Source organism: Brevundimonas sp., from assembly GCF_035561115.1.
Taxonomy (GTDB): Bacteria; Pseudomonadota; Alphaproteobacteria; order Caulobacterales; family Caulobacteraceae; genus Brevundimonas.
Window position 1 is genome coordinate 1 of the sequence record NZ_DATMYH010000083.1, and the last position, 55,721, is coordinate 55,721.

At 68.8% G+C, this 55,721-nt stretch carries 58 protein-coding genes and 1 pseudogene (1 of these 59 running past the window's edge); 41 read left to right on the top strand and 18 right to left on the bottom strand.

The features are described from left to right. The 3 genes and pseudogenes from VN378_RS10490 to VN378_RS10500 all read right to left on the bottom strand — a co-directional run. Positions 1–142, bottom strand: a pseudogene (locus tag VN378_RS10490) (5-aminolevulinate synthase); the annotation flags it as partial. Between the two features lie 87 nt (positions 143–229). Further along, entirely contained in the window at positions 230–835 is a 606-nt protein-coding gene (gene fixJ / locus VN378_RS10495) for a response regulator FixJ (RefSeq protein ID WP_325743523.1), read from the bottom strand. Beyond that, positions 825–2,348: a PAS domain S-box protein gene (locus VN378_RS10500; protein WP_325743524.1), complete on the bottom strand. Its 1,524-nt coding sequence runs from the start codon at positions 2,346–2,348 to the stop codon at positions 825–827. The genes fixJ and VN378_RS10500 overlap by 11 nt, the downstream gene beginning before the upstream one ends. 113 nt (positions 2,349–2,461) lie before the next feature. On the opposite strand from VN378_RS10500, the gene VN378_RS10505 reads away from it, so the two are divergent. The 11 genes from VN378_RS10505 to VN378_RS10555 all read left to right on the top strand — a co-directional run bounded on the left by VN378_RS10505 (position 2,462) and on the right by VN378_RS10555 (position 16,447). After that, on the top strand, positions 2,462–3,148 hold the full coding sequence (locus tag VN378_RS10505) for an alternative oxidase (protein WP_325743525.1): 687 nt from the start codon (positions 2,462–2,464) through the stop codon (positions 3,146–3,148). A gap of 26 nt (positions 3,149–3,174) precedes the next feature. Beyond that, entirely contained in the window at positions 3,175–4,539 is a 1,365-nt protein-coding gene (gene hemN, locus VN378_RS10510) for an oxygen-independent coproporphyrinogen III oxidase (protein WP_325743526.1), read from the top strand. Between the two features lie 133 nt (positions 4,540–4,672). Further along, a complete protein-coding gene (locus VN378_RS10515; RefSeq protein ID WP_325743527.1) occupies positions 4,673–6,955 on the top strand; it encodes a nitric-oxide reductase large subunit in 2,283 nt (760 codons plus the stop codon). Between the two features lie 74 nt (positions 6,956–7,029). Next, the gene (locus VN378_RS10520) at positions 7,030–8,211 is read left to right on the top strand and encodes an NnrS family protein (RefSeq protein WP_325743528.1); all 1,182 of its coding nucleotides are present in this window, start codon (positions 7,030–7,032) and stop codon (positions 8,209–8,211) included. 158 nt (positions 8,212–8,369) lie between these two features. After that, positions 8,370–8,711, top strand: a complete 342-nt coding sequence (locus VN378_RS10525; RefSeq protein WP_325743529.1) for a YbaN family protein — start codon at positions 8,370–8,372, stop codon at positions 8,709–8,711. A gap of 66 nt (positions 8,712–8,777) precedes the next feature. After that, on the top strand, positions 8,778–10,550 hold the full coding sequence (locus tag VN378_RS10530; RefSeq protein WP_325743530.1) for a pyridoxal phosphate-dependent decarboxylase family protein: 1,773 nt from the start codon (positions 8,778–8,780) through the stop codon (positions 10,548–10,550). 230 nt (positions 10,551–10,780) lie between these two features. Further along, positions 10,781–12,841, top strand: a complete 2,061-nt coding sequence (locus tag VN378_RS10535) for a TonB-dependent receptor family protein (protein ID WP_325743531.1) — start codon at positions 10,781–10,783, stop codon at positions 12,839–12,841. Positions 12,842–12,852: 11 nt separating this feature from the next. Then, a complete protein-coding gene (locus VN378_RS10540) occupies positions 12,853–13,368 on the top strand; it encodes a YcnI family protein (RefSeq protein WP_325743532.1) in 516 nt (171 codons plus the stop codon). Positions 13,369–13,486: 118 nt separating this feature from the next. After that, positions 13,487–13,891 (top strand): SirB2 family protein, encoded by a 405-nt coding sequence (locus VN378_RS10545; protein ID WP_325743533.1) that lies wholly within the window; start codon positions 13,487–13,489, stop codon positions 13,889–13,891. A 247-nt stretch (positions 13,892–14,138) separates the two neighbouring features. Further along, positions 14,139–15,176, top strand: a complete 1,038-nt coding sequence (gene nirK / locus VN378_RS10550; RefSeq protein WP_325743534.1) for a copper-containing nitrite reductase — start codon at positions 14,139–14,141, stop codon at positions 15,174–15,176. A 74-nt stretch (positions 15,177–15,250) separates the two neighbouring features. Continuing rightward, on the top strand, positions 15,251–16,447 hold the full coding sequence (locus VN378_RS10555) for an alginate export family protein (protein ID WP_325743535.1): 1,197 nt from the start codon (positions 15,251–15,253) through the stop codon (positions 16,445–16,447). Between the two features lie 37 nt (positions 16,448–16,484). Here VN378_RS10555 and VN378_RS10560 read toward each other — a convergent pair whose 3' ends face one another. Continuing rightward, positions 16,485–18,722 carry an adenosylcobalamin-dependent ribonucleoside-diphosphate reductase gene (locus VN378_RS10560; RefSeq protein ID WP_325743536.1) on the bottom strand — a complete coding sequence of 746 codons (2,238 nt, stop codon included), beginning with the start codon at positions 18,720–18,722 and terminating at the stop codon, positions 16,485–16,487. Positions 18,723–18,837: 115 nt separating this feature from the next. On the opposite strand from VN378_RS10560, the gene VN378_RS10565 reads away from it, so the two are divergent. Further along, positions 18,838–19,476 carry a hemerythrin domain-containing protein gene (locus VN378_RS10565; RefSeq protein ID WP_325743537.1) on the top strand — a complete coding sequence of 213 codons (639 nt, stop codon included), beginning with the start codon at positions 18,838–18,840 and terminating at the stop codon, positions 19,474–19,476. 64 nt (positions 19,477–19,540) lie between these two features. Further along, entirely contained in the window at positions 19,541–19,987 is a 447-nt protein-coding gene (locus VN378_RS10570) for a pseudoazurin (RefSeq protein ID WP_325743538.1), read from the top strand. Between the two features lie 67 nt (positions 19,988–20,054). On the opposite strand, the gene VN378_RS10575 is transcribed toward VN378_RS10570, so the two are convergent. After that, complete coding sequence (locus tag VN378_RS10575) at positions 20,055–20,756, bottom strand: Crp/Fnr family transcriptional regulator (protein ID WP_325743539.1); 702 nt, start codon at positions 20,754–20,756, stop codon at positions 20,055–20,057. A 158-nt stretch (positions 20,757–20,914) separates the two neighbouring features. Between VN378_RS10575 and VN378_RS10580 the strand changes: the two genes are divergently transcribed. Together VN378_RS10580 and VN378_RS10585 are read left to right on the top strand one after the other, a co-directional pair. Beyond that, entirely contained in the window at positions 20,915–21,601 is a 687-nt protein-coding gene (locus VN378_RS10580) for a helix-turn-helix domain-containing protein (RefSeq protein WP_325743540.1), read from the top strand. Further along, positions 21,586–22,014 (top strand): response regulator transcription factor, encoded by a 429-nt coding sequence (locus VN378_RS10585; protein ID WP_325743541.1) that lies wholly within the window; start codon positions 21,586–21,588, stop codon positions 22,012–22,014. The genes VN378_RS10580 and VN378_RS10585 overlap by 16 nt, the downstream gene beginning before the upstream one ends. 25 nt (positions 22,015–22,039) lie before the next feature. Here VN378_RS10585 and VN378_RS10590 read toward each other — a convergent pair whose 3' ends face one another. Beyond that, positions 22,040–22,327 carry a hypothetical protein gene (locus VN378_RS10590; protein WP_325743542.1) on the bottom strand — a complete coding sequence of 96 codons (288 nt, stop codon included), beginning with the start codon at positions 22,325–22,327 and terminating at the stop codon, positions 22,040–22,042. A 291-nt stretch (positions 22,328–22,618) separates the two neighbouring features. Here VN378_RS10590 and ccoN point away from each other — a divergent pair, with 291 nt between their 5' ends. The 11 genes from ccoN (at position 22,619) to VN378_RS10645 (ending at position 32,975) form a co-directional block, all read left to right on the top strand. Beyond that, the gene (gene ccoN / locus VN378_RS10595; protein ID WP_414642239.1) at positions 22,619–24,106 is read left to right on the top strand and encodes a cytochrome-c oxidase, cbb3-type subunit I; all 1,488 of its coding nucleotides are present in this window, start codon (positions 22,619–22,621) and stop codon (positions 24,104–24,106) included. An 11-nt stretch (positions 24,107–24,117) separates the two neighbouring features. Next, positions 24,118–24,855, top strand: coding sequence for a cytochrome-c oxidase, cbb3-type subunit II (gene ccoO / locus VN378_RS10600; RefSeq protein ID WP_325743543.1), 738 nt, complete (start codon positions 24,118–24,120; stop codon positions 24,853–24,855). After that, positions 24,852–25,025 (top strand): cbb3-type cytochrome c oxidase subunit 3, encoded by a 174-nt coding sequence (locus VN378_RS10605; RefSeq protein ID WP_325743544.1) that lies wholly within the window; start codon positions 24,852–24,854, stop codon positions 25,023–25,025. Before ccoO ends, VN378_RS10605 begins: the two co-directional genes overlap by 4 nt. Continuing rightward, on the top strand, positions 25,018–25,917 hold the full coding sequence (ccoP, locus tag VN378_RS10610) for a cytochrome-c oxidase, cbb3-type subunit III (protein WP_325743545.1): 900 nt from the start codon (positions 25,018–25,020) through the stop codon (positions 25,915–25,917). Before VN378_RS10605 ends, ccoP begins: the two co-directional genes overlap by 8 nt. Further along, a complete protein-coding gene (gene ccoG / locus VN378_RS10615) occupies positions 25,914–27,404 on the top strand; it encodes a cytochrome c oxidase accessory protein CcoG (RefSeq protein ID WP_325743546.1) in 1,491 nt (496 codons plus the stop codon). Before ccoP ends, ccoG begins: the two co-directional genes overlap by 4 nt. Further along, the gene (locus tag VN378_RS10620; protein ID WP_325743547.1) at positions 27,401–27,889 is read left to right on the top strand and encodes a FixH family protein; all 489 of its coding nucleotides are present in this window, start codon (positions 27,401–27,403) and stop codon (positions 27,887–27,889) included. The genes ccoG and VN378_RS10620 overlap by 4 nt, the downstream gene beginning before the upstream one ends. Before the next feature lie 26 nt (positions 27,890–27,915). Beyond that, positions 27,916–30,054, top strand: a complete 2,139-nt coding sequence (locus VN378_RS10625) for a heavy metal translocating P-type ATPase (protein ID WP_325743586.1) — start codon at positions 27,916–27,918, stop codon at positions 30,052–30,054. Further along, positions 30,051–30,215 (top strand): cbb3-type cytochrome oxidase assembly protein CcoS, encoded by a 165-nt coding sequence (gene ccoS / locus VN378_RS10630; RefSeq protein ID WP_325743548.1) that lies wholly within the window; start codon positions 30,051–30,053, stop codon positions 30,213–30,215. The genes VN378_RS10625 and ccoS overlap by 4 nt, the downstream gene beginning before the upstream one ends. Positions 30,216–30,324: 109 nt before the next feature. Further along, positions 30,325–30,933, top strand: coding sequence for a YdeI/OmpD-associated family protein (locus tag VN378_RS10635; protein ID WP_325743549.1), 609 nt, complete (start codon positions 30,325–30,327; stop codon positions 30,931–30,933). A gap of 1 nt (position 30,934) precedes the next feature. Then, the gene (locus VN378_RS10640) at positions 30,935–31,522 is read left to right on the top strand and encodes a 2'-5' RNA ligase family protein (RefSeq protein ID WP_325743550.1); all 588 of its coding nucleotides are present in this window, start codon (positions 30,935–30,937) and stop codon (positions 31,520–31,522) included. 52 nt (positions 31,523–31,574) lie between these two features. Beyond that, positions 31,575–32,975 (top strand): dicarboxylate/amino acid:cation symporter, encoded by a 1,401-nt coding sequence (locus tag VN378_RS10645; RefSeq protein ID WP_325743551.1) that lies wholly within the window; start codon positions 31,575–31,577, stop codon positions 32,973–32,975. A 168-nt stretch (positions 32,976–33,143) separates the two neighbouring features. Here the strand turns inward: VN378_RS10645 and VN378_RS10650 are convergent, their stop codons facing one another. Continuing rightward, entirely contained in the window at positions 33,144–33,635 is a 492-nt protein-coding gene (locus VN378_RS10650) for a VOC family protein (protein ID WP_325743552.1), read from the bottom strand. Positions 33,636–33,742: 107 nt separating this feature from the next. Between VN378_RS10650 and VN378_RS10655 the strand changes: the two genes are divergently transcribed. Then, positions 33,743–34,090 (top strand): arsenate reductase, encoded by a 348-nt coding sequence (locus VN378_RS10655; protein WP_325743553.1) that lies wholly within the window; start codon positions 33,743–33,745, stop codon positions 34,088–34,090. A 9-nt stretch (positions 34,091–34,099) separates the two neighbouring features. Here VN378_RS10655 and VN378_RS10660 read toward each other — a convergent pair whose 3' ends face one another. The 6 genes from VN378_RS10660 to VN378_RS10685 form a co-directional block, all read right to left on the bottom strand. Further along, positions 34,100–35,089, bottom strand: a complete 990-nt coding sequence (locus VN378_RS10660) for a hypothetical protein (RefSeq protein WP_325743554.1) — start codon at positions 35,087–35,089, stop codon at positions 34,100–34,102. A 100-nt stretch (positions 35,090–35,189) separates the two neighbouring features. Then, the gene (bglX, locus tag VN378_RS10665) at positions 35,190–37,469 is read right to left on the bottom strand and encodes a beta-glucosidase BglX (RefSeq protein ID WP_325743555.1); all 2,280 of its coding nucleotides are present in this window, start codon (positions 37,467–37,469) and stop codon (positions 35,190–35,192) included. 67 nt (positions 37,470–37,536) lie between these two features. Beyond that, complete coding sequence (locus VN378_RS10670; protein WP_325743556.1) at positions 37,537–37,932, bottom strand: c-type cytochrome; 396 nt, start codon at positions 37,930–37,932, stop codon at positions 37,537–37,539. Then, on the bottom strand, positions 37,922–38,890 hold the full coding sequence (locus tag VN378_RS10675; RefSeq protein ID WP_325743557.1) for a virginiamycin B lyase family protein: 969 nt from the start codon (positions 38,888–38,890) through the stop codon (positions 37,922–37,924). Before VN378_RS10675 ends, VN378_RS10670 begins: the two co-directional genes overlap by 11 nt. A 76-nt stretch (positions 38,891–38,966) precedes the next feature. Then, on the bottom strand, positions 38,967–39,206 hold the full coding sequence (locus VN378_RS10680; protein WP_325743558.1) for a DUF2188 domain-containing protein: 240 nt from the start codon (positions 39,204–39,206) through the stop codon (positions 38,967–38,969). A gap of 32 nt (positions 39,207–39,238) precedes the next feature. Next, positions 39,239–39,730 (bottom strand): hypothetical protein, encoded by a 492-nt coding sequence (locus VN378_RS10685; RefSeq protein ID WP_325743559.1) that lies wholly within the window; start codon positions 39,728–39,730, stop codon positions 39,239–39,241. A gap of 194 nt (positions 39,731–39,924) precedes the next feature. On the opposite strand from VN378_RS10685, the gene VN378_RS10690 reads away from it, so the two are divergent. From VN378_RS10690 to VN378_RS10750, 13 genes are all read left to right on the top strand, one after another. Next, entirely contained in the window at positions 39,925–40,341 is a 417-nt protein-coding gene (locus VN378_RS10690) for a hypothetical protein (RefSeq protein WP_325743560.1), read from the top strand. A 21-nt stretch (positions 40,342–40,362) separates the two neighbouring features. After that, complete coding sequence (locus VN378_RS10695; RefSeq protein WP_325743561.1) at positions 40,363–40,902, top strand: RNA polymerase sigma factor; 540 nt, start codon at positions 40,363–40,365, stop codon at positions 40,900–40,902. After that, a complete protein-coding gene (locus VN378_RS10700; RefSeq protein WP_325743562.1) occupies positions 40,892–41,188 on the top strand; it encodes a hypothetical protein in 297 nt (98 codons plus the stop codon). The genes VN378_RS10695 and VN378_RS10700 overlap by 11 nt, the downstream gene beginning before the upstream one ends. 134 nt (positions 41,189–41,322) lie before the next feature. After that, a complete protein-coding gene (locus tag VN378_RS10705) occupies positions 41,323–41,730 on the top strand; it encodes a DUF6249 domain-containing protein (RefSeq protein WP_325743563.1) in 408 nt (135 codons plus the stop codon). Between the two features lie 25 nt (positions 41,731–41,755). Continuing rightward, positions 41,756–42,316: a sigma-70 family RNA polymerase sigma factor gene (locus tag VN378_RS10710; RefSeq protein WP_325743564.1), complete on the top strand. Its 561-nt coding sequence runs from the start codon at positions 41,756–41,758 to the stop codon at positions 42,314–42,316. Continuing rightward, positions 42,306–42,725: a hypothetical protein gene (locus tag VN378_RS10715; protein WP_325743565.1), complete on the top strand. Its 420-nt coding sequence runs from the start codon at positions 42,306–42,308 to the stop codon at positions 42,723–42,725. Before VN378_RS10710 ends, VN378_RS10715 begins: the two co-directional genes overlap by 11 nt. Before the next feature lie 76 nt (positions 42,726–42,801). After that, complete coding sequence (gene panB / locus VN378_RS10720; RefSeq protein ID WP_325743566.1) at positions 42,802–43,638, top strand: 3-methyl-2-oxobutanoate hydroxymethyltransferase; 837 nt, start codon at positions 42,802–42,804, stop codon at positions 43,636–43,638. 92 nt (positions 43,639–43,730) lie between these two features. Continuing rightward, the gene (locus VN378_RS10725; RefSeq protein ID WP_325743567.1) at positions 43,731–44,498 is read left to right on the top strand and encodes a tetratricopeptide repeat protein; all 768 of its coding nucleotides are present in this window, start codon (positions 43,731–43,733) and stop codon (positions 44,496–44,498) included. Between the two features lie 23 nt (positions 44,499–44,521). Continuing rightward, positions 44,522–45,952, top strand: a complete 1,431-nt coding sequence (locus tag VN378_RS10730; protein WP_325743568.1) for a PQQ-binding-like beta-propeller repeat protein — start codon at positions 44,522–44,524, stop codon at positions 45,950–45,952. 32 nt (positions 45,953–45,984) lie between these two features. After that, complete coding sequence (der, locus tag VN378_RS10735; protein ID WP_325743569.1) at positions 45,985–47,607, top strand: ribosome biogenesis GTPase Der; 1,623 nt, start codon at positions 45,985–45,987, stop codon at positions 47,605–47,607. Positions 47,608–47,629: 22 nt separating this feature from the next. After that, complete coding sequence (locus VN378_RS10740) at positions 47,630–48,280, top strand: hypothetical protein (protein ID WP_325743570.1); 651 nt, start codon at positions 47,630–47,632, stop codon at positions 48,278–48,280. 295 nt (positions 48,281–48,575) lie between these two features. Continuing rightward, complete coding sequence (locus VN378_RS10745; RefSeq protein ID WP_325743571.1) at positions 48,576–49,400, top strand: alpha/beta hydrolase; 825 nt, start codon at positions 48,576–48,578, stop codon at positions 49,398–49,400. 87 nt (positions 49,401–49,487) lie between these two features. Further along, positions 49,488–49,904, top strand: coding sequence for a hypothetical protein (locus VN378_RS10750; protein ID WP_325743572.1), 417 nt, complete (start codon positions 49,488–49,490; stop codon positions 49,902–49,904). On the opposite strand, the gene VN378_RS10755 is transcribed toward VN378_RS10750, so the two are convergent. The 5 genes from VN378_RS10755 to radA all read right to left on the bottom strand — a co-directional run bounded on the left by VN378_RS10755 (position 49,901) and on the right by radA (position 54,734). Continuing rightward, positions 49,901–50,653: an SDR family NAD(P)-dependent oxidoreductase gene (locus VN378_RS10755; protein WP_325743573.1), complete on the bottom strand. Its 753-nt coding sequence runs from the start codon at positions 50,651–50,653 to the stop codon at positions 49,901–49,903. The two genes, VN378_RS10750 and VN378_RS10755, sit on opposite strands and share 4 nt — an antisense overlap. A gap of 37 nt (positions 50,654–50,690) precedes the next feature. Next, positions 50,691–51,035, bottom strand: a complete 345-nt coding sequence (locus tag VN378_RS10760; protein WP_325743574.1) for a VOC family protein — start codon at positions 51,033–51,035, stop codon at positions 50,691–50,693. Positions 51,036–51,064: 29 nt separating this feature from the next. Next, positions 51,065–52,579, bottom strand: coding sequence for an amidophosphoribosyltransferase (gene purF, locus VN378_RS10765; RefSeq protein ID WP_325743575.1), 1,515 nt, complete (start codon positions 52,577–52,579; stop codon positions 51,065–51,067). A gap of 27 nt (positions 52,580–52,606) precedes the next feature. Next, entirely contained in the window at positions 52,607–53,203 is a 597-nt protein-coding gene (locus VN378_RS10770) for a CvpA family protein (protein ID WP_325743576.1), read from the bottom strand. Positions 53,204–53,363: 160 nt separating this feature from the next. Continuing rightward, entirely contained in the window at positions 53,364–54,734 is a 1,371-nt protein-coding gene (radA, locus tag VN378_RS10775; RefSeq protein WP_325743577.1) for a DNA repair protein RadA, read from the bottom strand. Between the two features lie 166 nt (positions 54,735–54,900). Here radA and VN378_RS10780 point away from each other — a divergent pair, with 166 nt between their 5' ends. Continuing rightward, positions 54,901–55,721, top strand: partial view of a metal-dependent hydrolase family protein gene (locus VN378_RS10780; protein WP_325743578.1) — the 5' portion only. Its footprint extends 460 nt past the window's final position; 821 of the gene's 1,281 nt are visible here — the first part of the coding sequence; it begins with the start codon at positions 54,901–54,903; the stop codon falls past the right edge of the window.

Genomic DNA, 55,721 nt, shown 5'->3' on the forward strand with positions numbered 1-55,721 from the left:
CCTGTTCGGACCCGTCCTCACGGCGGCGGACGGCCTTGGGGAACTGGCCGCGCACGCGCTTCAGATCGGCGAAGACGCGGTAGCGCCCCTCGCTCTTGACCTGCTCCACGGCAGTCTGGAAGGCGGCCTTGTAGTCGTACATCAGGAGGAATCCCGTGGTAATCGAGGCTCTTCCTCCCACCGCCGTCCGCCTGCGTCACCTCCGGTAAACCCCTGACGCCGGAAGGGTCTATCCGGCGAGGATCGTCATCCGCACCAGTTCCGACAAACTGCGGGCCTGCATCTTGGTCATGACGTTGGCGCGATAGACCTCGACCGTGCGCGGGCTGATCTCGAGGTCGTAGGCGATCACCTTGTTGGCGCGGCCGGCGACCAGGCCCTCCAGCACCTGACGCTCCCGGGTCGACAGGGAGGCGAGACGCTCGCGCACCTCGGCGTCCTGTCCCTCGCGCTCGGTGGTCCCTGCCTGGTCGGCGAGGGCCGAGCGGATCGAGGACAACAAGGCCTCGTCGTCGAACGGCTTTTCGATGAAGTCCTTGACCCCGGCGCGGACGGCCTCGATGGCCAGCGGCACGTCGGCGTGGCCGGTCATGACGATGACCGGGTGGCGCACGCCCATCTCGGACAACCGGCGAACCATCTCCAGTCCGTTCATGTCGGGCATGCGCACGTCGGTGACGATGCAGCCCGGCGCGAGCGTGCCGGCGTGGACCAGCAAGGCCGCAGCCGACTCATAGGTTCTCGACACCAGTCCCGCCGTGTCCAGCAGGAAGGCCAGCGAATCCCGGATCGCGGGATCATCGTCGACCACATGAACGATGGGCTCATTCGCCATCATAGAGTTCCTCCTCGCCTACAGAACGCAGCGTAAAGCAGAATCGGGTGCCGCCGCCCGGATTCGGCTCGACCCAGATGCGACCGCCATGGGCCTCGATGATGGTGCGCGAAATCGACAGGCCGACGCCCATGCCGGTCCGCTTGGTGGTGACGAACGGCTGGAACAGCTGGTCGGCGATGTCCGGGCTGATGCCCGAGCCGGTGTCGGCCACGGTGACCTGCGCGTGATCGTCGGCGACAAGGTCGAGGCGGATGTCGAGAATCTTGCGCTGCGCCTCCTCCATCGCCTCGATCGCATTACGGATCAGATTCAGAACCACCTGCTGGATCTGGACCTTGTCAGCCAGCACCAGGTCGACCTCGGGCGAAAAGCGGAACAGCACGCGGATCCCATGTTCCTTGGCCCCGACCAGCGCCAGGGCGCTGGCTTCCTCGATCAGCTTCGGCAGACTTTCAACGCGGCGTTCGGCCTCGCCCCGGGCGACGAAATCGCGCAGGCGGCGAATGATGTCGCCCGCCCTCAGCGCCTGGTCGCCGGCCTTCTGGATCGCGTCCTTCAAACGGTCCCGCGCGATCGTTTCCGCGTCCAGCAGGCGCAGCGAGCCCTTGAGATAGTTGGCCATGGCCGACAGCGGCTGGTTCAGTTCATGCGCCAGGGCCGAGGCCATCTCGCCCATGGCGGTGAGGCGGGAGATGTGGACCAGTTCGGACTGCAGTTCCTGAAGCCGCTGCTCGGTCTGCTGGCGCTCGCTGAGGTCGCGGACGAATCCGGTGAAGAAGCGCTGGTCGCCGGAAATCATCTCCCCGACCGCCAGCTCCATCGGGAAGGTCGAACCGTCCTTTCGCTCTCCGACCACGACCCGGCCGACGCCGATGATCCGCCGCTCGCCCGTGGTCAGATAACGATCGAGGTAGCCGTCGTGCTGCTCCCGATAGGGTTCGGGCATCAGCATCCTCACATTCTTGCCGATCACCTCGTCCGGGGTCCAGCCAAACAGGCGCTCGGCGGTGGGGCTGAAGGACTGCATCATTCCGCGCTCGGTGATGACGATCATGGCGTCGGGCACCGTGGCCAGGATGGACTGCAGGTGCGCCTCGCGCGCCCGGAGATCCCGGTTCACCGTCACGGCCCGCGACCGCATGTTCTGGAACGCCTCGCCCCCGGCGGCGATCACCAGACCCAGCAACAGGAAGACGGAGATGCTGGCGAAATCGCCCGCCGCCAGCGCCCCCGCCGACCAGGTGACGTACATGCCGCAGGCGAGGCCGAGCACCGTCGCCAGCGCGCCGGGCAGGGCGCCGCCGAGGGCCGAAGCCACTACAATGGCCGGAACGAAGAACAGAAGCGTCAGCCGGTGCTCCAGCCACGGGACCAGGGCCAGACGCACCGCCAGCCCTCCCAGGGCCCCAAGCACGGCGGCGGCCACACCGGCGCCGGCATGGCGACTCGCCAGCATCCAGTCCCAGGCGGTGCGGCCTTCAAGCGTGGTCTTCGGGATCGTGATCGTCATCATCGCCTCCGCAACAACCCGTAGGTGAAACACCCGAATTCCGCCAGTCGCGCACGGCGGCTACTTCACCGGCATCGGGCCGCCGGCCCCAGTTCAAGCTTACGGAAGCCGCCATGACCGCTCCCCGCGTCGACCTCTCCATCCATCATGCGCCGAAGGGCGTGTCCGACCGCGTCGCCCTCGGCTTCGTCAAGGCGCTGCGCTTCTTCGCCGACACCTTCTTCGCCAAACGCTACGGCCACCGCGCCGTGGTGCTGGAAACCGTCGCCGCCGTGCCGGGCATGGTCGGGGCGACCCTGAACCACCTCAAGGCCCTGCGCCGGATGAAGGACGACAACGGCTGGATCCGCACCCTGATGGACGAGGCCGAGAACGAGCGGATGCACCTGATGACGTTCATCGAGGTAGCGCAGCCGACCCTGTTCGAACGCTTCATGGTCATCGCCGTGCAATGGGTCTTCTACCTGTTCTTCTTCGGCCTCTATCTGGTGTCCGCCAGGACGGCTCACCGGGTCGTCGGCTATTTCGAGGAAGAGGCCGTCATCAGCTACACCCACTACCTCGCCGAGATCGACGAGGGCCGCAGCCCGAACGTGGCCGCGCCGGCTATCGCGCGCCGCTACTGGAACCTCCCGGCCGACGCGACCCTGCGCGACGTGGTGCTGGTGGTTCGCGCCGACGAGGCCCACCACCGGGACGTCAACCACGGCTTCGCCAACGAACTGGCCGGCGCCGCTCCGGTCGCCGTCGCGTCCTGCCCGCCGCACGTCGAACTGCAGCCCGCATGGAAGGCGGCGTAGCGGCGAACGAGAGGCCGGGTTCCCGCATGTCGATCCGCACCCTTCCGCCCGCCTGGCGTCCCCACGCCGCGCGCAACCTGCCCCGCTACACCAGCTATCCGACGGCGGTCGCCTTCGAGACCGCCGCCGGGGAGGAGGAGGCCCGGGCGTGGCTGGCCGCCACCCGCGCCGACCAGGCCATCTCGGCCTATGTCCATGTGCCCTTCTGCCGGCGGCTGTGCTGGTATTGCGGCTGCCACACCAGCGTCTTCCATGAGTACGACCGGGTCCGCGCCTTCTTCCAGACCCTGATGCTGGAGGTGGACCTGTGGGCGGACGCCATCGGTCCGCACGCCGGCGCCGCCCATCTGCATTTCGGCGGCGGCAGTCCGAACGCCCTGTCGCCCGAGGATTTCAGGGCTCTGGTCCTGCATATGGCAGACCGGTTCGCCTTGCGCCCCGGCGCGGAAGTCGCGGCCGAACTGGACCCGGGCATGCTGACCGAGGCCTTCATCGACGCTTGTGGCGAAGCCGGAGTGACGCGGGTCAGCCTCGGCGTCCAGACCTTCGATCCAGAGGTCCAGGCGAAGGTCAATCGCATCCAGCCGTTCGACATGGTCGCCGCCGCCAATGACCGGCTGCGCAAGGCGGGGGTCGCCGCAATCAATTTCGACCTGATGTACGGCCTGCCGGGGCAGACGCCGGAGAATTTGGCGGCGTCCACGGAGGCGGCGGTCACCCTGCGCCCGGATCGTGTGGCGGTGTTCGGCTACGCCCACGTGCCGTGGATGAAGAAGCACCAGGTGATGATCCGGGAGGCCGATCTGGCGGACGGCGACGGCCGCTGGGCCCAGGCCGAGGCCGCCGATCAGACGCTGCTGGCGGCCGGCTATGTCCGCATCGGCCTGGATCACTACGCCTTGCCGGAGGATCCGTTGGCTGTCGCGGCGGCATCGGGGATGCTGCGCCGCAATTTCCAGGGCTACACCGACGATCCGGCGCCCGTACTCGTGCCGATCGGTCCGTCCTCGATCGGCCGTTTCGCGGAGGGATTCGTGCAGAACGCCGCGGCGACCGATGTCTGGGGCCGCGAAGTGGAGGCGGGCCGTCTCCCGGTCGCGCGCCGGCTGGCTGTCAACGCAGAAGACGAGCTGCGTGCGAACGTGATCGAGCGCCTGATGTGCGACCTGACCGTCGATGTCGCCGAGGTCTGCCGGGCGCATGGCTTCGCCGCCGCGACCCTGGACAGTTCGATCGTGGCCGCGGATCGGCTGCAGGCCGACGGCCTGTGCCTTGTCGCCGGCCGGACCATCCGGATTCCGCCCGAGGCCCACCGCGTCATGCGCGTGGTCGCGGCCTGTTTCGACGCCCGCCTGCCCGTCGCCGCGAGCCGGCACGCCCGGGCGGTGTGACCTCCGGGACATCCCGCACTGGGGGAAGCCCGGAGTTTGTCGACCGACAACGTCCCGCCACCCTGATCGACGGAATGAAAGCTTCAATTGGCCGGATTCGGGATCTCCCGCGCGGCCGCAAGGATATCGCGAGATGACAACCAAGAGACTTTGGATCGTCCTCGCCCTGATCATGGCGACGTCGTTCGCCGTGCTGGGGATGATGGGGCGGGAGATAAACCGGCAGGCGCCGCCCATACCGGCGCAGGTCGTGGACACCTCGGGGCGGGTTCTGCTCACCCGCGAGGACATCCAGACCGGTCAACTGGCCTGGCAGTCCATGGGCGGCCAGCAGGTCGGCTCGGTCTGGGGCCACGGCGGTTATGTCGCGCCGGACTGGTCGGCCGACCAGTTGCACCGCGAGACCATGGCCCTGCTGGAGATGTGGTCGCAGCGCGACCATGGGCAGTCCTGGGCCAGCCTCGACCTTGAGCGCCAGGCGGCGCTGAAGGCCCGGGTCAAGCGCGAGATGCGCACCAACACCTATGATCCGGCGACCGACACCATCACCGTCTCCGCCGACCGGGCCGCGGCCATGCGCGAGGTCAAGGCGCACTATGTCGCCCTGTTCAGCGACGACCCCGCGCTGGAATCGCTGCGCGAGCAGTACGCCGTCGCCAACAACGCGGTGCCGGACATCAGCCGCCGCAACCAGATCGCCGCCTTCTACTGGTGGGCCAGCTGGGGCGCCGGCACGCAGCGTCCGAACGATGTCATCACCTACACCTCCAACTGGCCGCACGAGCCGCTGATCGACAACGTGCCGACCCCCGCGAACATCGTCTGGTCGGTGGCCAGCGTCCTGCTGCTGATCTTCGGCGTCGCCGCCCTGGTCTTCTGGCATGCGCGCCAGCCAAAGGAAGAACACCTGGAACCGCCCACGGCCGATCCGCTGATGGGCATGAAGCCGACGCCCTCGATGAAGGCGGCGGGCAAGTATTTCCTGACCGTGATCGCCCTGTTCCTGCTGCAGGTCGGGCTCGGCGCCGTCACCGCCCACTATGCGGTCGAGGGCCATGACTTCTACGGCATTCCGATCTCGGAATGGATTCCCTACGCCGTGACCCGCACCTGGCACACCCAGCTGGCGGTGTTCTGGATCGCCACGGCCTGGCTGGGCACGGGCCTCTACATCGCCCCGATCGTCTCGGGCAAGGAACCGCGCTTCCAGGCCCTCGGCGTCAACGTCCTGTGGGTCGCCCTCGTGGTGGTCGTGCTGGGCTCGATGGCCGGCGAATGGTTCGGCGTGCAGCAGATCTTCGACCTCGACACCAACTGGTGGTTCGGTCACCAGGGCTGGGAATACATCGATCTCGGCCGCTTCTGGCAGATCCTTCTCTTCGTCGGCCTCGTCCTGTGGCTGGTGCTGGTGACCCGGGCCCTGTGGCCGGCGCTGAAGGAGAAGTCCCAGGCCAAGCCGGTGCTGGTGATCCTGTTCCTGTCCACCGTCGCCATCACCCTGTTCTATGCGGCCGGCTTCATGTGGGGCAAACACACCCACATCAGCATGGTCGAGTACTGGCGCTGGTGGGTCGTCCACCTGTGGGTCGAGGGCTTCTTCGAAGTGTTCGCCACCGCGGTGATCAGCCTGCTGTTCGTCCGCCTCGGCCTGGTCCGGCCGGTCGTCGCCAACGTGGCGGTCGTCTTCGGCACCATCGTCTTCATGACGGGCGGGGTGCTGGGCACGGCGCACCACTGGTATTTCGCCGGCACGCCCACCTCGGTGATGGCCATCGGCTCGGTGTTCTCGGCCCTCGAGGTCGTGCCGCTGGCCCTGGTCGGCTTCGAGGCCTTCGAGAATTGGCGGCACACCAAGGCGGCCCCGTGGGTCAAGGCCTACAAATGGCCGATCCTGTTCTTCGTGGCCGTCGGCTTCTGGAACCTGCTCGGCGCCGGCGTCTTCGGCTTCATGATCAACCCGCCGCTGGCCCTCTATTACATCCAGGGGCTCAACACGACGGCGACCCACGCCCACGCGGCCCTGTTCGGGGTCTACGGGATGCTGGGTATCGGCCTGCTGCTGTTCTGCTTCCGCAGCCTGGCCCGGCGGGAGGGGTGGAGCGATACGTTGCTGGCCTGGACCTTCTGGCTGCTGAACATCGGTCTGGCGATGATGCTGTTCCTGTCGCTGCTGCCGATCGGGGTGGTGCAGGCCTTCGCCAGTATCGAGCACGGCATGTGGTACGCGCGCTCTCCGGCGGTTCTTCACTCGCCGCTGGTCCAGACCCTGGTGTGGATGCGCGTCCCCGGCGACGTGGTGTTCGGGGCGGGCGCCGTCACCCTGGCGGTCTTCGCCGCCCGGCTGGTGATCGCGGGTCTCAAGCCGAGGCCCGTGGCCGACCCCGCCGCCGAGCCGGCGGTGCTGCCGGCCGAGTAACGGGACCGACAGCGTACGGGGCGGGGAGGGGTTCGCCTCTCCCCGCCCTTTCTTTTTCTGAGGATGCTTTTCCCGTGACCACGACAGCTCAGTCCATCCGCCGCTACTCCGGCCCGCCCGTGTTCAGTTTCGGCTTCAGGCCCTTCTTCCTGTTCTCGGCGGTATGGGCGGCGGCGGCCGTGCCGATCTGGGTGGCGTCGATGACGCTGGGCGATGGCACGGTCGGGAGCATGGACGGGCGGCTGTGGCACATCCACGAGATGCTGTTCGGCTATCTGGCCGGAGTCATCGCCGGCTTCCTGCTGACGGCGGTGCCGAACTGGACGGGCCGCCTGCCGGTGACCGGCCTGAAGCTGGCGGGCCTGTTCGCCCTGTGGGCGGCGGGCCGGGCGGCCGGATTCCTTCCCGCAACCATGGCGGTTCCGGCCGCGGTGATCGACAGCGCCTTCCTGCTCGTCTTCGCCGGCCTGATCTGGCGTGAAGTGCTTGCGGCGAAGAACCGGCGCAACCTGCCGGTCTGCCTGCTGGTGTCGGTGCTGGCCGCCGCCAATATCGCCTTTCACCTGCGCGGCGCCCTTCCGCTGTTCGGTCCGGGCGCCGAGCGGGCCGCTGTGGCCGTCGTCACCGGCCTGATCGCCCTGATCGGCGGCCGGGTGACCCCCAGCTTCACCCAGAACTGGACCCAGGCGAACGGAATCGCCAGGGGCCCGACCGCCTTCAACCGCTTCGACGCCGGCGTGCTGGCGCTCACCGCCGTGGCGCTGGTCGCATGGGTGGCGGCGCCCCACGCCCTGTTCACGGGAGGGGCCATGGTCGTCGCCGGGCTCGCCAATCTGGCCCGTCTGGCGCGCTGGCGCGGCTGGCTGGCGCGGCGCGAGGCGCTCGTCTGGATTCTGCACCTTGGTTATGCGTGGCTCGGCCTGGGGCTGATCCTGCTGGGACTGGCCGCGCTGGTTCCGGACGCCGTTCCGTTCACCGCCGGCGTCCATGCCCTGACGACGGGGGCGATGGGCGTCGAGACCCTGGCCATCATGACCCGGGCCACGCGAGGCCATACCGGCCGGCCGCGGGTCGCCGACCGTTCGACGACGGCCATCTACCTGTTGATCCTGTCGGCGGCCGTGGTGCGGGTGTCGGCTCCCTTCCTGACCGAATGGACCGCAGTCCTGCTGGCCGTTTCGGCGACGCTGTGGGCCCTGGCCTTCGCCGGCTTCGTCGCCGCCTACGGGCCGATGCTGTGGCGGCGGTCGCTGTGACTTTGCGCCCGCGCAAGGCGGCGGCCGCCGCGTCGTGCGACCCATCCGGCATGACCTGTCCCGCCGCCGACTGTTGTGACCCGGTGATGTGTCCGACCGACCTGTGCTGTCACGGGGACTGCCACTGTTCGCCTTCCGCTCCCCGTGGCGACCGGCTGATGTTGCAGGCGCTCGGGCTGGGCGCAGCGGCGCTGGCCGTCGTCGGCGTGGCCCTGCCGGTTCTGCCCACGACGCCGTTCGTCCTCCTGTCGGCCTGGGCGTTCGCCCGGTCCTCGCCGCGGCTTGAGGCCTGGCTGCGGGACCACGCCCGGCTCGGTCCGCCGCTGAAGGCCTGGGAACAGCGCCGCGCCATCCCGCCGGGGGCCAAGGCGGCCGCGGCGGTGAGCCTGCCGCTCAGCGGCTTTCTGGTTCACGCATCAGGGGCCGGCCTTGCCGTCACCGCCACGGTCGCGGTCGGGCTGGCCTGCGTGGGCGGCTGGATTCTCACCCGACCGTCCTGAGCGGAGCTTGCGCGCCGACAACGACGCCGAGGCGGCCCCGCGCCATCCAACCCCGCAGGAGATCCCATGAGCCCATCCCCCGCCGCCATCGTCGCCGGCGCCTGTTTCCCCGGCCCCCGCTCGGAAAACGAGACCTGGGTGCGGGGTGAGTTCCAGGCGGTGCTGGATCAATGGTTCGACTGGCGCAAGGGCCTGTTCGCCGACGATCCCTGCCTGGTCGGACCGGAGGATCGGCTGTCGCCCGAGCGGCTCGAGCGGCGCGAGGTCCTGTCCCGGGAACTGGCCGAGTTGTGCGAGGCGCTGACGGCGGAGACACCAACCTTCACCCCCCGCTACATCGGGCACATGAAGGCCGAGGTGTCCCTGCCGGCGCTGCTGGGCTGGCTGGCGGCCATGCTGCACAATCCCAACAACACCTCGCGCGAGGCCAGCAAGGTCGGCACGGTGATCGAGGCCGAGGCCATCGCCATGCTGGCGGCCATGGTCGGCTATGACCCCGCGAGGGCCGAGGGCCATTTCACCTCCGGCGGCACGGTGGCGAATTTCGAAGCCGTCTGGCGGGCCCGCTACCGGCTCGACCACTGGCTCAGCCTCGGCCTCTACATCGCCGAAAAGACCGGCGAGCCCCTCGACGTCTTCGCCTCGGCCCATATGGGCTGGGACCGGTTCCGCCAGCTCTGGGACGAGCATGGCCTGACCGACGCCGTGCTGCGCCGCTACAGCGCCGCCGTCGGCGTACCGGCCGCCATCTGGCTGCGGATCGGCCGCGCGGCCGGCCGGGACTATCTGGGTCCGGTGCTGCTGGTCCCGGGCAACAAACACTATTCCTGGTCAAAAGCCGCCAACCTGTTCGGCCTCGGCGAGGAGTCGCTGTGGGCGGTGGATCTGGACGCCGAGGGGCGGCTCGACGTCGATGATCTGGACCGGCTGATCCGGCGGGCGGAGGCCGCAGGCCGGCCCGTGCTTATGGCGGTCGGCGTGGCCGGGACCACGGAGACGGGCGAGATCGACCCGATCGACGCCCTGCACGACCGGCTGGAGCGCTGGGAAGCCGAGCGGGGCGTGCACATCTGGCGGCATGTGGACGCGGCCTACGGCGGCTTCCTGTGCGCCATCCTGGGCGGGCCGGACGAGGATGTTCTCACCCCCGCCAGCGTCGCTGCCTTACGGGCGATCGGCCGCGCGGACTCCGTCACCATCGATCCCCACAAGCTGGGCTATGTTCCCTACGCCTGCGGGGCCTTCCTGACGCGGGACACCGCGCGCTACGCCGTCTCGGCCTTCGACGCACCCTATCTCGACCGCCCGGAACTCGGCGATGGCAAATGGTCGTCGACCCTGGAGGGGTCGCGTTCGGCGGCCGGAGCCGCTGCGGTCTGGCTGACCGGGCGCACCATGGGTTTCGGCCCGTCCGGGCTGGGGGCGCTGCTCGCCGAAACCGTGCGGGCGCGGCAGGCGTTCGAGACCGCCCTCGGCGACGCCGTGCCGGAGGTGCGGTTTCTCCAGCCCGCTGACGCCAACATCGTCTGCTTCTCCATCGCGGCGCGGGGAGAGACGCTGTCCGCCGCCAACCGCCGCACCACGGCCCTGTTCGACCGGATCCACTGTTCGCCGGAGTTCTCGGTTTCGAAGACCACGCTCGGGGCCGACTATGCCGCCACGGTCGCGCGCCATGTCGACGGCTTCAGCGGCGTCGTCGATGCGCAGGGCATGGTGCTGATCCGCTGCGTCTTCATGAACCCCTACTGGGCGGCCCCGGAATTCCGCGTCGCCCTGTTCCCGCCCTTCATCGCCCTGGTCCGCGAGAGCCTCGGCCATGATCTTGAGGCCGCGGCGTAAAATCCCACCGGATCAGGCAGGCGTTGCAGGGCGGGGTCTGAACGCCGGACGACGCTGCCGCGCGGGGACGATTCCGGCGAGCCGGCCGAGTCGCGGCGTCGCACCGTTGGCGCGGCCTCACCGTATAATTGCGGAGCCCGCCCGTTGCGTCAGCGCAAGGAGGACGGCGCGGCGCGGGCTCAATTGGGCGCACGGTCCGCTCCGGGCCGAACGACGCTTCCGGGTCCGCCATGCTTCTCTCCACCGTTTCCGCCGCCGCCCTGATCCTGGCGGCCGGTGCGCCGCAAGACGCCACGCACATCGCTCACCTGACGGCGCCGGACGAGCCGGTCGTGCTTGCCGATGTGATGGTCCAGGCCCGCCGTGATCCGGTGGATCCGGCGGTGGCCGCGCGCGCCCGCGCCGAGGCGCAGGAGACGCCGGGCGCGGTCGCCGTGGTCAGCCGCGAACAGTACGTCGATCATCTGGCCATGCACCTCGGCGACGCCCTGCACGCCGTGCCGGGCGTCTACGCCGAAAAGCGCTGGGGTGAGGAGGTCCGCCTGTCGATTCGCGGATCCGGCGTGGGCAATTCCTCTCATAACCGCGGCGTGGTGCTGGCCCAGGACGGCGTGCCCTTCAACCAGGCGGACGGCTTCGGCGACTTCCAGGAAGTCGATCTGCTCAGCGCCCGCTATATCGAGGTGTTCAAGGGCGGCAACGCCATCCGCTTCGGCGGCGCGACCATGGGCGGGGCCATCCAGCTCAACACTCCGACCGGTCGCGACGCCCCGGCTCGCAATGAGCTCAGGCTGGAGGCCGGCTCGTTCGAAACCTGGCGCGCCCACGGCGAGATCGCCCGCCAATGGGGCGATGACGACCTCTGGGCGGGCGTTTCTGTGCTCGGCGCCGACGGCTGGCGGGATCACTCCGCCCAGGCCTCGCAACGTCTCAGCCTGAACCTCGGTCACAGATTGGGCGAGGGCCGCGAAATCCGGTTGCTGGTCAGCGCCGCGGACATCGAGAACGAGATTCCCGGCGCCCTGACCCTGTCGCAGGCGCTGGAGAACCCGACCGCCGCCGCGGCGGCCAATACGGCGAAGGACTACCGCCGGGACATGACTTCGCTGCGCGGCTCCGTCCAGACCCGTTGGCGTCTGGACGAGGCGTGGAGCTTCGAGGGCGGCGTCTACGCCGCGGTCAAGGATCTGGACCACCCGATTTCGGTGGTCATTGACCAGCAGAGTCGCAACATCGGCGCCTTCGGCCGCCTCGACTGGACCGGCACGCTCGGGGGACGGAACGCGGACCTGTTCATCGGCGCATGGCTGCGCGACGGCAGGCTGGACGGGCTGACCTTCCAGAACAACGCCGGCGAACGCGGAGTCCTTACCGGCGACAACACCCAGCGCGCCACGGCCCAGGACATCTTCGCCGAGGGCCGGCTGTTCGTCACCGAACGCCTGGCGCTGGTGGCCGGCGGCAGCTGGGGCCGGGCCACGCGCGACTACGCCGATCACGTCAACCCGGCGCGCGGCGCCTCGAAGGATTTCGACTGGTTCGCCCCCCGGATCGGCCTGTTGTGGGAAGACGGCGGCGGGCGGCAGCTTTTCGCCAACCTGACCCGCTCGGTCGAGCCGCCGCATTTCTCCGCCTTGGTGCAGACGCCTTATCCGGACTTCGTGCCGGTCGAGGCCCAGGAGGCCTGGACCGTGGAAATCGGTACGCGGGGGCGCAAGGGTTCGCTGTCATGGGACGTGGCGCTTTACCGCATGACGGTCGAGAACGAGCTGCTGACCTTCCTGACCGCGCCCGACATTCCCGCAGCCACGTTCAATGCCGGCGATACGGTGCACCAGGGCCTCGAAGCCGGGCTGGACTGGATGATCTGGCGGGACGGCGAACGCCGGCTGAAGCTGCACCAGACCTGGGCATGGACCGATCTGCGCTTTGACGGAGACCCCCACTACGGCGACGGCCGGCTGCCGGTCGTTCCGGAGCACCATTATCATGCCGAGCTGAGCTACAGCGCCGGCCGTTGGTCGCTCGCGCCCTCCGTACAGTGGACGCCGAAGGACAGCTGGGTCGACTACGCCAACACCCTGAAGTCGCCCGGCTATGCCATCTGGTCGCTGAACGCCGTCCTGGCGGTCACCCCGAAGGTCAAGCTGTTCCTTGACGCCCGCAACCTGACCGACAAGCGCTACATCGCCAACGCCAGCGCCGTGACTGACGCGCGCGTCGCATCCACCACGGTTTTCTGGCCGGGCGAGGGCCGCAGCGCCTTCGTCGGTCTCCGCGCCGCTTTCTGAAAGGACACGCCATGAGAACGCCCACCATGCTTCTGGCCGCATTGGCCGCCCTTGCTGCGGCGGGCGCCGCCCAGGCCCACGTCGTCTTCACCCAGCCGCAGGCTGCGGCGGGCGGCCACTGGGCCGGCGCCCTGCGGGTCAGCCACGGCTGCGACGGCTCGGCCACCACGGCTGTCAGGGTTGAAATTCCAGCCGGCATAGTTGTCGCCCGGCCGCAGCCGAAGGCCGGCTGGACCATCTCCGTCGAGCGCCAGCCGCTGGCCGAGCCCGTCGCCGCCGAGGGCGGCGGCTTCCTGACCGAGCGGGTCAGCGCCATCACCTGGACCGGCCGGTTGTCTGACGATCAATTCGACGAGTTCGGCCTGGCGGCGAAACTGCCGTCCGCGGCGGGATCGCTGGTCTTCCCGGTGATCCAGACCTGCGAGCAGGGCGAAGCGCGCTGGATCGAGACGTCCGTGGCAGGCGAGCCGAGACCGGCGCATCCGGCTCCGGTCCTGATCCTGGGCGCCGGCGCGGCGCACCACTAGCTGGTACGCTCGCTTTCCGACGGCTGCAGCCGTCCGGAACTGCGCCCGACGCCCGCCCGTTCGCCTCTGTGCGGGCCTCGATCGGCGTCTTTGACATCAGGAGGGGCGGCGAAGGCGTATGGAAGACTTCTACCTCCCGATTCGGGCCGTCCATATCTGCGCGGTGACCGCCAGCGGACTGCTGTTCGCCGTGCGCGGCGGGGCCTTCAACCTGTCGGGCGCCTCCTGGCCCCGAGCCTTCCCGGTCCGGCTGGTCTCGTGGATCATCGACACCATCCTGTTGGGCGCCGCCCTGACGCTCACGGTCCTGGTGCGTCAGTTTCCGTTCGTGGATCACTGGCTGACGGTGAAGGTGACCCTCCTCGTCGTCTACATCGGTCTTGGAACCCAGGCCTTCGCCGCAGCCCGTTCGCGGCGGATGCGGATCGGCTTCTGGCTGGCGGCGCTCGCGGTGTTCGGCTTCATCGTAACGGTGGCGCGGGCCCATCATCCGCTCGGACTTTTCGCTGGAATCGGCGGTTAGAAGTTGTTCGCCCGCCTCCGTAAAAACCCTCTACGGGAACGCCCGTAGGGGGAAGCGTTGACTGCAATACTCAACTAACACATTCAAAATAAACGGTAATATTGGCCTACTTCCCGACCTCGGCAAGGGCGGCCTGCGACATCTGGGCCGGCGGTCGCCGAACGTTGTGCCCGCGCAATGTCGGCCCCCGGAGAGGCTCCTAGACCGGTGCGCATCGGGGCCGAGCAAGCGCCCCCGGGGACCGAACATGAAACTGACCGCCCTTCTCACCAGCGCCGCCGCCCTCGCCATGATCGCCGCGGTTCCGGATTTCGCTCTCGCCCAGGAGGCCGCCGCCGCTCCGGCCCCGGCCGCCGACATCATCCGCCGCGCGACCGATCTGCCGGCGCCGCTGACCGCTTCCGGTCCGCGCCATCATATCGTGAACCTTGAGACCACCGAGGTGATCGGCCAGCTGGAGGACGGGACCAGCTACACCTACTGGACCTACAACAACCGGGTGCCCGGGCCGTTTGTCCGCGTCCGCGTCGGCGACACCGTCGAGGTCAACATGGCCAACGCCGCCAGCAGCGTGATGATGCACAACGTCGACTTCCACGCCGTGACCGGCCCCGGCGGGGGAGCGGCGGCGACCAACGCCAACCCCGGCGAGACCAAATCCTTCACCTTCAAGGCCCTGCAGCCCGGCCTCTATGTCTATCACTGCGCCACGCCGATGGTCGCCCAGCACATCTCCAACGGCATGTACGGCCTGATCCTGGTCGAGCCCGAGGGCGGCCTGCCGGCTGTCGACCACGAATTCTACGTGATGCAGGGCGAGATCTACACCGAGGAAGACCAGGGCACGCCGGGCCTGCTGACCGAGAGCGTCGAGAAGCTGCTCAACGAACAGCCGACCTATTACGTCATGAACGGCGCCTTCAAGGCCCTGACCGGCGAGAACGCCCTCAAGGCCGAGGTTGGCGACACCGCCCGGATCTATTTCGGCGTCGGCGGTCCGAACAAGATCTCCAGCTTCCACGTCATCGGCGAGATTTTCGACCGCGTGTATCGCGACGCCTCGCTGACCAGCCCTCCGATCACCGATGTGCAGACCGTGCTGGTGCCTCCGGGCGGGGCCACGGTGGTGGATCTGACGTTCGAGGTTCCCGGCAGCTACATCATGGTCGACCACGCCCTGAGCCGGGTCGACCGCGGCGCCGCCGGCATCATCGAGGTCACCGGACCGCAGAACCCGGACATCTTCCGGGGCTCGCCGGAAGCCCACAATCACATGGAACACTAGTCGCCAGTCTGGTGTGCGACCTGCGGCCGTCGGGGATGTCCCCGGCGGTCGCTTTTTTTAACCGGAGAGAGTCCATGGCGATGAGACGCACGGCCGTGCTGGCCTTCATACTGGCCGCGGTCCCGGCCGCGGCCTCGGCCCAGGCGACCGACACCAACGCCCGCATCCTTTTCGAAAGCCGGCTGCGCAGCGAGACGTTCGATCAGCAAGGCTTCGCCGACCAGGCCCACGCCCTGACCCTGCGCGCGCGGCTGGGTTGGCGCTCGGCGACGGCGCGTGGCCTGCAGCTGCTGGTCGAGGGGGAGGGAGTCGCGGTGCTGGACGACCGCTATTCCGCGCCGGTCGATCCGGTTCCCGGCCGTCCCGCCGTGGCCGACGGCGAGACCCTGGAGCTGAACCGGGCGCTGGTGCGCTGGACCGGCCTGCCCGAAACGGAGGTCACCGTCGGCCGCCAGCGGCTGGTGGTGGGGAACAGCCGCTTCGTCGGCAATGTCGGGTGGCGCCAGAACGAGCAGACTTTCGACGCCGTCCGGATGACCACCACGGCGCTGAAGCCCGTCACCCTGACCTGGGTCTTCGCCGACCGGGTCCAGCGCCCGCTCGGCCACGAGCATGCCCAGGGCGTCTGGCGAGGCGACATCCACCTGTTGCAGGCCGAGGCGGACACGCCCGTCGGCCGGTTGAGCGCCTTCGGTCTGGCCATCGATCTCGACAACGCCGCGGCGCAGTCGTCGACCACGATCGGCGCGCGGCTGGCCGGGTCGCGGACGGTGGCTGACGATCTGTCGCTGACCTGGGCTGGCGAATACGCCGTGCAGTCCGACAACGGCGCCAATCCGGCCGACTATGCGCTGGACTTCCAGGCGGCGGCGGTGGGGCTGCAGACGCCGCGCTGGTCGGCCGGCCTGGGCTACGAGCGGTTCGACGGCGACGGCGTCTCCGGCTTCCAGACGCCGCTGGGCACGGGTCACGGATTCCTGGGCTGGTCCGATGTCATCACCATCACCCCGGCGTTCGGCGTCCGCGACCTGTTCCTGCGCGGTCATGTCGGCGTCCCGGCCCGGGGCCGCACCGTCCGCCTGACCGCCGAGGCGCACGTCTTCCATGACGCGAACGGCGATCTCGATCTGGGCCGGGAGCTGGACCTGTCGGCCGCCCTGCCGATCAACGGCCATTGGTCGGTGGAGCTGAAGGCGGCGCATTTCGACGGAGACCATCCGGCCTTCGGCGACGCCGACAAGGGCTGGTTGATCCTCGAATACCGCTACTGACGGGAGAGGGGGCGGCGACCGCCCCCTCCGGTTCAGCCTAGCCGCATTTCGAATAGCCGCACTCGAAACAGGTGTCGCAGCCTTCCTTGCGAACCAGGCCGCCGGCGCCGCAGCGGGGGCAGCAAGCCGTCGGGCGGGGGACGGCGGTCTGACCGGCCGGCGAAGGCGCGGCATGGTCGTGAGCCTCGCAGGCGGCCGCGTCCCGGGCCAGGTGGCGCTCGATCACCCCGCCGATCGCCGCCAGCAACGAGGGCACATAGCGACCGTTCAGCCAGCCGCCGCCGCGCGGATCGAACACCGACTTCAGCTCGTCAGCGACGAAGGAGACGTCGCCGCCGCGCCGGAACACGGCCGAGATCATCCGCGTCAGGCCCAGGGTCCAGGCGTAGTGCTCCATGTTCTTGGAGTTGACGAAGATCTCGAACGGACGCGGCCCGTCGGGGCCTTCGACGTCGTTCAGGGTGACGTAGACGGCGTGGGGGCTGTCGGGCCATTTGATCTTGTAGGTGGAACCGGTCAGCGCCTCGGGCCGCGGGCTCAGACGAACTTCGGCGGGCGGGGTCGGAGCGGGCGCGGCGACCGGCGTCGCCGCCAGCACCGAGCCGGTGACGGCGTTGGGCCGGTAGGTCGTCAAACCCTTGCAGCCCAGCCTCCAGCCCTCGACATAGACATCGGCGAAGGCGTCGAAGGCGATGTCTTCGGGGCAGTTGACGGTCTTGGAGATCGAGCTGTCGATCATCTCCTGGGCGGCGGCCTGCATGCGCAGGTGCTCGGCGGGGGTCAGGGTCTGGGCGGTGACGAAGGACCCGGCCGGCGGCGGGGCGTCGCCGTGCAGCCGTTTCCACACCGTCAGGGCGTAGTCCTCGACCGCCTCCTCGCGCTTCGACCCGTCGGGCTGCAGCACCTTGCGGGTGTAGGCGAAGGCGAACACCGGCTCGACGCCGGACGAGACATTGCCGGCCATCAGCGAAGTGGTTCCGGTCGGGGCGATCGAGGTCAGGCAGCCGTTGCGCAGGCCGTGGCGCGCGATCAGGGCCCGCGTCTCCTCGTCGAGTTCGAGCAGGTTCGGCCGGTCCAGCACCGCCGGATCGTAGAGCGGGTAGGGGCCCTTTTCGGCGGCCAGTTCGGCCGAGGCGCGATAGGCCTCGCGCTTGATGACGCCGAGCCAGCGCCGGGTGATTTCGGCCGCCGCCTCGCCGCCGTAGGGAATGCCGCAGAACACCAGGGCGTCGGCCAGGCCGGTGACGCCGAGGCCCAGCCGCCGCTTGGCCCGGGCCTCCTCGGCCTGGGCCTCCAGCGGGAAGCGAGAGACGTCGATGACGTTGTCGAGGAAGCGGATCGCCGTGCGCGTCAGTTCGCCCAGTCGCTCCTCGTCGAGGGCGGCGCCAGGCTCGAACGGGCTGTTGACCAGCCGCGCCAGATTGATCGAGCCCAGCAGGCAGGCGCCGTAGGGCGGCAGCATCTGTTCCCCGCACGGGTTGCTGGCCGAGATCGTCTCAACGCCGGCCAGGTTGTTCCGCTCGTTGACCCGGTCGATGAAGATCACCCCCGGCTCGGCGACGTCGTAGGTCGCCTGCATCAGCCGGGCCCACAGGTCGCGCGCGGGCACGGTGCGCCAGGTCTCGCCGCCGAACACCAGCGGCCAGTCCGCCCCCGCCTCCAGAGCGCGCATGAAGGCGTCGGGGACCAGCACCGAGACGTTGAAATTCCTTAGCCGGGCCGGGTCGCGCTTGGCGTCGATGAAGGCCTCGATGTCCGGGTGGTCGATGCGCAGGCAGCCCATCATGGCGCCGCGCCGCTGGCCGGCCGACAGGATGGTGCGGCACATCGAGTCCCACACATCCATGAAGCTGAGCGGGCCGGAGGCGTCGGCGCCGACGCCCTTCACCGGAGCGCCCGACGGTCGGATGGTCGAAAAGTCCATGCCGACGCCGCCGCCCTGCTGCATGGTCACGGCGGCCTCGCGCACGGCCTCGAAGATGCCGTTCAGATCGTCCGGCACCGTGCCCATGACGAAGCAGTTGAACAGGGTCACGGCGCGGCCGGTGCCGGCTCCGGCCATGATCCGGCCGGCGGGCAGGAACTGGAAGTCGGACAGGGCCTCGGCGAAACGCTCGCGCCAGTGGCGCCTCAGCTTCGGCGTCTCGGCCTCGGCGATCGCCGCCGCCACCCGCGCCCAGGTCTGTTCGACGGTGTCGTCGCCGCCCCCTTCGGTCGGCTTGAAACGGTATTTGCTGGACCAGATGTCGGCCGCGAGCGGATTGTCGAACGCCATGGGGGGAGTCTCCTTCGACGCGGAAGCTGGCCGATTCTGTCCGACGGGAGATTGTTCGGGCGCAACGACGGAACGGCCCTCCCGTGTCATCGCGGCGCCTCAAGGAGATGAGTCCATGCGACCCCAATCCTCGCGCCTCGACCTGATTCCCGAAGCGGATCCGCGCAGTCTGCGGCGCTGGGGCGTCACCGACTGCGACCAGATCGACCGCCGCGCCCTGACCCGAAGCCTCACGCGGCTGCAGCACGACGAGGTCGCGCCCCCGGCGGACATGACCCGTCTGATCCGCCACATCCGCGATCGCTATCATCGCGCCCTTGTCGGGGTGATCGAAGACGCCGTCGCGCTGGCGACCGCCTGCGAGGTCGCGCACAGCGACAAGGAGCTCTGGCCGCACGGCCTGTGCGACCGGCTGATCGGGATCCTTGAATCGATCGAGCACCACCAACAGCGCGAGGACGCCGTCGTCTTCCCCCTGCTGCTTGCTGACCAGCCGCAGGCTGCGAAAGCGGCGAGAATCATGGAAGCGGAGCACGCCGGGATCCAGGGGCAACTCGACGTCGTGCTTGCCCTCACGCGGGGCTTCGAGGTTCCGGCGCAGGCCTGCGCGAAATGGCGCGTGCTCTATGTTCTCTGCTGCAAGATCAATACCGATGTCCGCGAACAGATGAGACTGGAGGAACGTGAGCTGTTCTCTCCCTGCATCCGGGAATCTACGGAGGTGTCTGTTTGTTCGGACGCAATGTTTGGGTGAAAGCAAAGACTAGAAGAGATGCATGCCGCGAACATTTCGCGCATTCACTTTTAAGGTCCAAGTCATGTTCCTGAAACTTCTCCCCATGGTATGCGCGGCCGCCGCGCTGATCGCCGCCACGCCGGCCGCCGCGGGCGAACACGTCGTCCAGATGCTGAACCGCGGCGCCGGCGGGGCGATGGTCTTCTCGCCCGCTCTCGTGCAGGCGCGGCCCGGCGACACCATCCGCTTCGTCCCCACCGATCCCGGCCACAACGCCGAAACGATCGCCGGAATGATCCCGGCGGGCGCGACGGTCCAGCGCGGTCCCATGGGCCGTGAGTTCGTCCTGCGAGTGGCCCAGCCCGGGGTCTATGCCGTGAAGTGTACGCCGCACTACAGCATGGGCATGGTCGCCCTGATCCAGGTCGGGCCGGCCGGTTCGAATCTGGAAGCGGTCCGGACGGCCGTGGCCCGCACGCCGCCGCTGGCGCGCCGGCGGTTCACCGAGATGTTGACCCGGGTCCGCTGATCCGGGGGCAAGGGGAGGCCGGCCTTCAGGGGCCGGCCTTCAGCCACGCCTCTGCGAGACCGCCGGATCAGCCGACGCCGTTCTCCGCCAACTGGGTCAGGGCGCGGGGGTCGCGAACGACAATCCGGCGCCGGGCGCTGCCGGTCACGCCCCGTTGATCCAGGGCCGCCAGGGTTCGGCTGACCGTGTGCAGGGTGGAGCCGGCCATTTCGGCGAGATCCTGACGGGTGATCGGAAAATCGATCTCGATGCCGGCGCTGGTGGGCCGCCCGGCCTTTTCCATCAGGCGCAGCAGGGTACGCGCGATCCGCTGCTCCACCCGTTCGCCCGTCAGTTCTCCCATCCGGCTCTGGAGATCCATCAGGCGCGCCCCGGCGGCGGCCGTCGAGCGCAGCCCGATCTCGGGATGCTGCCGGATGAGCTGGCGGAGCGCCGGAATGGTCCACCAGATCTCGACACTGTCGATCACCGCGACGGCGTCGGCGGGAAAGGCCTGGTTCATCAGGGCGGCGACGGTGCCGTACATTTCGCCCGGCCCGATGAAGCGGAGGACCGACTGCCCGCCGTCCGCCCGGGTCTGGACGATCTTGACGCGGCCCTCCAGCAGGCTGTGGCCGCTGACCCCCGGATCGCCCTGGGCGAAGACGCGGGTGCCAGCGGAAAGCCGCCGCACCAAACCCGCGGCGACGACGGCCTCCAGCGCTTCGGGCGCCAGGCCGGAAAACATCTCGGAGCGCCTCAGGATCTCGATATCGAAAGCGACGGGCATGGGCGAATCCACGGACCGCCGGCGGCGACGGCCATCTCACCAGAGCGTCCGGGGGGCGCCACGTCGACTCCGGTAAACCCCCTAGGGAGCACTCCCGAATATCGGCGGGGCGGGGCGGGACTCTAGTTTAGGGGCCTCAAGTTCATCGGACGACCTCCATGACCGCTCTTCGCATCTGCGACATCACCGACCGGCCGATTGCAACGCCGCGCGCCGAAACGCCGGACTGCCATCTGTGCGACGTTTTCGCGAACGCTTCGACGGCCCCGCGATCGCCCTTCGCGCCGGGCGAACAGCTGTTCCGGCAAGGTGATCCGGTCCGGCTGGTCTATCGCGTTCTGAAAGGCGCGGCGATCAGCTACCGCCTTCTCAGCGACGGCCGCCGCCAGGTCACCGGCTTCCACCTGCCCGGGGACTTCGTCGGTCTCGAAGCTGGCGTCGAACACGCCACCACCGCCGAAGCCCTGAGCACGGTCCACGCCTCGGCGATCGAGCGCGCGGAACTGGCTGAGCGCGCCGCCACGGACATCGGTCTGGCTCGCGCCCTGTGGCAGGTCACCGTCCGGGCGGTTCAACGGAGCGAGGACCACGCCCAGATTCTGGCCCGGCAGGGCGCGACCGAACGTGTCGTCGCCTTCCTGCTCGAATTCGCCGGACGTCTGGGGCATCCGGAATTCATCGACCTGCCCATGACGAGGCAGGACATCGCGGACCATGTCGGCCTGACCATCCATACGGTCTCCAGGACGCTGTCCCAGCTGCAGGCCGACGGACTGATCGAGGCGCGTTCGACAAGGCATGTGCGGCTGCTGCAGCGCGATCGCATGGAATGCATCTGCGCGTGACCTCCCTTGGCGACAATCAGGCGCCGCGCCCGGCGGTCTTCCTCGTCGATGACGACCCGGCAGTCGCGCACGCCGTGCAATTCTCCTTCGACCTCGAGGGCCTGGATGTCCGCAGTTTCACGGACGCCGAGAGCCTGCTGGCCTCGGGAGCCTTGCCGAACAAGGGCTGTCTGATCCTGGACTATCACCTGCCGGGCGTGGACGGGCTGGGCCTGCTCGAGCGGCTGCGGGAGAATGGCGTGCGCCTGCCGGCGGTTCTGATCACGACCAACCCCCGCCCCCATCTGAGGGCGCGCGCGGCGGCCGCCGGTGTTCCGATTATCGAAAAACCTCTGCTCTCCGACGCTCTCCTGAGTGCGGTGCGCAGCGCGCTTTCTCACATTGACCAGGCGCCGACGGCCTCTGCGCCGTAGCGGTAACAGCCGGGCAGACCGACTTTCAGTCCATCCGTCGTCGGGAACACGCGGCGCGTTGAGGCGAGCGATATGACCTCACCCTGAGCAGCGCCACGCCGGTGGCGGCGGTTGCCGCCGCCGCCAACAGGCTCGCCGCGGAGACGGCGCACAGGATGCAGTGGCCGGTCGTGGGTCCGCAAAGGTTCGCGGCTATGGCCATATGGTTGGCGGCTGCGAAGGCGCAGATGGCGCCCGAGGTCGCCAGGATCGCACCGGACACGATCAGAGCGGCGCCGAGTATCTGTGATTCCTGGTTGTCGTCGCGTTGCATCCGGGCCTCCTGATTTTACTGAAACCATGATTTTGAGGCGTGAGCTTTGCGTTGGCGCAAAGCGGCGGGCTGCGAGTCGGGGCACGCAGCAGGGACTCTCTCACCGAGGCCCAACGAATGCCGACCACCGTCTCAAGGAATGCCGACATGCCGGGCGACGTGGCCGCCCTGTACCTCTTCCTGGGCGCAGCGGCGATCGTGGCCCTGCTCGCGACCGCCTTCACCGACGATGCGGCGTTCCGCTTCCACGGCTATATTCTGATGGCGGCGTCGGTCGTGGCGCTCGCCGCCATGACCATCGGCGTTGCAAACGGTCGTTTCCGGTCGGATCCCGACCGGTATGAGGACGGGGTCATCCGCGCCGGCGTGATCGCCACCATGTTCTGGGGCGTCATCGGCATGACCGTCGGCGTCTTCATCGCCGCCCAGCTTTCGTGGCCCGACATCTTCTATTTTCCCGAGCACGGCTGGCTCAACTTCGGCCGCCTGCGGCCCCTTCACACTTCAGGCGTGATCTTCGCCTTCGGGGGCAACGCCCTGATCTGCACGTCCTTCTGGGTGGTTCAGCGCACCTGCAAGGCGCGGCTTGCCGGCGGCATCTGGCCGTGGTTCGTATTCTGGGGCTACCAGCTGTTCATCGTCCTGGCGGCCACCGGCTACGTCTCGGGCATCACCCAGTCCCGCGAATACGCCGAGCCCGAATGGTACGTCGATATCTGGCTGACCATCGTCTGGGTCGCCTATCTGTTCGTCTTCCTGGGCACGATCTGGAAGCGCAAGGAACCCCACATCTACGTGGCCAACTGGTTCTACCTGGCCTTCATCGTCACCGTCGCCCTGCTGCACCTGGTCAACAACGCCGCCGTGCCGGTCGGCCTGCTGGAGGCGCGCAGCTATTCGGCCTTCGGCGGGGTGCAGGACGCCCTGGTCCAGTGGTGGTACGGCCACAACGCCGTGGGCTTCTTCCTGACCGCCGGCTTCCTGGCGATGATGTATTATTTCGTGCCCAAGCGGGTCGAACGGCCGGTCTATTCCTACCGTCTGTCGATCGTCCACTTCTGGTCGCTGATCTTCATCTACATCTGGGCGGGCCCGCACCATCTGCACTACACGGCCCTGCCGCAGTGGGCGCAGACCCTGGGCATGACCTTCTCGATCATGCTGTGGATGCCGTCCTGGGGCGGGATGATCAACGGCCTGATGACCCTGTCCGGGGCGTGGGACAAGCTGCGCACTGACCCCGTGGTCCGCATGATGGTCGTGGCCATCGCCTTCTACGGCATGTCGACCTTCGAAGGGCCGCTGATGTCCATCCGGACGGTCAACGCCCTGTCGCACTACACAGACTGGACCATCGGCCACGTGCACTCGGGGGCCCTGGGCTGGGTCGGCTTCATCAGCTTCGGGGCGATCTACTGCCTCGTGCCGTGGCTGTGGAAGAAGGACCGGCTGTATTCGAACGCCCTGGTCGAATGGCATTTCTGGATCGCGACCACCGGCATCGTCCTCTACATCACCGCGATGTGGGTCTCCGGCATCATGGAGGGCCTGATGTGGCGCGAGTACACGCCCGACGGCTTCCTGGCCAACAGCTTCATCGAGACCGTCGCCGCCAAACACATCGAGAACGTCATCCGCACCGTCGGCGGCCTGATGTTCCTGAGCGGCACGGTCATCATGTCCTACAACCTGTGGCGTACGATCCGCATGCCGTCCTCGCGCACCGCCGCGAACGTGCCCGCGACCCTGATCGAGCCCCATCAACAGCCGGTCGGGTGAGGATCAGCCCCATGTGGAAGAAACACGCGAAATTCGAGCGCCACTCGCTCTGGCTGGTGATCGGGATCACCATCGTGGTCTCGATCGGCGGCATCGTCGAGATCGCCCCGCTGTTCTGGGTCGAGAGCACGATCGAGGAGGTCGAGGGCGTCCGTCCCTACACCCCGCTCGAGTTGGCCGGCCGCGACATCTACATCGGCGAGGGCTGCTACAGCTGCCATTCGCAGATGATCCGCCCGCTGCGCGACGAGGTCGAACGCTACGGCCACTACAGCCTCGCCGCCGAGAGCATGTACGACCACCCGTTCCAGTGGGGCTCCAAGCGCACCGGGCCGGACCTGGCGCGGGTCGGCGGCAAGTATTCGAACGAATGGCACCGCGAACACCTGGGCGATCCGCGCGCCGTCGTGCCGGAGTCCAACATGCCTCCCTACCGGTTCCTGGCCGACCAGGACCTGGACCAGCACGCCATCCGCGCGAAGCTGCGGGCCATGCTGGCGGTCGGTGTTCCCTACACGGCCGATCAGATCGAGAACGCCGAGGCGGATCTGAACGCCCAGGTCGATCCGTTTGCCAGCGACACCTCGGACCTGCGGAGCCGTTACGGGCCGAAGGTGGTGCAGGGCGACTTCGACGGCGACCCGTCGCGTCTGACCAAGATGGACGCCCTGATCGCCTACCTGCAGCAACTCGGCACGATGGTGGATTTCCGCACCTACCAGGCCGAAGACCCGGACAACATGCGATGAGCGGGCTCGATTACGAAACCGTGGCGCGGTTCGCCCAGCAGGGCGGCACCCTCTATTTCGGCGCCATTTTCATTGCCGGGCTGATCTACGCCCTGCGGCCGAAGCATCGCGAAACCTTCCGCCGCCTCTCCCACCTGCCGCTCGAAAAGGACGAGGACGATCATGTCTGAACGCGAGCGCGACGAGCACTCCGGCGTCGAGACGACCGGTCATGAGTGGGACGGCATCAAGGAGCTGGACAACCCGCTGCCGCGCTGGTGGCTGTGGGTATTCTACGGCTGCATCGCCTTCGCCGTGATCTACTGGATCCTGATGCCCGCATGGCCTGGCGTCCGGGGATACACGCCGGGCGTGCTGAACCAGTCCGACCGCGTCAATGTGGTCAAGGAACTGAACGCCCTCCAGGCCCAGCGCGGCCGCGGCGAGGCCCTCCTGATGACCGCCTCGCTCGGTCAGATCGAGGCCGATCCTGACCTGCAGGCCCATGCCCTCGCCGTCGGCCAGTCGGTCTTCGGCGACAACTGCGCCAGTTGCCACGGCGTTGGAGGAGGGGGAGCCAGGGGCTACCCGAACCTGCGCGACGACGTCTGGCTGTGGGGCGGCTCGCTGGAAGAGATCGAACACACGATCCGTGTCGGCGTCCGGTCGGCTCACCCTGAAACCCGCATGTCGCAGATGCCGGCGTTCGGACGCGACAACATGCTCGACGCCGGCCAGGTGTCTGACCTGACCGAATATGTCGTCGCCCTGTCAGGTCGTCAGGCGGACGCCGCCGCCGTCGGCCGGGCCCGGCAGCTCTACACCGACAACTGCGCGGCCTGCCACACGCCCACAGGCGTGGGCGACCGCACGCTCGGAGCCCCCAACCTGACCGACCGCGAATGGCTGTTCGGCTCGGACCGCGAATCCATCCGCGGCCAGATCCACAACGGCCGCAACGGGGTCATGCCCACCTGGGAGGGCCGCTTCTCGCCCGCCGTGATCAAGGCCCTGGCCGTCTACGTCCACGTCAACGCCGGCGGCGGCGAAGCCTCCGGCGCGAGTGAAGCCGCCGCGCCATGACCATCATCATCGACCGCACCCGCGAGCGGCCGGCGACGGCGGGTCCGGTCTCGGTCGCCGAGCGTCAGCGCGAGAAGGCGCGACCCAAGGGCCTCTACAAGGCGCGCGTGCCCATCTATCCCAAGCTGGTCCATGGCCGTTGGCGGTGGATCAAATGGGCGCTGCTGATCGTCATGCTGGCGATCTACTACGTCACGCCGTGGATCCGCTGGGATCGCCCCGGCTCCCTGCCGGACCAGGCGGTGCTGGTCGATTTCGACGGCGGCCGCTTCTACTTCTTCATGATCCAGCTGTGGCCGCAGGAGGTGTATTTCATCACCGGCCTGCTGGTGATTTCGGCGCTGGCGCTGTTCCTCGTGACAGCCCTGTTCGGGCGGCTGTGGTGCGGCTACGCCTGCCCGCAGACCGTGTGGACCGACCTCTACATCTATATCGAGCGGATGTTCGAGGGCGACCGCAACGCCCGCATGCGCCTCGACGCAGCGCCGATGTCCTTCAACAAGCTGTGGCGGAAGACCGGAAAACATCTCGTCTGGATCGGCGTGGCTTTCGGCACGGGCGGGGCGTGGATCTTCTATTTCCACGACGCGCCGACGCTGATCCGCACCTTCTGGGTCGGGACCGCGCCGATGACGGCCTATGTCTCGTGCGCCGTCCTGACGTTCACGACCTACGTCTTCGCCGGCCACATGCGCGAGCAGGTCTGCACCTACATGTGCCCCTGGCCGCGCATCCAGGGGGCCATGCTGGACGACCAGTCGTTCCAGGTCACCTATCGCTACGACCGCGGCGAACCGCGCGGCCCGCACAAGAAGACCGAGTCGTGGGAAGGCCGCGGCGACTGCATCGACTGCAACCAGTGCGTCGTGGTCTGTCCGATGGGGATCGATATCCGTGACGGCGCCCAGCTGGAGTGCATCAACTGCGGCCTGTGCATCGACGCCTGCAACGAGGTCATGGACAAGGTCGGCCGGCCTCGCGGCCTGATCGCCTATGACACGGACGCCGCCGTCGCTGCGCGGAACTGCGGTCAGAAACCGGAGCACAAGCTGGTGCGGCCCCGCACCCTCTACTACGGCATCGCGCTGATGCTCGTCGGGGGCCTGATGATCTGGGGCTTCAGCACGCGCGAGCAGCTGGGCGTCCACGCCCTGCGCGACCGCAACCCGGCCTGGGTCCGGCTGCACGACGGCGCGGTGCGCAACGGCTACACCCTGAAGATCGCCAACCACGGGTTCGAAACCGCGACGGTGGAGATCCGCTACGCCGGGGTTCCCGGGGCGGCCCTGAGAATTCCCGGCCAGCCGGGCGCCGATCCGCTGCGGGTCGAGGTCGAGCCGAACCGCGTCACCCCGCTGCGCATCTTCGTCACCGCTCCGGCCGACCAGGTCGGCTACGGCAGCCGGGACGCGGCCTTCGAGATTCGCTCGGGCGGGAAGACGAAGATCGTCCCCACCGCCTTCGACTACGGGAGCCAGCCGCAATGAACGCCGCGACAAAGCCTGTGAAGCCGCCGTTCGTCGTCAAGGGATGGCACGTCGCCGCGGGCGTCGTGGCCTTCTTCGCCCTGGTGGTCGGCGTCGACGCCGGTTTTCTGGTGATGGCCTACCGCACCCATCCCGGCCAGGTCGCCGCACGGCCCTATGAGGCCGGGCTGATCTACAACGCAGAACTGGAGCGGCTCCGCGCCCAGGACGCCCTCGGCTGGCGCGCGGGGGCCGAGGCCCGACTGACCGGACTGGACGTGTTGATGCAGGATCGCGAGGGTCGTCCTCTGACCGGACTCAAGGTGTCCGCCACGCTCCAGCGCCCCGCGACCGAACAGGGCCGCGCCGAGGTCGTCCTCAGGGAGGCCGCGCCGGGCGAATACATTGCGGACCGCGCCCTCACCGGCGCCTGGGACGCCCGGATCGAGGCCGTGGACGGCGCGGGCCGCACCTTCATCGCCGAGCGGAGGCTGACGTGGCGGTGACCTTCGAGGCCGCGACGTCGCCGGACATGTCGGCCTTCCTGCGTCGGCAGGAAGACGGTCGCGCCCGTCTCGATCTGCTGGTGACGGGCGCCCGTTGCGCCGGGTGCATCTCGAAGATCGAGCGGGAGGTGTCGCGTCTGCCGGGGGTCGAGTCGGTCCGCCTGAACCTGTCGACCGGACGCCTCGCCATCGGCCTGGCCAACGCCGGCATCGACCCGGGCCGGATCATCGCGGCCCTCGACCGGCTGGGCTATCCGGCGACGCCGTTCGATCCCGGGGCCGCCATGGTCCAGCGCGACCGCGAAGGCCGCCGGCTGATCCTGGCCCTCGCCGTGGCCGGGTTCGGCGCGATGAACGCCATGATGTTCTCGGTGCCGATCTGGGCCGGGTTGTTCGATCAGGAGCTGGGTCCCGCCACCCGCACCATGATGATGTGGATGTCGGCCGCCGTCGGCGCACCCTGCGCCATCTTCGCCGGCATGCCCTTCTTCCAGTCGGCCTGGCGGTCCCTGCGCGCGGGCCGGGCCAATATGGACGTGCCGATCTCGGTCGGGGTGATCCTGACGCTGGCGATCAGCTTCTCGGAGACGATCCTCAACGGCCGGGACGCCTATTTCGACGCCGCCGTCTCCCTGCTGTTCCTGCTGCTGATCGGCCGCTGGCTCGACCATGTGCTTCGGGCGAAGGCGCGCAGCGCGGCCGGCGATCTGCTGGCTCTCCAGGCGCCGGCCGCCCGCGTCGTCGACGCGCAAGGCGCCGAACGATCGGTCCCGCTCGGCGACATCCAGCCGGGCGACGTCATTCGCGTGCGGCCCGGCGACCGCATTCCGGTCGACGCGACCCTGGAGCAGGGCGAGGCGCTCCTCGACAACAGCCTGTTGACGGGGGAGAGCATCCCGGAGCGGGTCCGGCCAGGGGGGCTGTGCCGCGCCGGGGCCGTCAACACCGCGGGCCTGCTGACCGTGCGCGCCAACGCCCGGTCGGAGGACTCCACGCTCGCGGCCATCGCCCGGCTGGTCGAGGCCGGCGCCCAGTCGCGCTCGCGCTACGTCCGGCTCGCCGATCGCGCCGCAGCCCTCTATGTGCCGGTGGTGCATGCGGCGGCGCTGGCGACCTTCGCGGGCGGCTGGGCCCTGGGCCTCGACCCGCGGGAAGCCCTGATCCGGGCGGTCGCCGTCCTGATCGTCACCTGTCCCTGCGCGCTCGGTCTGGCTGTGCCGGCCGTGCAGGTCGTGGCCTCCGCCCGCCTGTTCCGCAGAGGCGTACTGGTCAAGTCCGGCGCCGCGCTGGAGCGGCTGGCCGAGATCGACCACGTCGTCTTCGACAAGACCGGCGTGCTGACCGAGGGCCGTCCGGCGCTGGTGGGGGCGTCGCAGGCGGTCGTCGCCATGGCGGCTCCGCTGGCCCGGGCCTCCGGCCATCAGATGGCCCGCGCCGTCGCCCGGGCGGCCGGGGACGGTCCCGTCGCCGCCGACGTCGTCGAACACGCCGGCCTGGGGGTGGAGGGGCTGATCGACGGGCGGCGCGCCCGCCTCGGCCGGGCCGCGTTCGTCGGCGCTTCCACCCTGCGGTCGGGCGAAACGGAACTGTGGTTCGGTTTCGAAGGCGAGACAAAGGTCCGGCTGCAGTTCTCGGATGTCGTCAGGCCGGATGCGGCCGCCACCGTCGCCGCCCTGACGGCTCGCGGGATCACCATGGAGATCCTCTCCGGCGATCAGGTCGACGCCGTCCGTGCGACGGCCGATACGGTCGGCGTGTCGACCTGGAAGGCCGGCCTGCTGCCGCAGGAGAAGGCGGAGGCGATCGACCGTCTGGCCGCCAGCGGCCGCAAGGTCCTGATGGTCGGGGACGGGCTCAACGACGCCGCCGCCCTGTCGCGGGCCCACGCCGCCATCGCGCCCGGCTCGGCGCTCGAGGCCAGCCAGAACGCCGCCGATCTGGTGCTCACCCGGGACGCCTTGATGACCATCGTCGCAGCCATCGACGTGGCCCGATCGGCCCGGCGCCGGGCGCTGGAGAATTTCGGCTTCGCGGCGCTCTACAATCTGGTCGCCGCCCCGGCCGCGATGCTCGGCCTGGTCAATCCGTTCGTCGCCGCCCTGGCGATGTCCGGGTCGTCGCTGGTGGTCACCCTCAATGCGCTTCGAGTAAGGGGCGGACGATGAACATCATTTTCCTGCTGGCGCCCTTCTCGGTGGTTCTCGGCCTGATCGCCGTGGGAGCCTTCGTCTGGACTCTGCGCTCCGGCCAGTATGACGACATAGAAGGGTCGGCGGCCCGTATCCTGATCGACGATGACGCCGATGCGGACGCGCCGGGGCCCTAGCCGCTCCGGCGGATATTCCATGGCGTTCCGTCCTGCATTCTGATCAAGAATGTCGTCCCGGCCGGGGCGACCCTGCGCCGTGATCCTGGTCATCGAGGAGAGCTGTCGCGTGGGAGCAAGGGGCCCGATCACCGTCGATCCCGACCATGTCCATGAGTTCGTGGACGCCGGGGCCTTCCATGCATGGCTCGGCAAACACCACGCCCGCGAGGACGAGGTCTGGATCAAGGTCCACAAGGTCGCCTCGGGCCTGCCGTCGATCACGCCGAAGGAGGCCATCGACGTGGTGCTGTGCTGGGGCTGGATCGACGGACTCAAGAAGAGCTTCGACGACCGCAGCTACCTTCAACGCTACACGCCCCGCCGCGCGAAGAGCATCTGGAGCCGGATCAACGTCGACAACGTCGCCCGCCTGATCGCCGAGGGCCGGATGACGGAACATGGCCTGAAGGAAGTCGAGGCGGCGAAGGCCGACGGCCGCTGGGCCCGCGCCTATGGCGGCAGCAAGGACATGGCCATTCCCGACGACCTGCAGGCCGCGATCGACGCCGAGCCGAAGGCGAAAGCGATGCTGGCGAAGCTGAGCGCGCAGAACCGCTTCGCCCTGGCCTTCCGGATCCACAACATCAAGACCGAGGCGGGCCGGAAGAAGAAGATCGCCAGCTTCGTCGACATGCTGAAGCGCGGCGAAACCATCTATCCGCAACGTGGCGGCTGAGATGCCGGTCCTGTCCGGCGACCTGTTCGGCGAGCCTGCCTCCACGCAGATCGAGCGCCTGTTTCTCGGAGTGATGTTGCCGCCCGATGCGGCTGCGGGCGCGTCGAAGGTGCTGGATGAGACGCGTGCGGATCACGGGCTGAAGGGTTCGCCCATCCGCCAGGACAGGCTGCACGTCACCCTGATCCACGTCGGCGACTATGCCGGTTCGCTTCCGCAGACCGTCGTCGCGGATATCAGGACGGCGGTGGAAGGCCTGTCCGAGGCGGCCTTCGACGTGGCGTTCGACCGCGTCGGCAGCTTCGCCGGCGCGCCGGGCAGACATCCCTGTGTCCTGCTGGGAGGAGACGGCGTCGAGTTGCTCCGGGCCTTCCGCGGCCGGCTTTTCAGGGCGCTGCTCCGCGCGGGGGTCCGCACCCTCTCCCGCGAGGCCTTCACGCCGCACGTGACCCTGGCCTATGGCGACCGGCGGCCGCCGGAGCGGGCCATCGACCCCCTCGGCTGGAGGCCCGCCGAGTTCCTGCTGGTGCATAGCGAGGTCGGGCGTTCGACCTATCACATGCTCGCCCGCTGGCCCCTGCACGGCTGAGTCCGTAGGCTGGGCCCGGGAATCGCGCCGATACGCGACGAGGGGAGACGGCATGGCCCGCAAGCCGACGACATCCGACAGGCCCCGCAAGCGCCCGCCCGCCGCCGTCAGGGCCGCGCCGGGCGTCGCCGTCGCCGCGACGCCGCCGGTGCCGCCGAAGAAGAGACCGATCTGGGCCCACCTCTATTTCCAGGTTCTGGTCGCCATCACCCTCGGCGCCCTGATCGGCCATGTCTGGCCCCGGTTCGGCGAGGAGCTGAAGCCGCTGGGCGACGCCTTCATCCGGCTGGTGAAGATGATCATCGCCCCGGTGATCTTCCTTACCGTGGCCACCGGCATCGCCCATCTGCGCGACCTCGGGCGGTTGGGCAAGGTGGTGGGCAAGGCCTTCGCCTATTTCCTGACCGTCTCGACCCTGGCCCTGATCATCGGCCTGATCGTCGCCAATGTGGTGCGGCCCGGGGCGGGCATGAATGTGGATCCGGCGACGCTCGATCCGGCCGCGGTCGGAACCTATGTCCAGAAGGCGCACGAGACCGACATCGTCGCCTTCCTGATGAACATCATCCCCGAGACCGTGGTCGGCGCCTTCGCCGGCGGCGAGATCCTGCAGGTGCTGTTCTTCGCCATCCTGTTCGGCATTTCGCTGGCCGTCATCGGCGACCGGGCCCAGCCGGTCATGACCGTGCTGGAAAGCGTGTCGGAAGCCTTCTTCAAACTGGTCGCCATCCTGATGAAGGCCGCCCCGGTCGGCGCCTTCGGCGCCTTCGCCTTCACCATCGGCAAATACGGCATCGAGTCGGTGATCAATCTCGCGGCGCTGGTCGCGACCTTCTACCTGACCTCGGCCTTCTTCGTGGTCGTGGTGCTGGGCGCCGTGGCCCGGTTCAACGGCTTCTCGATCTTCAGACTGATCCGCTACCTGAAGGAGGAACTGCTGCTGGTCCTCGGCACCTCGTCGTCCGAGGCGGCGCTGCCCAGCCTGATCGAGAAGATGGGCCGCGCCGGCTGCGACAGGTCGGTGGTCGGGCTGGTCGTGCCGACCGGCTATTCGTTCAACCTCGACGGCACCAACATCTATATGACGCTGGCGGCCCTGTTCATCGCCCAGGCCTGCGGCGTCGACCTGTCGCTGGGCGACCAGCTGCTGTTGCTCGCCGTGGCCATGCTCAGCTCCAAGGGGGCGGCAGGCGTCACGGGCGCCGGCTTCATCACCCTGGCCGCGACGCTGGCGGTGGTCCCGTCGGTGCCGGTCGCGGGCATGGCCCTGATCCTCGGCGTCGACCGCTTCATGAGCGAGTGCCGGGCCCTGACCAACTTCATCGGCAACGCCGTGGCCACCATCGTCGTGGCGCGGTGGGAGAAGGGTCTGGATCGCGAGGCCCTGGACCGGGCGCTGGCCGAAACACCCCGTCCGGTCGCGGCCGGGTCGCGCGAGGCCGACGCGGACTAGCGATCCGCCGCCGTTGGCAGGGTTTTACGAATTCGGGGCGCCAACCCTGCCAAAATCGGCCACCGACATTGAGGGAAAACAACGGGTTGAGATTTCAGCCGTTCAAAACCCTGCCAGATTATCGGGAATGACCCTGTCGAACGCGGCTGGGGCCGTCGGCCGGACGGATCACCCGCGGGCGGCGCGTTCCAGGTCGGCGATGTTCAGCCGCTTCATCTCCATCATGGCGCTGAACACGCGCTTGCGGACGCCTTCGTCCGGATCGGCCAGGAGGCGGTTCATCGCATAGGGCACGATCTGCCACGACAGGCCGTAGCGATCCTTGACCCAGCCGCACTGCTCGGCCTCGAGCACGGCGGACAGGGCGTTGGTCAGCCGGTCCACCTCGGCCTGGTCCTCGCAGTCGATCTGCAGCGAGACAGCCTCGGTGAATTTGAACATCGGACCGCCGTTCAGGGCGGTGTAGCGGCTGCCGGCGAGGGTGAATTCCACCACCAGCACGTCGCCGGCCTCGCCGCTGGGATAGTCGACCGGCGAACGGAGGACGGCGTCGATCCGGGAGTCGGGGAGGAGCGAGACATAGAAGGTTGCGGCCTCTTCGGCCTGTTTGTCGAACCAGAGGCAGGGAATCACTTTCTGACGGGGAGGGAGGGCGGTCATGGGGTGTCTCCTTCATTGCTGACCGGGGGACCATATTAAACTATTTGGTTAAATGCAAATGCGACGGGCGGCTTGCGGTTCCCGGTCCGGCTCGGCAGACAGGCGCCATGACCCCGACCCTCTACGGCATCCCCCACTGCGACACCGTCAAAAAGGCCCGTGTCTGGCTGGCCACCCACGGCGTGGCCCATGAGTTTCACGACTACAAGAAGGCCGGGATCGACCGCACCCGCCTCGAGGGCTGGGTGGCCGAGCACGGCTGGGAGACGGTGCTGAACCGCGCCGGCACGACCTTCCGCGCCCTGCCGGACGCCGACAAAACCGCCCTCGACGCCGCGAAGGCAGTGGACCTGATGCTGGCGCAGCCGTCGATGATCAAACGCCCGGTGCTGGATCTCGGCGGCCGGACCCTGATCGGGTTCAAACCCGACGTCTACGCGGCGGTGGTCGCTTAAGCGTGGGGGCTATCCGGGAAGTGTCATTGATCGGCGTAGGATCGGAGTGAGTTCGCCCTCCGATGATCGAATGTTGAAGTCCATGACCACACTCTCAATGAATGAAGGTTGGGGCTCCGATGCGTGCCAGGTTACGAATTGAGGTGCGCCGTATTCGATGGTGATAGGGCTACGGTCATCATCGTCTGCGATGACCACTGAAAAGTTGATCTTCACTTGACCCGGACGCATGGGTGGTAAGTGATCCTCAAGGTGATCAGACATGAGCTCGATCTGCAGACATACCGAGCCCGCGCAAAAAACGAAGATCGTATAAGGAAGCGGATCGCCATTGTATCGGCGACGCAGCAGGGTTCCGGCGACCATTTCGGGTGCGTTGCCAACACTGCCGAAAGAGACTCCCACCTCAAGGAATGGGAAGTCCAACACCTCTGTTTCGTCGATCAGCCAAGCACGCAGCTTGGAGTAATGTGAGAGGTCTTCGGTCGGCAGGATGGCATAGGCCATCTTCGCGAGCGCCTTGTACGCGTATCGCGGCACGAACGCTTCGGGCGGTGCCAGGATCGGTAGTCTTAGGTCGCCGGTTTTGCGGTTCCCCGTGATGAACAGACGCGGGTCGTCCAGCGGTGCCGTAATGGAAATCTCGGGTTTTGATCCGGCGTAGTGGCTCCGTCTTATCGTGACAGGGGCGGTCGAACGGCCCGATGACCTCACTTTTCCTGACCGACCTCGAGTACCGCCCAGGGTAAGTACGGGCCCCACGGCTTTCGCCAATGCATCCTCGTATCGTGAGAAGACCTGTTCGTTGCAGACATCGCACTCATCAAGGGACACAACCCAGCGATTCCCGAGCGAGATTGGGAACGTATGAGCTTCCTTTCGAAAGCTGTTGCGGTCAGTCCGACCGCAAAATCGACACGTGCCCCGAGCTCCCAGCTTGATCTTCGAATCACTGGAGGAGGCCTGCACGCGCCGCAGCACCTCGTAGGCGTCATTCAATGAGGTGCTGGAATTCAATATCGGTGCCCAAGCGGTGAAAGTCGCGCGGACCTCCGACGGATCAATATACGGATCGCCCAGCTGCGTCTTCGGCTGAGCGTCAGCGAACCAGGGCGAACGACGCCGGTTCGCCGCTCTGGGCGTCGGCGCTCAGCCAGACGTCGAACAGGCCCGGCTCGACCGTCGGCCGCAGATCGGCGCCGAGGAAGGTCAGGTCGGCGAACCTCAGCGGAACGGACACCTCCAGTGCGCCGCCCGCGGGCACGGTCACGCGCCGGAAGCCCTTCAGCAGCCGCACCGGCTGGGTGACCGAGGCGGCCTTGTCGCGGATGTACAGCTGCACGACCTCGGATACGGGACGCGCCCCCGCATTGGTCAGGGTGACCGTCGCGGTGATCTCGCCGTTCCACGCCATGGTGGGCGACGACAGCCGGACCGGCGACCAGCTGACGGTCCCATAAGTCAGGCCATGCCCGAACGGATAGAGCGCCAGATGCGGCGTCTCGCGGAATTTCGCGGTGAATTCGGTGTCGGTCGGCTTCGACGGCCGGCCGGTGGCCTTGTGGGCGTAGTAGAAGGGCGACTGGCCCGACCGGTGGGGAAAGCTGACGGGCAGGCGCCCGGTCGGCGCGTGATCGCCGAACAGCACGTCGGCCACGGCGTTGCCGGTCTCGGATCCCAGGAACCAGGTGACCAGAATGGCCGGGGCGTCCTTCACCGCGCCGGCCAGCTCCATGCCCCGGCCATTGCGCAGCAGGACCACCACGGGCTTGCCGGTCGCCGCCACGGCCTCGGCCAGCGCCAGTTGCGGGGCGGGAAGACCGATGTCGACGCGCGATTTTGACTCGGCCGACATCTGCTGCGACTCGCCGACGGCCAGCAGCACCACGTCCGCCTGGGCCGCCGCCATCACCGCGGCTTCGATCCCGCCGGTCAGCGGCGCCTCGACGTCCGAACCCTTGACCACGGTCAGGCTGGAGCCGTCGCCCAGCGCCGCGCGCAGCCCCTGTTCCAGCGACACCGCCAGCTTCGGATCCTTGAAGATCGACCACGGACCGAACAGATCGGTCGCATCCGCTCCGAACGGCCCGATCAGGGCGTAGCGCTTGCCCGTCTTCGGCAGGGGCAGAAGGCCGCTCTCGTTCTTCAGCATCACGATCGACTTGCGGCCCGCCTCGCGCGCGAGGGCCAGATGCTCGCGGCTGCCGTGGACCCGCCGCTCCATGCGGACGTCGGAGCCCCGGTACGGGTTGTCGAACAGGCCCAGGGCGGCCTTGGTCATCAGCACCCGGCGCACCGCCTCGTCGACGCGGGCCACGGGCACGTCGCCGGACTGGACCAGTTCAGGGATGTGTTTGAGGTACAGGCCGCTCTTCATCGACATGTCGACGCCGGCCATCAGGGCCAGCCGCGCCGCGTCGCGTCCGTCGGCGGCGTAGCCGTGGGCGATCAGCTCCTGTTCCGAGGTGTAGTCCGACACCACGAAGCCGGCGAAACCCCACTCGCCGCGCAGGATGTCGGTCAGCAGCCATCTGTTGCCGCTGGCCGGGACGCCGTTCAGGTCGTTGAAGGCGCTCATCGTCGACAGGGCGCCGGCGTCGAAGGCGGCCTTGAACGGCGGCAGATAGACCGAGCGCAGCTCCAGCTCGCTCATGTCCGTGGAATTGTAATCCATGCCCGCCTCGGCGGCGCCATAGGCGGCGAAATGTTTGGGACAGGCCAGCAGCGACGACCACGCTTTCAGATCGTCGCCCTGGAAGCCGCGCGTGCGCGCCGCGGCGAACAGATTGCCGAGGAAGACGTCCTCGCCCGCGCCCTCGACCACACGGCCCCAGCGCTGGTCGCGGCCGATGTCGACCATGGGGGCGTAGGTCTGGTGCACGCCTGCGGCCCCGCCCTCGACGGCCGCCGCGCGCGCCGTGCGCATGGCCAGGTCGGCGTCCCAGCTGGCGGCCTCGCCCAGCGGCACGGGGAAGGTGGTGCGCAGGCCGTGGACGATGTCGGCGGCGAGCAGCAGGGGAATGCCCAGCCGGCTGTCGCGCACCGCCATCTCCTGCACCATGCGCGTGCCCTGGGCCCCCACGCCGTTGAACAGGGCGCCGATCCGGCCGGCGCGGATGTCGGCGGCCACGGCGGCCTGATCCGGGTTGAAGTCGCCGGGGTTCACCCCCTCGGGCCGCCAGCGGAAGGGGTCGTTCAGCAGGTTCAGCTGACCCGCCTTCTCCTCGATCGTCATGCGGGCGATCAGGCCGTTGACCCGGTCCAGGTCCGCCGCCGCCTGCGCGGCCGCGATCCGCGGCGCCATGACCATGCCGGCGGCCATCGCGCCTCCGGCCAGGAGCATGCGGCGGGTCGGGGAGGGGAAGGAGGCGTGACGCATGTAAACGGTTCCACAAGCTGTGGGCCAGACCTAACGACCGGGGCCAGCCCCGCCTAGTCCGCCCCGATCACATCCCGTTGCGCGCAGGACCCGTCGATCGACCCAGCCAGTCGATCAGCGCGGCGCGTTCAGCGGCCGATCCGCCCTGATAGGGCATGGCTGTCCCGGGTACGACGGCCTCCGGATCCGCGAGGTAGCGATCCAGCGTTGGCCCATCCCAGATCAAACCCCTACGGCCGGCCGCGCGCATCGCGTCCGAATAGGCGAAGCCCGGCACGGCCCCTGCGCGCCGGCCGAACACATCCGTCAGGTGAGGGGCGGGCATGGCGACATCGTCCGGACCCAGCGAATGGCAAGCCGCGCACCGCTGGAACGCGCGCTGGCCCGGGTCCGCCGTCTGCGGCGCCGACCCGGCGAGCGCCATGAGCAGGAGCCAGAACGCGGCCAAGGCCTCAGCCGCCATGCCGGATGACCACCAGCCGGTCGGTTCCGGACTCGGCGCCCCAGACCTCTCCGGGTCGGCCCAGCATCTGGCGCACGTTCGCGCCCGGACGATCGCTGGGGAAGCTCTGGAAGGTCTCGGTCGCCGGGTCGAACCGGACGATGGCGTTGGCGGCGAAATCGGTCAGCCAGACCTTGTCCGTCTCATCGACATAGACCGAATAGGCCTTCGGAGCCTCGCCCGGGAGTTTCCAGGTGCGCCAGCTGTTGTCGCGCGGGTCATGGACGCTGACGTTGCCGCTGTTCCACTCGCTGACCCAGATCCGGCCCTGGCTGTCCGACCAGACGCGCCGCGCGCCCTGGTTCGGCGTCGGCGGCTCGACGATGGTCGCCTCGCCGGTGTCGAGATCCACCCTGGCGATATGGTTGCCGGCCAGGGAGGCGTACCAGACCTCGCCCGAGGGCGTGGTGGTGATCCCGTACGGGCCGCGGCCCCGGGGCGCGGCCCAGACTCTGATGTCGTCCGTCGCCGGGTCCAGCCGGCCGTAGAAGCCGGTCTGGCCGGTGAACCAGATGCGGCCGCGATGGTCGAAGGTGGCCGTGTTCATGTTCACCGGGCCGGTGTCGGCGGGCAGAGGCCAGACCCTGACCTCGCGCGTCGTCCGGTCGACCCGGACGATGGCGTTCTGGCCGCCGTCGGTGATCCAGGCGTTTCCGTCGGGCCCGACGATGACGCCATGCGGGGCCGATCCTTCCCCCAGCGGCACGATCACGGTCTGTCCCGTCCGGGGGTCGAGGACGCCATGGCCGCCGCCGCGCTGGACCGTCCACCAGACCTCTCCGTCCGGCGTGACGGCGACGTCGTGGGCGCGTCCGCCCGGCGGGACCTCATAGTACCGGACCTGTTGCGCCGCCGCCGGCGAGGCGAGGACGATCGCCATGGCCAGGGCGGCGGCGAGGCGGGGAAACAGGCGGGTCATGGCGCTCTCCTTGCGTTCCTGCGGCGCGATCATGGTCGATGACCGGGCCGGCGGGTACGGGTGGGGGCGACGGGGGTCAGTCCTCGACGTCGACCTCCGGACGGTCATGGCCGTCGGCGCGTTCGGTGATCCAGCGGCCCGTGGCGTCGGCGTATTCGATCAGGGCGTCCTCATCCGGGACCTTCTGCTCGCGCGCCACGGCGACGGCGGCGGCCCGGGCCGAGTCATGGGTCGGATAGGTCTCGGAATAGGTCCCGCCCGACTGATAGGCCCAGCCTCCGTCGTGCTCGACGATGCGATAGGTGATCTGGACCATGGCGGCCTCCGGTTGCGAATATGTGGGGCGCGTCAGGCGACGGCTACGGGGCGAACGCGGCGTAGCGCCAGCAGTTGCAAGGTCACCCCGACGACCAGCCCCATCAGAAGCGCCAGCTGGATCGAGACCATCAATGGCGCTTGCGGACTGGCGGCGATCGGCGCGCCGACCGGCAGGCGGGTCAAGGTCTCGGTCAGGCTGGGCAGGATCAGGGTGAAGAAGCTGGTGCTCATGGCCACGGTCTCGATCCAGCGGCGATGACCGCCCAGGAATGAGGCGAAACGAACGGTCGCGCCGACGGCCAGCGATCCCAGGCTCAGAACCGAGATAAGGACGCCCGGCGCGTCGCGGATCACCAGCACTCCGGTCACGGCGCCGACGAACATGAAGAGCAGATACAGCCTGCCCCAGCCGCCCGACGGATCGATCCGTCCGTGGCGGAACAGCAGCATCAGGCCGATGGGCAGGGCGAGCAGGCTGCCGAGCGTGTGAAACCAGCCCAGCGGCGACAGTTCGGGAAGCATGGCGACCTCGGGGTTTGCGATGAACCGGGGGTACGCAAGCGAACACATCGCCAGCTTCCGCAATTCCGGACGCGGTGTCGAGGCGTCCGCCGCGCCGCAAACAATTTGTGAGCCGCCGCATCCGCTGGCGTGTCCGGCGCCGACTACCCTATGAAAGCGCGGGCGCGTTGTCCGGCGCATGAGGGGTGAAGATCATGGAAGATCTGTTCCGTTCCTACTGGTGGCTGCTGTTCCCTCTGGCCTGGTTCGTGTTCGGCGGCTTTTCCAGCTTCCTGAACTACCGGCGTCAGAAGGATACGCTGAAGCTGATCCAGACCTATGCCGAGCGTGGTCAGGAGCCGCCCGCGGCCCTGCTCAAGGTGCTGGAGCGTCCGATCGATGCGGACGACGATTCCTGGCAGATGCGCCGCGATGGCGGCCGGCCCGGCGACGGGTCCTGGTTCTCGGTGGTGCTGTTCGGGGTGATGTCGGCGGGCTTCGCCTACGCCAGCTGGGCCGACATCTACGGCGCGGCCGAGGCCTTCCTGATCGTCAGCTTCGTGCTCGGAGCTCTCTGCCTGGCCTCGCTGGTCTCGGCCCTGCGCAGCGGCGGACGCGGTCCGCGGGACTGATGCGGCCCGGAAACGCGCGCCATGGGGGGATTTCACAGCGACGCCGAGCTGGTGAGCCATGCGCTCGCCGGTTCGGACGCCGCCTTTTCGCGACTGGTCGAGCGGCATCAGGCGGCCGTGCGCGGCTTCCTGCGCCGCGCGCTGGGCGGGGGCTGGGCCGAGGCGGACGATGTGGCCCAGGACGCCTTTCTCGCCGCCTGGCGGTCGCTGCGGTCGCTCAGGGACCCCGACGGCGTCCGCGCATGGTTGTGCGGCATCGCCTGGCGCAAGGCCCAGGACCGGATCCGCAGCACGCGCCGGCGCGCGGTCCGCGACGGCGTCTGGCTGGAAACGGTCGAGCCCCCGGCGGGCGTGTCGCACGAGGATCGGCTGTCCATGGCCGCCGCCATGGCCGATCTGCCGCCGGACGTCCGGGCCTGCGTGGCCCTGTGTCTGGCCGACGGCTGGTCGCACGGCGAGGCCTCCGTCGTCCTGGGCTTGCCTCTCGGCACGGTGAAGTCGCATGTTGCGCGCGGTCGGGCGCGGCTTCTGAAGGCGCTCGGAGGACCCGATGACGCCTGAACGGAAACTCCAGGCCTTGTTCGCCGCCGAGGCGCCGCCGGCGCGCGACTACGCCTTCCAGGCGCGGCTGGCGCAGCGGATCGCCCTGCGCCGGGCGTGGATGACGGTCGCCGCCCTCGCGCCATGGTGCGTCGCTGGAGTCGCCATCCTGTGGGCCCTGATCCCGGTGGTCGGTCCGCTGGGCGAGGACATCGCCGCCCTGGTCCCCGCCGCCGGCATGCTGGCGGGCGTAGCGGTCAGCGCCGTCGCCGCCCTGTGGCTGTCGCGCCGGTTCAGCGCAGCCTGACGGTCGCCGCCACGCCGAAATGGTCTTACGAAAGTTTCACCTCCCCAGCCGCATCCATGGAGCCCCTTCACAGCCTCTTGTCGTCAGAAGGCCGAGGCATCACGCTCCGGTCTGACGAAAGAGGGGATACCCACATGGAAGACTTCATCCCGCTGGTGGCCATTCTGTCGGTCTTCGGCTCCATCACCGCCATCATCTTCGGCCCGACCTACCTGAAGTTCCGCGAACGCCGCGAAACCCAGGAAACGGTTCGCCGCGCCATCGACAAGGGGCAGGACCTGCCGCCCGAGGTTCTCGACGCCCTGACCAGGGACGTCACCAAGAACCTGCCCTCGCGGACCCGCGACATCCGCCGCGGCATCATCTGGCTGGCGGTCGGCGTCGGCATCGCCGCCTTCGGCCTCATCAACGACATGGGCTGGAACGGCAACGACGACTGGCACGGCAATGTCGGCGACGGCCTGCTGGGCGTCGCGGCCATCCCGGTCACCATCGGCCTGGCCTATCTGGTCCTGAGCTTCTTCAACAAGAACAAGGACTGAGCCGGGTCGGACAGGGGGACTGATCATGACCCAACCTCTGATCGACCGGCACGACGTCGAGCTCGCCGCCCTCGCGGCGGCGGGCGGACGGCGGGAGTTCGGCGAACTGGTGCGCCGCCACAGCTCGGCGGTGCGCGGTCTGCTGCGGCGGATGGGGGCGCAGGCCTCGCTCGCCGACGACATCGCCCAGGACGCCTTCATCCAGGCGTTCGAGCGGTGCGCCGAGTTCCGCGGCGAGGGCACCTTCGCCGCCTGGGTCAAGCGGATTGCGGCGCGCCTTTACATAAAGCGCGCTGCAAAAGAAGCCCGCTACATCGCTGAAGTCGAACAGGAAGATGTCGCGCCCGCCGCCGATCAGGCGGGCCTGATGGATCTCGACGAAGCCCTCAAGGGCCTCAGCGAGCCCGAACGACTGTGTGTCTCCCTTTGTCACGGGGCCGGCATGGCGCATCCCGAGATCGCCGCCGCCCTGAATTTGCCACTCGGCACGGTGAAGTCTCATGTCAAACGTGGTCTGGATAAACTCCGCGCGCGGCTACAACCGCAATCCGCGCAGTCCGTGGGAGGAACGCAGCATGTCGGCTGATGAGTTCGATCCCGAAATCGAGCGCCTGTTTGCGCGCACGCCGCATCTGGCCGATGCGGCCCTGTTCAACGCCCGGGTCGAGCAGCGCCTGCAGAAGGGCTCCCGGGTCCGGTTCTTCGCCCTGGGCCTCGCCGGCGTCGTCGGCGGCGTCGTGGCGGTGCGCGAGACCATGAGCGTGAACCTGGGCCTCGGCGGCGGCGACGGCGTGGTGGCGGGCGACGCCCTGGGCCAGGGCATCCGGTCCACCTCGCTGAGCGTGCAGGGCGCGGTTCAGGGCGGTCTCGACCAGTTCGGCCTCGGCGGCCTGGAATTGGGCTCCATGGGGGGCATGCAGCTGTTCTGGATCGCGGCTGGCGCCCTGATCGCCCTGGCCGCGGCCGGGGTCATGAAGCTGTCCCAGGACATGTGATCCCGTCCCGTCGTCCCGTCAGGGATGACGGGACGCGGGGGCGTCGCTATCTAGGTCCCCGAACAGGAGGACCGTCATGTCCAGCCAGAAACAGGAAACCGTCCGCCGCCTCGCCGCGCCCGACATCCGGGGCCGCAAGGGCGGCGAGCCCATCGTCTGCCTGACGGCCTATGACGCCCCCACGGCGGCCCTGCTTGACGACCATTGCGATCTGCTGCTGGTCGGCGACAGCGTCGGCATGGTGGTGCACGGCATGCCCAATACCGTCGGCGTCACTCTCGAGATGATGATTCTCCACGGCCAGGCCGTCATGCGCGGTTCGAGGAAGGCCATGGTCGTCATCGACATGCCGTTCGGCAGCTATGAGGGCGGCAAGGAGCTGGCCTACGAAAACTGCGCCCGCGTCATGAAGGAGACGGGCGCGCAGGGGGTGAAGCTGGAAAGCGGCCCCACCGTCGCGGAAACCATCGCCTATCTGGTCCAGCGCGGCATCCCGGTCATGGGCCACGTCGGCCTGCGGCCCCAGGCCGTGCTGACGGACGGGGCCTTCAAGGCCAAGGGCCGGACCGACGAAGAGCGGCTGCGCGTCATGTCGGAAGCCGAGGCCACCGCTGACGCCGGGGCATTTTCCATTGTCATCGAAGGCGTGGCCGAGGGTCTGGCCCGCGACATCACCGCCGCGGTCGACAAGCCGACCATCGGCATCGGCGCCTCGTCAGCCTGTGACGGACAGATCCTCGTCACGCCCGACATGCTGGGCCTGTTCGACTGGACGCCGAAATTCGTCCGCCGCTACGCCGACATGCGCGGCGAGATCGACCGGGCCGTCGCCGCCTACGCCGCCGACGTCAAAGCCCGCCGTTTTCCTGCCGAAGTCGAGACCTACTTCTCGAAAAAGCCCGTTACGCCCTAAGGGCTGCGTTGCGGCGGGCAGGCTGACCCTCTAGGGTCCGGCCGGATTGAATTTCAGCGGCCTCGGCGCCGTTTTCTGGGGGCGACGTATCCGTGGTTGATGTCTTCGAGCAGGTCGAGGAGGAGCTCCGCTCCGACCGCTACAAGCGGCTGGCCCGCACCTGGCTGCCCGTCGTGGGTGGCGTGCTGCTGGTCGCCCTGATCGCCGCCCTGGCCTTCTGGGGCTGGGACAGTCTGCAGACGTCGAAGGCCGACAAGGCGTCGATCGCCTTCGACCGCGGCGTGCAATCGCTCCAGGCTGACAACCCCGTCGGCGCCGACGCCGCCTTCACCCAGGCGGCCAGGGACGGCAACGGCGCCTATAAGGCCATGGCCCTGATGCAGCGCGGCGGCATCGCCGTCGACGCCAATCGCATCCCTGACGCCATCGCCCGCTTCGACGAGGCGGCCAAGGCTTCGCGCGATCCGCTGCTGTCCGACGCCGCCGCCCTGAAGGCCGCATGGCTGGCCATGGACAGCGAAACCCTGGCCCAGATCGAGGCCCGCCTGGCGCCGATCGCGAAGGACGGCCGTCCGTTCAGCCCCTTCGCCCTCGAGGCCCTGGCCATGGCCCGGCTCCAGAACGGTCAGATCGCTCCGGCCCGTGAGGCGCTGGTCCTGCTCAAGAACGGCCTGGACACGCCCGACATCATCAGCCAGCGCGCCGACCTGGCCATCGCCGCCATCGATTCCGGCGCCGCGGCCACTCTTCCGGCCATCGTCCGCGCCCAGGGCGCGCTTCCGGTGGCTCCTCCGGCCGCTCCGGCAGCCGCCGCTCCGCCGGCCGGCCCGGCCGCTTCCGCCGCTCCGGCCCGCCCGTGATCCCCGTTTCCAGGACGTCCGTCATGAACCGCGTGCTCAAAGTCGCCCTTCTGAGCGGCCTCGCCGCCGCCGTCGCCTCGTGCAGCACGGTGCGCAACGCCCTGCCGTTCGGCCTCGGCGGCGACAAGGGGCCGCAGGCCACGGCTTCGGAAGGCCAGCGGATTTCGGTTCTGGAGTTCGAACAGCAGCTGGCTCCTTCGGCGGCCCTGTCGGGTCGCGACTTCTTCCTTCCGGGACCCCAGGCCGCGACGGCCTGGACCCAGCCCGGCGGCAACGCCGAGAATTCGGTCGAACACGTCATCGCCGCGCCCGAATTCGCCGTCGCCTGGCGCCGCGGCGTCGGGGCGGGTTCGTCGCGCACGCGTCAGGTCATGGCGCCGGTCGTGGCCGACAACGGCCGCGTCTTCGTGCTGGACGGCGAGTCCACCGTGTCGGCGCTCGACTCCGGCACGGGCGCCCAGGCGTGGAAGGTCAATATCAAGCCCGATGAACGGGAGGGCGGCAGCCGCGGATTCCTCGGCTTCGGCGGCACAGGCGGAACGACGGGCGGCGGTTTCGGCGGCGGCGTCGCCGTGGGCGGCGGCAAGGTCTTTGTTTCGTCCGGCTATCGCGTCGTCACCGCCCTCGACCAGGCCACGGGCGCGGTCGTCTGGACCACGCCGGTCGACGTGCCGATCCACGGCGCTCCGACGGTCTCCGGCAGCCGGGTGTTCGTGGTCGATGTCGAGAACCAGATCCAGGCCTTCGACGTCGCCACCGGCCGCCAGGACTGGTCCTATCGCGGCATTCCCGAACCGGCCCGCATCATGCGCGCCTCCAGCCCGGCCATCACCGGCGACACGGTCATCGCTCCCTTCTCGTCGGGCGAGATCGTGGCCCTGCGCGCCTCGACCGGCCAGGCCGTCTGGCAGCAGGTGCTGTCGCGCACCAGCCGCACCAGCGCCCTGTCCGAGATTCGCGACATCGCCGGCCGTCCTGTGGTCAGCCGCGGCACGGTCTACGCCGTCAGCCACTCGGGCCTGCTGTCAGCCCTCGACATCCGCACCGGCCAGCCGAAATGGGCGCCGCTGCCCATCGCCGGCGTCAACGCGCCGCTGCCCGTCGGGGACGTGGTCTATGTGGTGTCCAAGGACGGCGAACTGACCGTCATCAACCGCGACACCGGCCAGATCTACTGGAGCCGCGATCTCAACGAAGGCCGCGTGCGTCAGGAAGGCGGCTATTTCGGCTTCTGGGACCGGACCGTGCGCCCGGAATGGTCGGGCCCGCTGCTGGCCTCGAACCGGCTGGTCCTGACCAATTCCGACGGCGAACTGGTCGCCTTCGATCCCAAGACCGGCGCCCAGACGGCCTCGCTCAAGCTGGGCGCGGGTCCGATCTATCTGGCGCCGGCCGCCTATAACGGCGCGCTGTATGTCCTCACCGACAAGGGCGACCTCGTCAGCATTCGCTGACGCCGGACAACAAACTGCGTTAGAAGGCCGACATGGCTCTCAAAGTCGCCATCGTCGGCCGCCCCAATGTGGGCAAGTCGACACTGTTCAATCGTCTCGTCGGCAAGCGCCTTGCGCTCGTCGACGACCGCCCGGGCGTGACCCGCGACCGTCGCTACGCCGACGGCAACATCGGCGACATGGACCTGACGCTGATCGACACCGCCGGCTATGAGGACGTCACCGACGACAGCCTCGAATCGCGCATGCGCGAACAGACCGAGGCGGCGCTGGAAGACGGCGACCTGATCCTGTTCATGATGGACGCCCGCGAGGGCGTGACCTCGCTGGACAAGATCTTCGCCGAGCGCCTGCGCAAACAGCACAAGCCCGTCATCCTGCTGGCCAACAAGTCCGAGAGCCGCGAGAGCGGCGGCGGGATCGGCGAGGCCTATTCGCTGGGCTTCGGCGAGCCGGTGGCCATCTCGGCCGAGCACGGCGAGGGCATGGCCGACCTCTACGCCGCCATCGTCGCCGCCAGCGCCGACATCTTCATCGAAGAGGTCGACGAGCCCGACAAGCCGATCCGCATCGCCATCATCGGCCGCCCCAACGCCGGCAAGTCGACCCTGATCAACCGCCTGATCGGCGAGGACCGCATGCTGACCGGCCCCGAGGCCGGCATCACCCGCGACTCCATCTCGGTCGACTGGGAATACGAAGGTCAGAACATCCGCCTGGTCGACACCGCCGGCATGCGCCGCAAGGCCCGGGTGCAGGAGAAGCTGGAGAAGCTGTCGGTCGCCGACACCATCCGCGCCATCACCTTCGCCGAGGTGGTGGTCCTGGTCATGGACAAGGACGACGCCTTCGACACCCAGGACCTGCAGCTGGCCGACCTGGTCGAGCGCGAGGGCCGGGCCCTGGTCTATGTCGCCGCCAAATGGGACCTCGAGACCGAGCCCCAGTCCAGGCTCGCCAAACTGACCCAGATGGCCGAGGACAAGCTGCCCCAGCTGAAGGGCTCGCCGTTCGTGGCCCTGTCGTCCCATTCGGGTCGCGGCGTCGAGCGCCTGATGCCCGCCGTGCTTCAGGCCCATGCGACCTGGTCGGTCAAGGTCAAGACCAAGGACCTGAACACCTGGCTGGCCATGGCCACCCAGAGGCATCCGCCCCCCGCCGTCGACGGCAAGCGGATCAAGCCCAAATACATGGCCCAGACCAAGGCCCGCCCGCCGACCTTCGTGCTGATGGCCAGCCGCGCCGAGTCCATGCCGGAGCAGTACAAGCGCTATCTGGTCAACAATCTGCGCGAATCCTTCGACCTGCCGGGCACGCCGATCCGTCTGCTGGTCAAGTCGGGCAGCGAGAACCCCTATGCGCCGGGCGGCTCCAAATCGGGCCCCGAACGCTACAAGGGCGACGCCAAGACCGCGCCGCGCAAGGTGATCAAGAAGGCCGAGCGGGCCGAGATGCTGTCCAACCTGCCCGGCAAGGCGCTGGAACAGAAGAAGGCCGGCAAGACGAAGCTGAAGCCGCTGGCGGGGCTGAAGGCCAGCGCCAACAAGAAGGCCGGCTCGTCGGTGGCGGTCCAGAAGGGCGCGCGGGGCGGGGCGCGGCAGGTGTCGCGGTCAGGCCGGGTGCGGACCGGACAGAAACACGCGCCGAAGAAGTAGGCGTCGGGACGGGGAGGGGACCATGACGCGCGGTATGGCAATGCTCCTGACCCTCCTGACCCTGGGGTTCGCGATCTTCGCGGGGTGGTACAGTGGTCAACGCGCCGACTACTTCCCGGCCAGCCTGCAGACGGCGAAAACGATATGCGAGTTCGGCCCGGGCATTTTCGAAGCGCAGGCCGTACAGACCGATTTTGAGGATGAGTGGTTTTCGGGAGAGCTGGCGGCGTTCCAGGAGCCCTCCCTTTATCGCCGTCCGGCCACGGCTCCGCGGTCGATCAGGTTCACATGGCTCCGCAGCTTCCATGACCCCATCCTGGTGCGGGTCGACGTCGCCCCTGACGGTCGCCAGACGATCACCGCCAAACGCAGGCCTGCGGGACACGGATATGGACCGAGTCCGGGCGTCAGACGCTCTGTCGAAATCGAGCGGTTGCTGACGCAACCGGAAGCCGCTGCTCTCGACGCGGCGATCGCGCGGAGTGGTCTGTTCGATGCACCGGTGGCGGGCTGCTCCTGCTGCCTTGATGGCGCGCAATGGATCATCGAGGGCGCGGACCCCCGCGAGGGTTACCGCTATCGAAGCCGGCAATCCCCCAAGGACGGCCTCGAGCACGCGCTTGGCCTGCACCTGCTCGGCCTCACGGGCTTGGACGTCGGAGATATCTACTAGATCAACTCGCGATGCTCATTCGCGCCCGAGAAACGCCGGACCCCGAACAAGGCGTCTATTGACGCCCCCTGTTCTCTGGCGACCCGCTGCGTGGTAATCTCATTGGATCGCGGCTCACGGCGCGGGACCCCACATGACGCTGCGCGATAATGCCTCACTCCCGTTCACACCGGCGCGGCGAGAAGTGCTGGCCGCCGTCGCCGGTCTGTCGCTCGCCTCCCAAGCCGACGCGGCGCCGGCCCGACACTCCCCGATCCTCAACCCAGCCCCCTCGGGCCTGCCCGGAGACACGACCATGGCCACCGTGAAGACCCGCGACGGAACCGAAATCTTCTACAAGGACTGGGGGACGGGCCAGCCCATCGTCTTCTCGCACGGCTGGCCGTTGTCGGGCGACGACTGGGACGCCCAGATGATCTTCTTCCGGTCCCAGGGATTTCGCGTCATCGCCCACGACCGGCGCGGCCACGGCCGCTCGACCCAGACCGACGCCGGCAACGAGATGGACACCTACGCCGACGATCTGCAGGCGCTGTTCGAGGCCCTCGACCTGCGCGGCGCGGTCCTGATCGGCCACTCCACCGGCGGCGGCGAGGTCGCCCGCTTCCTCGGCCGTCACGGGACCAGCCGGGTCGCGAAGGCGGTGCTGATCGGGGCGGTGCCCCCGGTCATGCTCAAGTCCGACAAGAACCCCGGCGGCCTGCCGATCGAGGTCTTCGACGGCATTCGCGCCGGCCTCGCCGCCAACCGGGCCCAGTTCTATCGCGACCTGCCCGGCGGCCCCTTCTACGGCTTCAACCGGCCGGGCGCGGCGGTATCCGCCGGCGTCATCGACAACTGGTGGCGTCAGGGCATGATGGGCGGCATCAAGGCCCAGTACGATTGCGTCAAGGCCTTCTCGGAGACCGACTTCACCGAGGACCTGAAGAAGATCGACATCCCGACCCTGGTGATGCACGGCGACGACGACCAGATCGTCCCCATCGACGACTCGGCCCGGATCTCCTCGACCCTGCTGCCGCAGGGGACGCTGAAGGTCTATCCGGGCTTCCCGCACGGCATGGCGACGACGCATGCGGACGTCATCAACGCCGACCTGCTGGCCTTCATCCGCGCCTGACGGCGGCGCTCAGCTGAAGGCCGGCGCGCCTCATTTTGACGCGCCGGCGAAAACGCCGTTATCCTTCCCAACCTCGGGAGGGTTCAGATGCTCAGACTCGTGCTTTCGATCATCGGCGGCGTGGTCGTCGCCTTCGTCCTCGTCTTCCTCGGCGACATGCTGTCCCAGTCCCTGGCCGCGTCGGCCGGGCCGGCGCCGACCGACATGAACGATCGCGCGGCGATGGAGGCCTGGATGGCCGGCCTGCCGATGCAGGTGTTCATCGTCATGCTGGCGACGTGGACGGTCGCCGCCTTCGCCGCCGCCGCCTTTGCGGCCCGCTTCGCCCGTCGCGGCGCCTGGCCCGGCTGGGTCGCCGCGGGCCTGTTCCTGTGCGCCACCGCCGCCAACCTGTTCCTGATCCCGCATCCGGCATGGATGGCGATCGCGGGCGTCGTCCTGGTCGTGGCCGCCGGCTGGTTCGGCGCGCGGTCCGGATCGACCGGCTTCCTGCGCGGAGCCTAGATCAGCGCCGCCACGTTCGGCCCGCCGCTCCAGTCCTTGAACTTCACCTCCAGCGCCGGCTCCAGATCGCCGCGGGCCAGTTCGACCATCAGCGGGCCGATGGCCGAGGGATGGGTCACCTCCTCGGGGTCCTCGCCCGGATAGGCCTGGGCCCGCATCGCCGTGCGCATCCGGCCCGGATCGACGATGGCGACGCGCACCGGCGTCGACTCGATCTCGTCGGCCCAGCATTTCATCAGGGCCTCGGCTCCGGCCTTCGACGCCGCGTAGGCGCCCCAGAAGGCCTTGGGCGCGCTGGCCACGCTGGTGGTGACATAGACCGCCCGCCCGGCGTCCGACGCCTTGAGCAGCGGCTCCAGCGAGCGGATCAGGCGATAGACGGCGGTGAAATTGGTCTTCTCGACCTTGGCCCAGACCCGGGGGTCGGCGTGGCTGACCGGCGTCAGGCCCGAGGCCCCCATGGTCGCCGCCGCCTGCACCCAGACGTCCAGCCGCCCGAACCGCTCATGGATCGCTCCGCCCAGCCGGTCGATCGCCCCGCCGTCGACCAGATCGAACGGGATCAGCGTCGCGTGCCGGCCCGTCGCCGCGAAAACGGCGTCGTCCAGTTCCTCCAGCCCTCCGACCGTCCGCGCCGTGGCGATCACGTGCGCCCCGGCCTTCGCCAGCGCCAGGGCGGTCTCGTAGCCGATGCCGCGCGAGGCCCCCACGACGAGGGCGATGCGGTCTTTGAGGGGAAGGTCGGTCATGGCGGGCCTGATAGCCCGCCCGTGGGCCCGGCGAAAGTCAGAAGCCCGGCGCGGGTTGCCACAGGCTGATGCTCACCCCCTGGTCGTCGCTGATCACCACCGAGCGCCCGGTCGAGCCGTCCGCCGGAACCGCCGCCTTGCCGCCCAGTTCGATAACCCGCTCGCACAGGGCGTCGATGTCATCGACGCGGAAATACATATGTGGAAACTGGCCGGGCCGCTCCGCCTTGGTGAAGCCGAATGCGGGGCTGCTGCCGGCGACATGGGCGTAGGTCGGGCCCGATTCGGCCTCGTTGAACGTCCAGCCGAGCAGGGCCGAATAGAAGGCGCGCGCCTTGGCGACATCGTGTGTGTCGATGGTGAAATAGCCAAGCTGAACCATGCGACGCCTCTGAAGCGGACCTTAGGCCCTTAAGCGCTGACCAGCAGCGAAAGTTGCCGCGCCGCGACCTCGCGTCCGCCTTCCTCGATCTCGCGATCCAGCAGGCGGGTCGGGTATTCGCCGGTGAAGTAGTGGTCCGTGAACTGCGGATTGTGCGGATCGCGCGGACCCGCCTCCATGGCCTCGTACAGGCCGTCGACCGACAGGAAGCCCAGGGAGTCGACCTCAAGGAAGGCCTTCATCTCCTCCAGCGTCTTGTTGGCGGCGATCAGCTGGTCCCGCTCGGGCATGTCGATGCCGTAGAAGTCCGGCCACATGATGGGCGGCGAGGCGGAACGCAGATGCACCTCGGTCGCGCCCGCCGCCCGCACGGCGCGAACCAGCTTCACCGACGTGGTGCCGCGCACGATGGAATCGTCGATCAGCACGACCCGCTTGCCCTTCAGCACCGAGCCGTTGGGGCTGTGCTTCATCCGCACCCCCTTCTGCCGGGCGCCCTGGCTGGGCTGGATGAAGGTGCGGCCCAGATAGTGGCTGCGGATGATCCCCATCTCATAGGGAATGCCGCTCTCCTGGGCGTAGCCCAGCGCCGCCGGCACGCCGGAGTCGGGCACCGGCACCACCACATCGGCCTCGACGGCGTGTTCGCGGGCCAGCTTCATCCCCATCCGCTTGCGCACGCCATAGACCGAGCGGCCGTTCACGACGCTGTCGGGGCGCGAGAAATAGACATATTCGAACAGGCAGGGCCGGGCCCCGCGCGTGGGGAAGGGCTTCAGCGACTTCAGCCCTTCGTGGTCGATCACGACCACCTCGCCATGCTCGACGTCGCGCTCGAAGGTCGCGCCGATCGTGTCCAGGGCGCAGGTCTCGGAGGCCAGCACCCAGGCATCGCCCAGACGGCCCAGCACCAGCGGGCGGATGCCCAGCGGATCGCGCGCGCCGATCAGCTTGGATCGGGTGGCGCAGACCAGGGCGTAGCCGCCCTCGATCCGGCCGATGGCGTCGATGAAGCGGTCGACGATCTTGGCCTTACGGCTCCGCGCGATCAGGTGAAGGATGACTTCCGAGTCCGAGGTCGACTGGAAGATGGCCCCTTCGCCGACCAGCTGGTTCCGCAGATACAGGAAGTTGGTCAGATTGCCGTTGTGGGCGATGGCGATGCCGCCCTGGTCCAGATCGGCGAACATCGGCTGGATGTTGCGCAGGAAGCTGCCGCCCGCCGTCGAATAGCGGGTGTGGCCGACGGCCGCCGTGCCCGGCAGGCGCTCGGGCAGGTCGGCGCCGCCGAAAGCCTCTCCGACCAGGCCCATGTGGCGCTCGGTGTGGAAGCGGGTGTCGTGCACGCTGGCGATGCCGCAGGCCTCCTGGCCGCGATGCTGCAGGGCGTGCAGGCCAAGGGCCACGATGGCGGAGGCCGCGTCCTTCTCGGCCCCCCAGACGCCGCAGACGCCGCATTCGAGGCGCGGACGGTCGTCGTCGGCGTCGCGATGGTGCGCCCGGTGGACGACCGGGTCGGCGATGGAATGCTCAGGGCGGCTCATCGTGGGGCTCCGATGAAGCGGGGAACGCTAGCGTGCGGCGGACGGCGGCGAAGTATTGCTTGTTTGGGGCGGGGGCAAGGCTTTGTCTTCGGAAAACCCTTTGCTCACGGACGAAGTCACGACGGGGGTCAGCGCATCTGCGCCGCGGCCTATGCCCGGCAGGACGATCTGGATCATCCGCGCCGCGCCCGCGGTGACCGGCCGCAGGGCAGCCTCGCTGAGCCAGCGCGGGGTCTTTTCGCCCGGCATGGCGGCGACGACGACCAGATGGATCGCGCCCAGCAGCACCAGCGACCGCGCCGCGCCGACGAACACGCCGACGAACCGGTCGACCCCGCCCAGCTGCGGATGGGCCTGGGCCCGCTTCGACAGGATCGATCCGAAGATGCGGATGCCGAAATAGATGAGCAGGAAGGAAGTGATGGCCGCCGCGATCGTCCCCATCCAGTCCGGATTGACCAGGGCCCGCCCCAGCGGCGCCGTCAACGGCAGGGCGACCAGGGCGATGAAGGCCGCCAGCACGAAGCTCAGCAGGGTGATGACCTCGCGCGTCCCTCCGCGCACCCAGCCGGCCGCGGCGGAGGCGAGGATGACCAGAATGGCGATAACGTCGAAACCGGTCACCTTGTCTCCTCCCCATCGCAGATGGGGAGGGGGACCGCGAAGCGGTGGAGGGGTTCACACCGCCGCACTGACCTTACTCGCTTCAAAAACCCCTCCGTCTCGTCGGCTTTGCCGCCGATCCACCTCCCCATTCGCTGCGCGAACAGGGAGGAGACCAGCTTCAATAGCGGTTTTGCGAGATTCGTTCGACCGCTTCGGTGAGTCGCGTGACGGATGTCACCCTGACCCCCTTGTCCTTGACCGTCAGGGGCGGCGTCAGGGCCTGGTCGAAGCCCAGCTTCTGCGCTTCGCGCAGCCGCGCCTCGGCCCGGCCGACGGCCCGCACCTCGCCCGACAGGCTGATCTCGCCGAATACGACGCAGCCCTGGGGCAGGGGGGTGTCGGTCGCCGAACTGATCAGCGCCGCCGCCGCCGCCAGATCCGCCGCCGGCTCATTGATGCGCAGGCCGCCCGCCACGTTCAGATAGACGTCCTGATCCCCGAAGCCGAAGCCGCACCGGGCTTCCAGCACCGCCAGCACCATGGCCAGCCGCCCGGTGTCCCAGCCGACCACCGCCCGGCGCGGCGTGCCATAGGCCGATTTCGACACCAGCGCCTGCATCTCCACCAGCACCGGCCGCGAGCCCTCGATGCCGGCGAACACCGCCGCCCCCGGGGCCCGGTCCCGGCCCTCGCCGAGGAACAGGGCCGAGGGATTGGCCACCTCCCGCAGGCCGGCGTCGCCCATCTCGAACACGCCGATCTCATCGGTGGCGCCGAAGCGGTTCTTGCCCGCCCGCAGAATGCGGAACGGATAGCCGCGCTCGCCCTCGAAGCTCAGCACCGCGTCGACCATATGCTCGACCACGCGCGGCCCGGCGACCTGGCCGTCCTTGGTCACATGGCCCACCAGCACCACGGCCACGCCCTGCGACTTGGCCAGCCGCACCATTTCCCCGGCGCAGGCCCGGACCTGGGTCACCGACCCGGGTCCCGCCTCATGCGCGTCGGACCACAGGGTCTGGATCGAATCGACGATGACGATGTCGAATTTCTCGCGTTTCAGCGTGCCGAGGATGTCGCGCAGCGCCGTGGCCGAGGCCAGTTCGACCGGGGCCTTCTCCAGGCCCATGCGTTTCGCCCGCGCCCGGATCTGCTCGACCGCCTCCTCGCCCGAGATATAGGCCACCCGCCGTCCCGCCAGGGCTGCACGCCCGGCCACGTCCAGCAGCAGGGTCGACTTGCCGACGCCGGGATCGCCGCTAAGCAGGATGGCCGAACCGGGCACCACCCCGCCGCCGCAGACGCGGTCGAACTCGGCCACCCCGGTGATGATGCGCGGCGGTTCGGGCGTCTCGGACTGCAGGCCCTCGAACTGCACGCCGCGCCCGCGCCCGGCCGCGCTCGTGGCCGGCTTCATCGCCCCCGGCGGCGCCGCACGGCTCTCCTCGACGATCGAATTCCATTGCCCGCACGCCCCGCACTGGCCGGACCACTTGCCGTGGACCGCCCCGCAGGACTGACAAACATAGATCGCGCCGTCTCTCGCCATGGGTCCGGCTTACAGGAGTCGCGCCCGGCGGGGCAGGGGGCGCCGGAGAGGGTGCGTCCGGAATTGACGTAGCCTGCACCGCCTGAAAACAGCGCGGCGCCGACGCACGCCTGTTGCTCACGCCGCCCCCGTCATGCCAGCTTCGCCGCCACAGGGGAGTTAAACCATGCTGCATCGTCTGGCCGCCGCCGCCATCGCGCTCACGCTCGGCCTCGCGGCCCCCGCCCAGGCCGACACCCTCGTCGTCACCGCCGCCCGCATGGTCGATGTCGAGCGCGGCCGCTACCTCGACAATCCCGTCGTGGTCGTCACCGACGGGCGAATCACCGCGGTCGGAACCGCCGCCCCCGCCGGTCTGCCGGCCGACGCGCGCCGCCTCGACCTGCCGGGCCTGACCCTGCTGCCCGGCCTGATCGACATGCACGTCCATCTGGCCGGCACCCCCTATGTTTCGGGCTTCAAGGTGCTGGAATACGCCGACGACTTCGAAACGGTGCTGCAGGTCCCCAACGCGCGCGCCAATCTGATGGCCGGCTTCACCACGGTGCGGAACCTGGGCGGACCCGACTTCGCCGACGTCGCCCTGCGTCAGGCCATCGACGCCGGCTTCATCGAGGGGCCGCGCGTCGTCCCGGCGGGCGCCTCCTTCGGGGCCACCGGCGGCCATTGCGACGTCACCGGCCTTCCGCGCTCGCTCGCCCAGGCCAACGACTACAACGCCGACAGCGTCGAGGCCGCCCGCCACAGCGTGCGCGAGGTGCGAAAATACGGCGCCCAGGTCATCAAGGTCTGCGCCACCGGCGGCGTCTTCTCGCGCAACACCGAACCCGGCCAACAGCAGATGACCCTGGCCGAACTGACCGCCGTCGCCGATGAGGCGCACATGTGGGGCCTGAAGGTCGCCGCCCACGCCCACGGCGCCTCGGGCATCGCCGACGCCATTCGCGCCGGAATCGACACCATCGAGCACGCCTCGCTGATCGACGC

Bases quoted from the DNA above. Each gene is read 5' to 3' on its own strand.
- VN378_RS10545 (WP_325743533.1), top strand. From the start codon at position 13,487: ATGGAAGACTTCTACCTCCCGATTCGGGCCGTCCATATCTGCGCGGTG.
- VN378_RS10740 (WP_325743570.1), top strand. From the start codon at position 47,630: ATGACGCGCGGTATGGCAATGCTCCTGACCCTCCTGACCCTGGGGTTC.
- ccoP (WP_325743545.1), top strand. From the start codon at position 25,018: ATGTCTGAACGCGAGCGCGACGAGCACTCCGGCGTCGAGACGACCGGT.
- VN378_RS10760 (WP_325743574.1), bottom strand. From the start codon at position 51,035: ATGGTTCAGCTTGGCTATTTCACCATCGACACACACGATGTCGCCAAG.
- VN378_RS10690 (WP_325743560.1), top strand. From the start codon at position 39,925: ATGGAAGATCTGTTCCGTTCCTACTGGTGGCTGCTGTTCCCTCTGGCC.
- VN378_RS10710 (WP_325743564.1), top strand. From the start codon at position 41,756: ATGACCCAACCTCTGATCGACCGGCACGACGTCGAGCTCGCCGCCCTC.
- VN378_RS10500 (WP_325743524.1), bottom strand. From the start codon at position 2,348: ATGACGATCACGATCCCGAAGACCACGCTTGAAGGCCGCACCGCCTGG.
- VN378_RS10755 (WP_325743573.1), bottom strand. From the start codon at position 50,653: ATGACCGACCTTCCCCTCAAAGACCGCATCGCCCTCGTCGTGGGGGCC.
- VN378_RS10515 (WP_325743527.1), top strand. From the start codon at position 4,673: ATGACAACCAAGAGACTTTGGATCGTCCTCGCCCTGATCATGGCGACG.
- VN378_RS10675 (WP_325743557.1), bottom strand. From the start codon at position 38,890: ATGACCCGCCTGTTTCCCCGCCTCGCCGCCGCCCTGGCCATGGCGATC.
- VN378_RS10530 (WP_325743530.1), top strand. From the start codon at position 8,778: ATGAGCCCATCCCCCGCCGCCATCGTCGCCGGCGCCTGTTTCCCCGGC.
- VN378_RS10645 (WP_325743551.1), top strand. From the start codon at position 31,575: ATGGCCCGCAAGCCGACGACATCCGACAGGCCCCGCAAGCGCCCGCCC.
- VN378_RS10565 (WP_325743537.1), top strand. From the start codon at position 18,838: ATGCGACCCCAATCCTCGCGCCTCGACCTGATTCCCGAAGCGGATCCG.
- VN378_RS10505 (WP_325743525.1), top strand. From the start codon at position 2,462: ATGACCGCTCCCCGCGTCGACCTCTCCATCCATCATGCGCCGAAGGGC.
- bglX (WP_325743555.1), bottom strand. From the start codon at position 37,469: ATGCGTCACGCCTCCTTCCCCTCCCCGACCCGCCGCATGCTCCTGGCC.
- VN378_RS10620 (WP_325743547.1), top strand. From the start codon at position 27,401: ATGAACGCCGCGACAAAGCCTGTGAAGCCGCCGTTCGTCGTCAAGGGA.
- VN378_RS10745 (WP_325743571.1), top strand. From the start codon at position 48,576: ATGGCCACCGTGAAGACCCGCGACGGAACCGAAATCTTCTACAAGGAC.
- nirK (WP_325743534.1), top strand. From the start codon at position 14,139: ATGAAACTGACCGCCCTTCTCACCAGCGCCGCCGCCCTCGCCATGATC.
- VN378_RS10560 (WP_325743536.1), bottom strand. From the start codon at position 18,722: ATGGCGTTCGACAATCCGCTCGCGGCCGACATCTGGTCCAGCAAATAC.
- ccoO (WP_325743543.1), top strand. From the start codon at position 24,118: ATGTGGAAGAAACACGCGAAATTCGAGCGCCACTCGCTCTGGCTGGTG.
- VN378_RS10570 (WP_325743538.1), top strand. From the start codon at position 19,541: ATGTTCCTGAAACTTCTCCCCATGGTATGCGCGGCCGCCGCGCTGATC.
- hemN (WP_325743526.1), top strand. From the start codon at position 3,175: ATGTCGATCCGCACCCTTCCGCCCGCCTGGCGTCCCCACGCCGCGCGC.
- VN378_RS10695 (WP_325743561.1), top strand. From the start codon at position 40,363: ATGGGGGGATTTCACAGCGACGCCGAGCTGGTGAGCCATGCGCTCGCC.
- ccoS (WP_325743548.1), top strand. From the start codon at position 30,051: ATGAACATCATTTTCCTGCTGGCGCCCTTCTCGGTGGTTCTCGGCCTG.
- VN378_RS10680 (WP_325743558.1), bottom strand. From the start codon at position 39,206: ATGGTCCAGATCACCTATCGCATCGTCGAGCACGACGGAGGCTGGGCC.
- purF (WP_325743575.1), bottom strand. From the start codon at position 52,579: ATGAGCCGCCCTGAGCATTCCATCGCCGACCCGGTCGTCCACCGGGCG.
- VN378_RS10585 (WP_325743541.1), top strand. From the start codon at position 21,586: ATGCATCTGCGCGTGACCTCCCTTGGCGACAATCAGGCGCCGCGCCCG.
- VN378_RS10750 (WP_325743572.1), top strand. From the start codon at position 49,488: ATGCTCAGACTCGTGCTTTCGATCATCGGCGGCGTGGTCGTCGCCTTC.
- VN378_RS10590 (WP_325743542.1), bottom strand. From the start codon at position 22,327: ATGCAACGCGACGACAACCAGGAATCACAGATACTCGGCGCCGCTCTG.
- VN378_RS10715 (WP_325743565.1), top strand. From the start codon at position 42,306: ATGTCGGCTGATGAGTTCGATCCCGAAATCGAGCGCCTGTTTGCGCGC.
- VN378_RS10525 (WP_325743529.1), top strand. From the start codon at position 8,370: ATGTTGCAGGCGCTCGGGCTGGGCGCAGCGGCGCTGGCCGTCGTCGGC.
- VN378_RS10685 (WP_325743559.1), bottom strand. From the start codon at position 39,730: ATGCTTCCCGAACTGTCGCCGCTGGGCTGGTTTCACACGCTCGGCAGC.
- VN378_RS10555 (WP_325743535.1), top strand. From the start codon at position 15,251: ATGGCGATGAGACGCACGGCCGTGCTGGCCTTCATACTGGCCGCGGTC.
- VN378_RS10700 (WP_325743562.1), top strand. From the start codon at position 40,892: ATGACGCCTGAACGGAAACTCCAGGCCTTGTTCGCCGCCGAGGCGCCG.
- VN378_RS10640 (WP_325743550.1), top strand. From the start codon at position 30,935: ATGCCGGTCCTGTCCGGCGACCTGTTCGGCGAGCCTGCCTCCACGCAG.
- panB (WP_325743566.1), top strand. From the start codon at position 42,802: ATGTCCAGCCAGAAACAGGAAACCGTCCGCCGCCTCGCCGCGCCCGAC.
- ccoG (WP_325743546.1), top strand. From the start codon at position 25,914: ATGACCATCATCATCGACCGCACCCGCGAGCGGCCGGCGACGGCGGGT.
- der (WP_325743569.1), top strand. From the start codon at position 45,985: ATGGCTCTCAAAGTCGCCATCGTCGGCCGCCCCAATGTGGGCAAGTCG.
- VN378_RS10650 (WP_325743552.1), bottom strand. From the start codon at position 33,635: ATGACCGCCCTCCCTCCCCGTCAGAAAGTGATTCCCTGCCTCTGGTTC.
- ccoN (WP_414642239.1), top strand. From the start codon at position 22,619: ATGACCATCGGCGTTGCAAACGGTCGTTTCCGGTCGGATCCCGACCGG.
- VN378_RS10540 (WP_325743532.1), top strand. From the start codon at position 12,853: ATGAGAACGCCCACCATGCTTCTGGCCGCATTGGCCGCCCTTGCTGCG.
- VN378_RS10605 (WP_325743544.1), top strand. From the start codon at position 24,852: ATGAGCGGGCTCGATTACGAAACCGTGGCGCGGTTCGCCCAGCAGGGC.
- VN378_RS10580 (WP_325743540.1), top strand. From the start codon at position 20,915: ATGACCGCTCTTCGCATCTGCGACATCACCGACCGGCCGATTGCAACG.
- radA (WP_325743577.1), bottom strand. From the start codon at position 54,734: ATGGCGAGAGACGGCGCGATCTATGTTTGTCAGTCCTGCGGGGCGGTC.
- VN378_RS10655 (WP_325743553.1), top strand. From the start codon at position 33,743: ATGACCCCGACCCTCTACGGCATCCCCCACTGCGACACCGTCAAAAAG.
- VN378_RS10670 (WP_325743556.1), bottom strand. From the start codon at position 37,932: ATGGCGGCTGAGGCCTTGGCCGCGTTCTGGCTCCTGCTCATGGCGCTC.
- fixJ (WP_325743523.1), bottom strand. From the start codon at position 835: ATGGCGAATGAGCCCATCGTTCATGTGGTCGACGATGATCCCGCGATC.
- VN378_RS10575 (WP_325743539.1), bottom strand. From the start codon at position 20,756: ATGCCCGTCGCTTTCGATATCGAGATCCTGAGGCGCTCCGAGATGTTT.
- VN378_RS10625 (WP_325743586.1), top strand. From the start codon at position 27,916: ATGTCGGCCTTCCTGCGTCGGCAGGAAGACGGTCGCGCCCGTCTCGAT.
- VN378_RS10730 (WP_325743568.1), top strand. From the start codon at position 44,522: ATGAACCGCGTGCTCAAAGTCGCCCTTCTGAGCGGCCTCGCCGCCGCC.
- VN378_RS10705 (WP_325743563.1), top strand. From the start codon at position 41,323: ATGGAAGACTTCATCCCGCTGGTGGCCATTCTGTCGGTCTTCGGCTCC.
- VN378_RS10535 (WP_325743531.1), top strand. From the start codon at position 10,781: ATGCTTCTCTCCACCGTTTCCGCCGCCGCCCTGATCCTGGCGGCCGGT.